Below are 55,988 nucleotides of genomic sequence, written 5' to 3'. Positions count from 1 at the left end.
TCGCCATCGCGGAGGCGTCGGATCTGGGCGTGCAGTTCTACGCCAAGGGCGGGGAGGGCAAGCCGCTCAAGCCGGAGATCGCGATCAACCTCGCCGCCGTGAACAAGCGCCTGATGGCGCTCGCCGGGCAGCAGTCCGAGGACATGCGCACCACGCTGCTGGAAGCGGGCGTGACCATCCTCTCGGGGCACGGACGGCTGGACGGGCCGGACGCGATCGTGGTGTCCACCTCCCAGGACGGCACCGACTTCGACCGCATCGAGGCCGACACCCTCATCGTCGCCGTCGGCGCGTCGCCGCGCGAGCTCGACTCCGCGAAGCCGGACGGCGAGCGGATCCTCACCTGGACGCAGCTGTACGACATGAAGACCCTGCCCGAGCACCTCATCGTGGTCGGATCCGGCGTCACCGGCGCCGAGTTCGCTTCGGCCTACATGAACCTCGGCGCCAAGGTCACCCTCGTCTCCAGCCGCGACCAGGTGCTCCCCGGCGAGGACCAGGACGCGGCGAAGGTGCTCGAGCGCGTGTTCAAGCGCGGCGGCATGCAGGTGCTCTCCAAGTCCCGCGCCGACAAGGTCGAGCGCACCGAGACCGGGGTCACCGTCACCCTGTCCGACGGACGCACCATCGACGGCAGCCACTGCCTGATGGCGGTCGGATCCATCCCGAACACCGCGGGCATCGGGCTCGAGGACGTGGGCGTCGAACTCACCGGCTCCGGCCACATCCGCGTCAATCGCGTCGCGCGCACCTCGGTCTCGAACATCTACGCCGTCGGCGACTGCACGAACTTCTTCCCGCTCGCCTCCGTCGCGTCGATGCAGGGGCGCACGGCGGTGTTCCACGCGCTCGGCGACATCGTGATCCCGCTGGAGAAGCTCAAGATCACCGCCAACATCTTCACCGCCCCGGAGATCGCCACGATCGGGTTCTCCGAGAAGGACATCGAGGACGGGATCGCCGACGGCATCGCGTACAAGCTCCCGCTCGCCGCGAACCCGCGGGCGAAGATGCAGGGGATCCGTGACGGCTTCGTGAAGATCCTCGCCCGCAAGGGATCCGGGACCGTGATCGGCGCCGTGATCGTCGCCCCCCGCGCCTCCGAGCTGATCTACCCGCTCGCGATCGCCGTCGAGCGCCGGCTGAACGTGGACCAGGTCTCGCGCGTGTTCGCCGCCTACCCGTCGATCACCAGCAGCATCACCGACGCCACCCGGGCGATGCACCAGGTCTACATCGCCAAGTAGGTCCCGCACGTCGACGAAGCGGCGCTCCTCCTCGGGAGGGGCGCCGCTTCGTCGTTCAGATCCGCGTCAGCTGATCGTGAGGAGCTGGTGGCCGGCCGAGACCGTGGATCCGGCGGCGGCGTTGATGTTGCCGATCACGCCGTCCTTGTGGGCCTGCAGCGGCTGCTCCATCTTCATCGCCTCGAGCACGACGACCAGGTCGCCCTTGACGACCTGCTGCCCGTCCTCGACCGCGATCTTGACGATCGTGGCCTGCATCGGCGACTTCACCGCATCGCCGGACGCGCCGGAGTTCACGGTCTTGGCGTGACTGCGCCGCGACGGCGGCACCGCGGCGGGGCGGCCACCGGTGCCGACCACGGACGCCGCCACCCGGTCGGGCAGGCTGACCTCAAGGCGCTTGCCGGCGACCTCGACGACGACGGTGTGCCGGCCCTTCGGCTCGGGAGCCGCCTCCAGCTCGCCGTCCCAGGCGGGGATGTCGTTCACGAACTCGGTCTCGATCCAGCGCGTGTAGACGCCGAACACGCCGTCCTCCGCGGTGAAGGCCGGGTCGTTCACGACCTTGCGGTGGAAGGGCAGGACGGTCGGCAGGCCAGAGATCTCGAACTCTTCCAGGGCGCGGCGCGAGCGCTCCAGCGCCTGGGCGCGATCCTTGCCCGTCACGATGATCTTGGCGAGCAGCGAGTCGAACGCGCCGGAGACCTCGTCGCCCGCGGTGACCCCGGAGTCGAGGCGGATCCCCGGGCCGCCGAACGTCTTGAACACGTGCACCGGCCCGGGCTGCGGCAGGAAGCCCCGGCCGGGGTCCTCGCCGTTGATCCGGAACTCGATCGAGTGCCCCTGCGGGGTCGGATCGTCGTAGTCGATGGTTCCGCCCGCGGCGATGCGGAACTGCTCGCGGACCAGATCGATCCCGGTGACCTCCTCGGAGACCGGGTGCTCGACCTGCAGGCGGGTGTTCACCTCGAGGAAGGACACGGTGCCGTCGGCGCCGATCAGGAACTCGCAGGTGCCGGCGCCGACGTAGCCGACCTCTTTGAGGATGGCCTTGGACGCGGAGTACAGCAGCGCGTTCTGCTCGTCGGTGAGGAAGGGAGCCGGGGCCTCCTCGACGAGCTTCTGGTGGCGGCGCTGCAGCGAGCAGTCGCGCGTGGAGATCACCACGACGTTGCCCTCGGCATCGGCCAGGCACTGGGTCTCGACGTGACGCGGCTTGTCGAGGTACTTCTCCACGAAGCACTCGCCGCGGCCGAAGGCGGTGACCGCCTCGCGGGTCGCGGACTCGAACATCTCGGCGACCTCGCCCAGCTCGCGGGCGACCTTGAGGCCGCGTCCGCCGCCGCCGTACGCGGCCTTGATCGCGATGGGCAGGCCCACCTCCTCGGCGAAGGCGACGACCTCGGCGGCCGTCTCCACGGGGCCGGGGGTGCCGGGGGCGAGCGGCGCGCCCACCTTCTCGGCGACGTGGCGCGCGGTGACCTTGTCCCCCAGGGCCTCGATGGCCTCCGGGGACGGGCCGATCCACACCATTCCGGCGCCGATCACGGCGCGGGCGAATGCGGAGTTCTCGGCGAGGAACCCGTATCCCGGGTGCACCGCGTCGGCGCCGGCGCGGCGGGCCACGGACAGGATCTTATCGATCTGCAGGTAGGTCTCGGCGCTGGTCGCGCCGTCGAGGGCGTACGCCTCGTCGGCGAGGCGCGTGTGCATCGCGTCCCGGTCCTGGTCGGCGTAGACGGCGACGGAGGAGAGACCGGAGTCGCGCGCGGCGCGGATGATGCGGACGGCGATCTCGCCGCGGTTGGCGACGAGCACCTTGGCGATGGCAGGCATGAGTGTCAGCCTATCGACAGCGCCCCCGATATTTTTGACCACTCTCCACAAGAATCCACGCGAAGCACGTGCGGGATCCGACGAGAGATCGGTGATCAGGCCGAAGCGGGGAGCGCGTTCCAGAGGTCCGTCCAGCGGATCCCGAGCCGGCCGGCCAGATGCCGGAGCGTGGACAGCGACATCCCCACCACGGTGGACGGATCCCCGTCCACGCGCTCGATGAAGGCGCCGCCGAGGCTGTCCACGGTGAACGCTCCGGCGACCTGCAGCGGTTCTCCGCTGGCCACGTACGCGTCGATCTCGGCATCGTCGATGTCGGCGGCGAACGTCACCGACGCCTCCGCGACCGCGTGCTCCTCCCGATCCGGCGCCCCAGGGCTCACTCGGATCACGCTGTGCCCGGAGTGCAGCACGCCGGTGCGGCCGCGCATGTCGTGCCAGCGGGCGATCGCGCGCTCGGGCAGATGCGGCTTGCCGTGCACCGCGCCGTCGAGCTCGAACATCGAATCGCCGCCGATCACGATGCCGTCGAAATCGGGGTGATCCGCACGGATCCGTCCCACCACGTCGGCGGCCTTGGCGCGGCCGAGCAGCAGCACGACCTCCTGCGGGGTGAGCACCCGTCCGCGGCGCTCCGCCTCGGCGGCGGCGACCGCGTCCTCGTCCACGTCGGGCGAGACGCACAGCGGCTCGATGCCGCTCTGCCGGAGCAGGGCGAGGCGGGCGGGCGAGGTGGAGGCCAGGCAGACGCGCATCCCCTCACGCTAGCGGGCGCGGGCAGGCCTCCGCGCAGGTTGCGAGATGCCGGGTCTGGGATGATCAGGGGATGACCGACCCTTCGACAGGCCCAGGGACCGACGCGTCCGCCGGCCCGCTCCTCGATCTCGACGTGACCGCGATCGCGCACGGCGGCGTCTTCGTCGCCCGGCACGAGGGCAGGGTGGTGTTCGTCGCCGACGCGATCCCGGGGGAGCGGGTGCGGGCGCGGGTGACGGATCCGGTCCCTTCGACAGGCTCGGAGACGGGGAACGGCGCCGCCGACAAGAGGTCGTTCTGGCGGGCCGAGACGGTCGAGGTGCTCGACGCCTCCCCGCATCGCCGACCGCACGTGTGGGCCGAGGCCGACGTCTCCCGCCCACCTGAGCAGCGCCCGGGCGGCGCCGACCTCGGCCACATCGAGATCGGGCATCAGCGCGCGCTGAAGCGACAGGTGCTGCAGGAGGCGCTGGATCGCTTCGCCGGTGGCGGCATCGCCGCCCCCGAGGTCGAGGCCACCGGCACGGACGAGAACTGGCGCACCAGGGTCACGCTGCACGTCGACGCCGAGCACCGGATCGGGCCGTACGCGGCCCGCAGCCACCGGGTCGTTCCCGTCGCCGAGCACGTGCTGGCCCGCCCCGCGATCGACGCCGCCGCGCGCGCCCTGGGCGATCTCCCCGAGGGGCGCATCGAGCTGGTGGAACCGGCCGACGGACAGGTGCGTTTCCTGGTGCGGCCGGAATCCGAGCGGTTCTCCCGGAAGGATCGCCGGGGCCCGCGCCGTGGCAGGCCCACGCCGGAGACGGTCATCGAGCGCGTCGGCGGCCGTGAGTTCCAGCTCGACGTCGACGGCTTCTGGCAGATCCACCCGGACGCCGCGGCGCTGCTCGACGGCGCCGTCGCCGACCTGCTGCAGGGATCCGTCGCTCCTGAGGCCGAGCATCTGGACCTGTACGGCGGGGTCGGCCTCTTCGCGGCGACGCTCGCGCGCCTGGGTGCCCGCAAGATCACGACGGTCGAATCCTCACCGCGCGCGACCCGGCACGCGGTCGAGAACCTCCGCGACGTCGATGTGACGGCGGTCACGGCCCGCGTGGATCGGTACCTGCGGGCCGGCGACGCGGGCCCGCAGAACGTCGCCGGCGGCGCCGTGATCCTCGATCCGCCCCGCTCCGGGGCCGGACGGGCGGTCGTCGAGGACGTCGCGGCGCTGGATCCGGCGGCCATCGTCTACGTCGCCTGCGATCCGGTCGCCCTCGCCCGCGACCTCGCGACCTTCCGCGGGCTCGGCTACGAACCCCGTCGGATGCGCGCCCTCGACCTGTTCCCGCATTCGCACCACCTCGAGACGGTGGCGCTGCTGTCCCGGTGACGGCGGCTTCTCGGTGCGACCGTGCGGGATAGGGTGAGAGCGTGAGCAGCGTAGCCCTGATCGACGACCACGAGTCGGTCCGTCTCGGACTCGCGGCGGCGCTCGAGCGGGCATCCTTCGATGTCGTGTTCGCAGGGGCCGGCGTCGCCGAGTACCTCGACGCACGTCGACGTGTCACCGCCGTGCCCGCCGACGTCGTCCTGCTCGATCTCACGCTCGGCGACGGCACCACGGTCACGGAGAACGTCACCCGCCTCGTGGCGGACGGATCCAGCGTGGTCATCCACAGCGTCGCCGATCGCCCTGCCGCCGTGCGCGAGGCGCTGGCAGCCGGTGCCGCGGGCGTCATCAGCAAGTCCTCGCCGCTGGACGACGTGATCGCGGCCGTGCGCACGGTCGCGCGCGGTGAGGCGCTGAACAACGTGGAGTGGGCCAACGCGGTCGACGGCGACACCGCCTTCGCCGACGCGCAGCTGTCGACGCGGGAGCGCGAGGTGCTCCGGCTGTACGCGACGGGCCTGCCGCTCAAGGTCGTGGCGGAGCGGCTCGGCGTCGCCTACTCGACCGCCAAGGAGAACATCACCCGGATCAGGGTCAAGTACGTCGACGTCGGGCGCCCTGCGCCGACGAAGGTCGACCTGCTGCGGCGCGCGATGGAGGACGGCATCGTGAACACGTCGCAGGAGGATCCGCAGGGTGTCGGCTGAGCTGTCGCCGGCGGAACGGCATGTCGGCTGATCAGGGCCTCCGCGAGGCGTGGGAGAGGATCCCGACGCCCGGCGAGGTCGGGCAGGAACTGGAACGCTTCGCCGGACGGCGGATCGAGCGGATCATCGCCATCGTCGTGGGCGTCGGAGCGCTCGCGCTCGGCACGCAGGCGCTGATCAACGCGCTGGTCAAGATGACCGTGCCCGATCTGCCGCACCTGAGCATGACGGCGCTCGTGTTCGTCCCCTGGCTCGTGATGCTGGCCTGCTGCGCGATCGGGCGGGGCGTGCGCGTCGCGGCGGGGGTGTTCTTCGTCACCTACATCGTCGTGCTCGCGCTGTGGCCGTTCGTCGCGAGCCGGGGCCCGAGGGTGATCCCGGGCGATCAGCCGTGGATCTTCTTCCTGGTGAACGTCGCAGGAGTGGCCGCGGTGGTCGCCTTCCCGCTCGGCGTGCAGATCACCTGGGCGCTGATCGGACCGTTCCTGTACGGACTCGTCCGGCTGATCCAGGGAGGGTTCCGGCCGGAGTTCTGGATCGTCACCGCCTTCGACGTCTCGTTCACGCTGATCCTCGGCCTGGTGCTCGTCGCCCTCGGCTGGATGTTCCGGTCGGTCGCGAAGGGCGTCGACGAAGCCCGGGGGCGCGCTGTCACGCTGTACACCGAGGCGGCGTCGGCGGAGGCCGTGGAGCACGAGCGGGTCGCGGTCGCCGCGCTCATGCATGACAGCGTGCTCGCGGCGCTGATCGCCGCCGAGCGCGCCGACACCGATCGTGCGCGCATCCTCGCCGTCGAGATGGCGCGCGAGGCGCTGACCCGCCTGGCCAACGCCGAGGCGCCCGCGCAGGAGGGCAGCGACGAGCCGGTGCAGATCGAGCTGATCGCGGAGGATCTGCGTGTCACCGTGGCGCAGCTCGGCGTACCGGTCGACGTCGAGCGGTACGGCCACGGCGCCGTCCCCGACCGCGTGGCACGGGCGATGGCGCTCGCCGCGCGGCAGGCGATCGGCAACGCGGTCACGCACGCCGCGGGCCGGGGCCTCGCGATCGTGGTCGAGGGCCACGGCGACACGGGGCTCACGGTCAAAGTCAGCGACACCGGCGGCGGATTCGACCCGTCGTCGGTGGGCGCGGACCGTCTCGGGATCCGCGCGTCGATCCTCGCCCGGATGGCGGCCGTGGGGGGCGTCGCGACGATCGACTCCGACCGGCGCGGCACCGTGGTCACGCTGGGATGGTCGCAGTCATGAGGCTCACCGTCCGCATCGTCGCGACCGTGCTCGCGCTGATCTTCTCGCTGTATTTCGCGGCCAGGGCGCTGTGGTGGACCTCGCCGCCCGCGCGGCCGATCCTGATGCTGCTGGCGGTGCTGATCTTCCTGGCGACGATCACGGTGATCGCGGTGTCCGGATCCAGCCGGCGCACTCTCATGCCGCGCTGGGCTGCCGCGGCTGCCCTGGTCGCGGCGATCGCGATTCCGGAGCTCACCAATCTCGGGCTGGAACCGAGGTCACTGCGTGCCCCCTACGCGACCTGGTACATCGGATCGGTCGGCCTGATCGGGGTCGTCTGCATCGTGCGCCGCAGGCCCGTCGTCGGATGGGCGGTGCTCGGTGTGCTCACGGTCTCGTCGATGGCCTGGATCGGACTCCCCGACGCCCTCGGGCTCGGACTCGTCGGGTCGGCCGTGTGGATGGTCGTCGCCCAGCTGCTGGTCGCGTTCTGGGGTCGCGCCGTGCGCGACACGGATCGGCTGGCGCAGATCCAGCAGGCAGCCTCGGCCTGGCAGGCGACGCAGATCGTGCGCCAGCGCGAGCGCCGCGAGCGGGTGCAGTACGCACTGCACGTCGCGGGGCCGAGCCTCAGCAGGGTCATCGAGAAGCGCGGGAACCTCTCCGAGGGGGAGCGTCGCACCGCGCACCTGGCGGAGGGGCGGCTCCGCGACGAGATCCGCGGCGGCGAACTGCTCAACGAGCGTGCCCGGGAGGCGATCGAGAGGGCGCGCGCGCGGGGGGCCTCGGTCACCGTCTTCGACGACGGGGGGCTGAACGGGCTGGACGAGTCGGTCAAGGAGCGGATCCGTGCGGAGCTGGCAGACGTGCTGGCGGACTCCTCCTCGGCCCGGCTCATCATCCGCGCACCCAAGGACGAGCGCATCGCCGTGACGGTCGTGGGCCGCTCGGCCGCGGGGGAGTCCTCCGACGAGGACTCCGTCGAGCTGTGGCGCGAAATCCCGCGCGACGCCCCTCCCGGTCCCTGAGCCGGGCAAAAGGAAGGGCGAGGGGTGGCGAAGCCGCCTACCCCTCGCCATGTGCGGAACGGTTACCCGAAAACCGTCCGCGGAGACCGGAGATCGTCTGCCTACCCTGTGGCAGAGATCCGGCCGAACGCGAAGCGTTGCAAGTAAGAGTCTTCCGCTCCGCAAGACCGATGTCTGTAGGTATTTTGGGGGACAAATTCGGACTCGGGTGAAAATCCTGTCGCGGGCTCCCGTGGCCGGTGATCCTGCTCAGCCCGAGAAGCGTCCCCACGGGACATCGCGGCGCAGCGGAGTGCGCAGGCCGCGCTGGTTGCGCTGCCAGACCGACACCTGCTTGTGCACCGCGACCGCGTCGGCCTCCTCGGCGACATACGCTTCGGAGAGCACGGCGATGAGAGCGGCCAGCTCCTCCTCGGACGCGGAACCCCCCAGCACCTGGATCTCGACCGACGCGGCCGCCTGGTCCGCGCTCACAGCGGGATGTTCCCGTGCTTCTTCGGGGGCAGCTCCGCGCGCTTGCCGCGGAGGGCCCGCAGCGCCTTCGCGATCGAGACGCGGGTGTTCGCCGGCTCGATGATGCCGTCGATCTCGCCGCGCTCGGCGGCGAGGAAGGGCGAGGTCACGCTGTACGTGTACTCGTTGGCGAGCCGGGTGCGCACGGCGGCGACGTCCTCCCCGGCCTCCTCGGCGCGCTTGATCTCGCCGCGGTAGAGGATGTTGACGGCGCCCTGGCCGCCCATCACGGCGATCTCCGCCGTCGGCCAGGCGAGGTTCACATCGGCGCCCAGCTGCTTGGAGCCCATCACGATGTAGGCGCCGCCGTAGGCCTTGCGCAGGATCACGGTCACCAAAGGGACCGTGGCCTCCGCGTACGCGTAGATGAGCTTTGCGCCGCGGCGGATCACGCCGGTCCACTCCTGGTCGGTGCCCGGCAGGTACCCGGGGACATCCACGAGTGTGACGATCGGGATCGAGAACGCGTCGCAGAAGCGCACGAAGCGGCTGGCCTTCTCGCCGGCCTCGATGTTCAGCGTGCCCGCCATCTGCGAGGGCTGGTTCGCGATGATTCCGACGGAGCGGCCCTCGACACGGCCGAATCCGATCACGATGTTCGGTGCGAACAGCGGCTGCACCTCGAGGAACTCCGCGTCGTCGACGACGTGCTCGATGACCGTGTGGATGTCGTAGGGCTGGTTCGCGGAGTCGGGGATCAGCGTGTTGAGGGTGCGGTCCGCGTCCGTCGTCTCGAACTCGAAGCTGCTGGAGTAGGTCGGCAGCTCGGCCATGTTGTTGTCCGGCAGGAAGCCGAGCAGCGTGCGCGCGTAGTCGATCGCGTCGTCCTCGTCCTCGGCGAGGTAGTGCGCGACGCCGGAGCGGGTGTTGTGGGTGTAGGCGCCGCCGAGCTCCTCCATGCCGACGTCCTCGCCGGTCACGGTCTTGATCACGTCGGGGCCGGTGACGAACATCTGGCTGGTCTTGTCGACCATGATCACGAAGTCGGTGAGGGCCGGTCCGTACACGGCACCGCCCGCGGCCGGGCCCATGATGATCGAGATCTGCGGGATCACGCCGGACGAGCGCGTGTTCGCGCGGAAGATCTCGCCGTACTTGCTGAGCGCGAGCACGCCCTCCTGGATCCGCGCGCCGCCGGAGTCGAGGATGCCGATGATCGGCACCCCGCTGCGCAGCGCGAACTCCATGATCTTGATGATCTTGTCGCCGGAGACCTCGCCGAGCGATCCGCCGAACGTCGTGAAGTCCTGCGAGTAGACCGCGATCGTGCGGCCGTTGATCGTGCCGACGCCGGTGACGACGGAGTCGCCGTAGGGGCGGTTCTTGTCCATCCCGAACGCGGTGGTGCGGTGCCGCACGTACTCGTCGAACTCGACGAAGCTGCCCGGGTCGACGAGCAGCTCGATGCGCTCGCGGGCGGTCATCTTGCCCTTGGCGTGCTGCTTCTGCTGGGCGGCGGCCTCCGGCGCGACGACGGCCGCGTCGTAGCGGGCGCGGAGGTCGGCGATCTTGCCGGCGGTCGTGTAGAGGTCAGGCGTGTCCGTCACGGTTTCCACATTAGCGCCGGGGCCGCAGCGCCCGTTGGATGCCCGGCACAACGGGATCGGCGATCCTCTGTGCGGACCCTCTGTGCACCGCTCGCTCACGCGGCCCCGTGGGGTGGCACGGCTAGGGTGACCGGATGAGCTTCCCGCACAGCACCGCGGCCGCCGCCCGTCTCGGGATCCTCGCCTCCACGGGATCCACGAATGCCGATCTGCGCGCGCACGCGGATGACCCGGCGGGGTGGCCGCACCTGTCCGCGATCCTCACCGAGGACCAGGTCGCGGGCCGGGGCCGGCTGGATCGGGTCTGGACCGCGCCGGCCGGATCGGCTGTCGCTCTGTCCGTGCTGCTGCGTGTTCCCGGGATCCCCGTCGCGGAGCGGGGGTGGATCCCGCTCGCCGCCGGGCTCGCGATGTCCGAGGCGGTCGCCGCGCAGCTGCCCGAGCGGCAGGTCGGAGTGAAATGGCCCAACGACGTGCTCGTCGCCGGCCGCAAGATCAGCGGGATCCTCGCGGAGGCGACCGGATCCGACACCGTGATCGTCGGATCCGGGGTGAACACGGCGATGACCGCCGCGCAGCTCCCCGTGCCGACGGCGACGTCGTTCGCCGTCGAGGGCGTCGAGGTCGACATCGATCTGCTCGTCGCGGGCTACCTCGCCCGGCTGGACGCGTGGATCGCCCGCCTCGACGAGCACGGATCTGCGGTCGCGAGCGGCCTCCGCGACGCGGTCGCCGCGCGCTGTCTGACCCTCGGGCAGAGCGTGCGCGTCGTGCTGCCCGGCGGCGCGGAGCTGGTCGGTGAGGCGACAGGACTCGGCGAGGACGGCTGCCTGCTGGTCACGGCCGACGGCGCCGAGCATCGGATCGCCGCCGGAGACATCGTGCACCTGCGGCCCGCCTGACGTTCGCCCGTCTCTTCCGGCACTCGTCCGCCCAGCGTCCGGACGGCGGCGCCGACTACCCTGGGAGGGACATGGCGCATCTGCTCGGGGCCGAAGGCCTCCACCTCGAATTCCCCACCCGCATCGTCTTCGACTCGATCACCCTCGGGATCGAGGAGGGCGATCGGATCGGCATCGTCGGCCGCAACGGCGACGGCAAGTCCAGCCTGCTCGCGATGCTGGCCGGCCGGCTCGAACCCGACGCGGGACGCGTGACCCGGCGCGGCGGCACGACGATCGGCGTGCTCGATCAGGCCGACGTGCTGGATGACGCGCTCACCGTGGGCCAGGCCATCGTCGGCGGGGCCGCCGAGCACGAATGGGCGGGCGACGCGAAGGTGCGCGATGTCATCGACGGCCTCGTCCGCGACCTGGACTGGGATGCGTCGGTCGCGGATCTGTCCGGCGGGCAGCGCCGCCGTGTCGCGCTCGCGCAGCTGCTGGCGGGCGACTGGGACATCGTGGCGCTCGACGAGCCCACCAACCACCTCGACGTCGAGGCCATCACCTGGCTCGCAGCGCACCTGCGCAGGCGCTGGCCGGCGAACCAGGGCGCGCTCATGGTCGTCACGCACGACCGCTGGTTCCTCGACGAGGTGTGCACCGAGACCTGGGAGGTGCACGACCGGATCGTCGAGCCCTTCGAGGGCGGCTATGCGGCGTACATCCTGCAGCGCGTCGAACGCGACCGGATGGCGGCGGCGAGCGAGGCGAAGCGTCAGAACGTCGCCCGCAAGGAGCTGGCATGGCTGCGCCGAGGTGCGCCCGCGCGCACCTCGAAGCCGAAGTTCCGCATCGACGCCGCGAACGAGCTCATCGCCGACGTGCCCGAGATCCGCGACCGCATCGCCCTGCAGTCGCTCGCCGTGGCTCGCCTCGGCAAGGAGGTCGTCGACCTCATCGATGCCGGCGTGACCTTCCCCGCGACGGGATCCCGGCCGGACCGGGAGGTGCTGCGCGACGTCGAATGGCGAATCGCACCGGGCGAGCGCACCGGGATCCTCGGGGTCAACGGCGCAGGCAAGTCGACGCTGCTCGGCCTCGTCGCCGGGACCGTCGCGCCGACCGCGGGCCGGGTCAAGCACGGCAAGACCGTGCAGGTGCGCACGCTCACGCAGCGCCTCGACGAGCTGCAGGAGGTCTGGGACGAGCCGGTCCGGGTCGTGATCGGCCGGCTGCGCACGTCCTACACGCTGGGCACCGGATCCAAGGCGGCCGACCTCACTCCCGGACAGCTGCTGGAGCGCCTCGGCTTCTCCTCGGCCCAGCTGTCCACGCCGGTGAAGGACCTCTCCGGCGGGCAGCAGCGCCGGCTGCAGCTGCTGCTCGTGCTGCTCGATCAGCCGAACGTGCTGATCCTCGACGAGCCCACGAACGACATGGACACCGACATGCTCGCCGCGATCGAGGACCTCCTGGACTCCTGGCCGGGCACCCTCCTCGTGGTCAGCCACGACCGGTACTTCCTGGAGCGCGTCACGGACCAGCAGTTCGCGATCCTCGGCGGGCGGCTGCGGCACCTCCCGGGCGGCGTGGACGAGTACCTGCGGCTGCGCGAACGCGAGGACGCGACGGCGAAGGGGATCGCCGGATCCGGATCCGTCCTGCCCGCGGCGGCGGGATCGGGATCGGGGTCGGGATCCGGAGAGCCCGCGCTCGCGGGGGCGGAGCGGCGCACGGCCGAGAAGGAACTCGCAGCCCTCGAACGGCGCATGCAGAAGCTCGCCCAGCAGATCGACGCCGCGAAGCGCTCTCTGGCCGACCACGACCAGGCCGACTACGCCGGCCTGGGGGAGCGGATGAAGAAGATCGCCGCGCAGGAAACAGAGGTGGAGGAGCTCGAACTGCGCTGGTTCGAACTCACCGAGCAGCTGGGGTGATCGCGCGCCCGCCGGTCAGTGCGTGTGCTGCAACGGCGTTGCGCGTGTTGCGATGGCACGGAAGAATGCCTGCATGACTCCTCCGCACACCCCCGCGCTGATCGCGATCGGCGAGACCATGGCAGTGGTCGCCCCCCTCGACGCCGCACCGCTGCTCGATGCCCGCGTCGTGCGGCTCGGCGTCGGCGGCGCCGAGTCGAATGTGGCGGGGCACGTCGCCGCGCTCGGCGGATCCGCCGCCTGGGTGAGCGCTCTCGGCGACGACGTGCTCGGCCGACGGGTGCACCGCGAGGTCGCGGCGCTGGGCGTCGACACCCGCTGGGTGGCGGTCGACAGATCGGCTCCCACGGGCGTCTATTTCAAGGATCCGAGTCGCGGTGTCAGCTACTACCGGGCGGGTTCGGCGGCCTCGCGGATGACTCCGTCGACGCTCGCGCCCGTGCCGCTCGAGGACGCGCAGATCGTGCACATCTCCGGGATCACGCCCGCCCTCTCCGCGGCCTGCGCGGCGATGATCGAGTCGGTGATCGCCCGCGTCGCCGGCAGCGGGGCGCTGCTCAGCTTCGATGTGAACCACCGGCTGCCGCTGTGGTCGGTGGCCGAGGCGGCGCCGGTGCTGCGCGGCATCGCGAACCGCGCCGACGTCGTCTTCGTGGGGCGCGACGAGGCCGAGACGCTGTGGGGATGCCGCACACCCGACGACGTGCGCGAGATCCTTCCCGCTCCGTCGCGGCTGATCGTCAAAGACGGTGACGTCGGCGCGACCGAGTTCACCGCGCAGGGCACCGTCTTCGTCCCCGCGATCCCGACCGAGGTGGTGGAGGCGGTCGGCGCCGGCGATGCGTTCGCCGGCGGCTACCTGGCAGGGCTGCTGCGCGGGCGGAGCGCGCGCGAATGCCTTCAGGAGGGGCACGAGCGGGCTCACCTCGTGCTCCAGTCCACGAACGACGGCATCGCGGTCGCCGACATCGCTACGGTGGAGCGATGACATCGGGATCCGAGGCAGGTGCGACGCGGTCGAGACTGCTCGCGGCCGCCGCGGACGAGATCATCCAGCGCGGCTATTCCGGAGCTTCGCTGTCGCGGATCGGCGAGCGGATCGGCCTGACCAAGGGCGCGTTCAGCCGTCACTTCCCGACCAAGGACACGCTGGTCGACGCGATCGCGGAACGCTCCGCCGAAGCCTCCTCCGGTGTGCTGGCCGCGGCGGAGGCGGCATTCCCGTCCAGCCCGATCCGATCCTGCATCCTCGTCATCGGGGGGCTCGCGGCGTCCGCACGCACGGATCCCGTGCTCGCGGCCGCGGTCCTGCTCTTCCAGGATCCCTCCGTCGATACGGCGCGTATCGCGCCCTTCCGCGCGACGCTCGCGGAGATGCTGCTGACCTGCCTGCGCGGCGCGGTCGCGCGTGAGGGGTACACGCTGACGATGTCGCTCGACGACTCGGTCCAGTTCATCATCGTGGTGCTGACCGGGATCCTGTCCTCCCTCCGGTTCGCGGACACCTACGAGCCGCATCAGGAACCGCTCTTCGTGCAGGCGATGCTCATCGGCATCGGGATCCCGGACGCGGCGGAGGTCATCTCCGACGCGATGCGCCTGCTCGGCGGCTGAGCGTCCGGAAGACGGCTTTGCGCTGATCGCCGCGGTTCGGTACGCTCACAAGGGGGGGCGTAGACGATCGTCTATCGTTTCACTGGGGATCGCGGCCGTCGCCATCGAACAGGGGATTCGATGGCGACGGACGCTGTGGTCGGCGATCCGGCGCATACCGCGGCCGAGTTCTGGCCTGTCGCGGCGGCGCCTGCGGGAATACGGTGGAGGCACACGGTGCTGTGCACTCCACGGGTGCACGCCGCGTCCGAAGCCGAGGCGACAGGAGGACGCTCATGGAAGGTCTCGAGGTCACCGTCCTGCTCGGGCTCACGATCCTCGTCGGAGCTCTGCTGGCGCCCCGCGTGCGACTGGCGCTGCCTCTCGTGCTCGTGATCCTGGGCCTCGCGCTGGGCTTCGTCCCCGCGCTGCGCGACATCCAGCTGCCTCCGGAGACGGTCCTGCTGCTCTTCCTGCCGGTGATGCTGTTCTGGGAGAGCCTGACGACCTCGCTGCGCTCCATCCGGCGGGACTTCCGCTACATCCTGCCGATGAGCACCCTGCTCGTCGTGGCATCGGCGTTCGCGGTGGCAGGCATCGGACTGATGTTCGGGTTGCCATGGGAGACCGCGCTGATCCTCGGCGCCGCGGTCGCCCCGCCTGACGCGACCGCCGTCGCCGCGCTCGGCCGGATGCTGCCCCGGCGCATGTTCATGAAGCTGAAGGCGGAGAGCCTCACCAATGACGGCACCGCCCTCGTGCTGTACGCGATCGGCATCTCGCTCGCGGTCGGCGGCCACGTTACGCCGTTGAGCGTGACCGGGACGATCGTGGTCTCATACCTGGGCGGGATCGTCGCCGGGGTCGTTGTGGCCTACCTCGGATTCCTGCTGCTGCGCGCGATCAGCTCGACCATTGTGATCAACACCGCGCTGCTGCTGATCCCGTTCACGGCCTTCCTGCTCGCCGAGCTGATCGGCGCGTCCGGCGTGCTCGCCGTCGTCGTCGCGGGCGTGATCATCGCGTACGTCTCCCCGCGCGTGACCACGGCACCCTCCCGGAGGCAGGCTGAGGCGGCCTGGCCGTTCGGGGTGTTCCTGCTCAACGGCGCGTTGTTCGTGCTGATCGGACTCGAGGTGCAGTACGTGGTGCACCAGATCTCCGCGGGTTCGATCGGCCGCCTGGTGCTGATCACCCTCGCCGTGTGGGTCGCGCTGCTCGTGGTGCGCTACCTGTTCCAGCTGGTCGGTGCGCCCTTCTACGGGCGTACGGGGCCGCGCCCGCCGCGCGGGGTGCGCGCGCGTTCGCGCGTGCTCAACACGTTCGCCGGCATGCGCGGTGCGGTGTCTCTGGCGATCGCGCTCTCGGTGCCCGCCGGCGCCGTCGCCGGGGGAGCGGTGGACGGTCGGGATGAGGTCGTGTTCGTGACGGCCGGAGTCATCCTGCTCAGCCTGCTCGTGCAGGGCACGATGCTGCCGGCGATCGTGCGGTGGGCCAGGATCCCCGCCGACCAGGGCGAGATCGAGGAGTACGAGCTCGCTGAGCGCACCATCTCGGGCGCCGCGCTCGCCGCGCTGAACGATCTCGCCGCGGAGCACGGCGTGAGCGACGAGGTGCGCGACCGGGTCCGGTTCGAGGGCTACCAGATGCTCGAGTACACCAACGCGCGCACCCTGGCCCGCGAGCAGGCGCTCGTGGACGCCGAGGTCAAGGCGCTGGACGCGCTGCTCGACCAGCCCGATCCGCTGGCGGCCGGCACGGAGCCGGAGCCGTTCGAGGGATCCGGGGTGCTGGAGAACACCCGGGGCACCGAGGCGACCGGGTCGGGAGAGCCGGACGGAGCCTCCGGAGCCGCTGCGCGCCGCCCGCTCATCGAAGGAGCGACGCTGCAGATGATCGCGACCTCGGAGAACGTCGACCTGATGCAGCGCTCGCCGCTGATCCGGCACGAGGAGTTCAGCCGGCTGAAGCTGGCGCTGCTGGACCGCAAGCGCGAGGTGCTGCTGGGACTGCGCCGCTCCGGAACCGTGGATGACCTCGTGGTGCGGCGGATCTCGGCGCGCCTCGACCTCGAGCAGCTGCGGCTGCAGGGGCTGGAGGAGTTCGACTGATCCGACGGGTGCTCGGCCTCACAGCAGGCGCATAGCGCGCTATGCTGTCGCGGGCGCCTGACCCCGGCGCCGGAATCGGTTCGCGGCCTCCTGCAGCGCCGGCGAGGACGGACGACGACGATGACCAACGCACCCGCAGGCTGGTACGCCGACCCGGACGACGCGCGCATGCTGCGCTGGTGGGACGGCGCCGCATGGACGGATGTCCGGCAGGCGATGCCTGCCGAGGCCGCGCCCGTCCCGCGCGCAGCCGAGGTGACGTCCGAGTCGGCCCGCGCCGGATGGCGCCGCCTGCCTGTCTGGGCCTGGGCCCTGATCGGACTCCTGGCGCTCGGCATCGGGATCCTGCTCTCGCCTCTGTTCGCCGTCCTGGCGCTGGTGGTGCTGATCACGGGCATTGTGGCGCTCACGAAGAGAACGCGTACATGGCTGGGATTTCGCAGCCCGCGAGGCGCGGCGGTTGCGACGTCGATCGCTGCGGTGATCTTCCTGGTCACCGGCAGCATCAGCGCCGCAGCGTACGGACATCGGCCGGCCGCACCCGTCGCGTCACGCACGTCGCCCGCGCCGGTCGTGGCGTTGCCGACGGCGACACCGACCGCCACCAGCTCGCCGGAGGACGCTCTCGGCCCGATCGCGTTCCACGGCGTCTCCTCCGCGGCGCACGACACCTCGGCGACCGCCGGCCGTTCCGCGCAGGAGGTGCTGGCCACGCTCCAGGTCAAGGGGGTGGCAGCGAAGACGGGGTACAGCCGCGACCAGTTCGGACAGCGCTGGCTCGACGTCGACCGCAATGGCTGCGACACCCGCAACGACGTTCTCGGCGCACAGCTGAGCGGCGTTCTCCGTCGCGGAACGTGCACCGTGCTCTCCGGCACGCTCGCCGACCCGTACACGGGGAAGGTCATCGATTTCGTGCGAGGCCCGGGTACCTCCGACCTCGTCCAGATCGACCACGTGGTGGCACTCTCGAACGCCTGGCAGACCGGAGCGCAGAGCTTGACCGCCGACCAGCGCACGACACTCGCGAACGATCCGCTGAACCTTCAGGCGGTGACTGCGGAGGCGAACGTCCAGAAGGGGGACGGGGATGCAGCGACGTGGCTGCCGCGAAACAAGAGCTACCGATGCACGTACGTCGCCCGCCAGGTCGCGGTCAAAGCCGCATACGGCCTCTGGGTCACGCAGGCGGAGCACGATGCGATCGCACGGATCCTCGATGACTGCCCCGGGGAGTCGTCCGCGACGTCCGTCTTCGCGGTGCCTGCGCCGACGCCGACCGTCGCGCCGCCCGTGGTCGTTCCGGTGCCGGCAGCGCCCGCTCCGGTGCCGGCGGCGCCCGCTCCGCTTGTCCAGGCGCCGGAGCCCGCCCCCGCACCGGAGGCGCCTGTGCCTGCCGCGCCCCCGGCGAGTTCGTACTACGCGAACTGCAGCGAGGCGCGCGCGGCAGGGGCGGCGCCCATCTACGCGGGACAACCGGGATACAGCCGCAAGCTCGATCGTGACGGCGATGGTGTCGCGTGCGAATGAGGCGTTGACGACGTGAGACGGGCGCTTCCCCGGGAGCCGCGTCAGCGCGCGAGCGCGGCGCGGAGCGCGGGAATCAGCATCTCCGCGGTCGGGTGACCGGCAGGACCGGAAGGTGTGAGATACATCCGGCAGGCCAGATCCTGGATCGGCTCCGATCCCGGCACGGCGTCCGCACCATCCACCAGCACCGTCGGCGAGCCGGCGAACGGGACGTCGGCGGCCTCGTCGGAGGACGCGATCACGCGGAAGGTCGGTGCGATATCGAGATCCAGCGCGGCCAGCGCGCCGCGCACCTCCCGCTCAGCCGCGGGACCGTTCGGGCAGCCTTCGATCGTCAGTATCTCGATCCGCATGAGACGATCATCCACCGGCCGTCATACAAGTGCGGTCAGGGCTGCGGCGCCTGTTGCAGCATCCGCTTCGTCGCGAACTCACGGGGCGCGCCCGTGAGCGGATCCGTGAAGCGCAGCTCTCGCGCGAGCAGCTGCAGCGGGCGGGTGAAGTCGTCCGGCTGCTCGGGCAGCAGGTCGGGGTAGAACACGTCGTTCAGGATCCCGACACCCAGTTCGGCGAGGTGCACGCGCAACTGATGCATCCGGCCGGAGTGCGGGCGCAGCAGGGTGTGCAGCACGCGATCGTCGAATCCGATCAGCTCGACGAGCGTCTCCGCATTCGGCTGCCGCTCCGGATCGACCTGCACGCGCACGGTCCCGCGCAGCTTCTCGATGTGGTTGCGATGAACGAGCGGGAACGGGAGCCCGCTCAGCGCCGGCGATCCCGGATCCCAGCCCTGCGGCAGCGGAGACACCGCCTCGTAGACCTTCTCCACCTCGCGCCGTTCGAACAGCAGCTGGTAGGCGCCGCGCGTTTCGGGTCGCACGGAGAACATCAGCAGCCCGGCGGTGGCGCGATCGAGGCGATGAATCGGTGCGAGGTCGGGATTGTCGAGCAGGTTGCGCAGGCGGATCAGCGCCGAGTTCTGCAGGAACTTGCCGCCCGGGGTCGTGGGCAGGAAATGCGGCTTGTCGACAACCAGGAGATCGGCGTCCTGGTGCAGGATCTCGACCTCGAACGGGATGTGCATCTCCACCGCCGGTTCGCGGTAGTACCAGACGAAGTCGTGCACGCCGAGCGGCGTTCGGCGGGTGAGGGCCGCCCCGTCGATCGCCACGATCTCGCCCTGATCGAACCGGCTCAGCAGTCGCTCCGGATCGAGGTGGAAGAACCGCTCGGTCATGAACGCGCCCACCGTGGGCCACGGTCCCGTGGCCGGCACCCGCAGTCTGGTCGCGCCGACGCCGTTGCGCACGGGGAGGGGGGACGGCATTGCCATTCGAACCAGCCTAGACGGCTTGGGCGAACCGGGTGCGGTACTGCTGAGGAGCCAGCCCGATCCGGTCGCGGAAGTGCTTGCGCAGCGCCGCGGCCGTGGCGAAACCGGAACGGGCGGCGACCGTGTCGATGAGGATGTCGGTGGTCTCCAACAGCTCTCGCGCGCGATCGACCCTCGCGTCGGCGAACCAGTCGCCCACGGTGCGACCCGTCTCGGCGCGGAATCGCCGGGTCAGGGTGCGGACGCTCATGCCGAACCGCTCGGCCACCGCGGTCAGCGACAGCGGTTCGTCGACGCGTTCAGACAGCCACGCCTGGATCTCGCTCGCCGTGCCGCTGGTCGCGGCGGGGACCACCGGCCGAGCGATGAACTGCCGCTGTCCTCCTCCGCGATGCGGCGCAGCCAGGGTGCGCTGGGAGGTCGCCGCGGCCACCGCCGCGCCATGGTCGCTGCGGATCAGATGCAGGGTCGCATCGACGGCGGCCGAGGCGCCGGCCGCCGTCACGACGTCGCCGTTGTCGACGAAGAGCTCGTCGGGTCTCATCCGCACCTGGGGGAACCGTCTCATGAACTCCTTGGTCGCGCACCAGTGCGTGGTCGCGGCCCTGCCATCCAGCAGTCCGGACGCCGCGACCGTGAACGCCCCGGTGCAGTAGCTCACCACGCGGCGATCCGTGAACCGCGCCAGCCCGATCGGATCCCCGGAACTCTGGGCGCCGCTCCAGGGCGGGACGATGATCGTGTCTGCGGTCTCCAGAGCGGTCCGATCGGCCGTGGGCGTGATCGAGAAGTCGGCGTCCGTCCGCACGGGGAGGCCGTCGAGGGTGCACGTGGTCACCGAGTAGAGCATGGTCCCGTCCCGCTCCGCGGCGCCGAAGAAGCGGCTGGGGACACCCAGCTCATACGGGTAGACGCCCGGGAGTGCGACCACGACGACATTATGCATGGCCATATCGTGACACATATTGTCTATCCGGACACTGTTCGGTCTTCGGATCGAGGAGCAGGCTGGTGCTGTGCCCGGATGGGCAGCCGAACAGGAAGGTGCGCCACGTGCGTTCAGCGAAATATTCCGGTGCAGGGCCGGCCTCAGCAGTCGTCGCCGTCATCGATGTCCCGATCCCCGTCCCGGGTCCTGGTGAGGTCGTCGTGGCGGTGGCCGCCGCCGGACTCAACCCCGTGGACGTCAAGATCAGGGCCGCGGCCGTGGACTTCGGCCCGATCCGGTACACGGATCGCCCGGGCTGGGACGTCGCCGGCACCATCTCGGCGGTCGGGCCGGACGTCGCCGGGTGGTCGGTCGGGGACAGGGTGTTCGCGCTCGCCGGCTTCCCCGCCGCGGCGCACACTCTGGCCGATTACGCGGTCGTTCCCGTCACCGACCTCGCCCTCGCGCCGTCGGCATGGACCGCCGCGCAGGCCGGAGCAGCACCGCTCGCGGCGCTGACGGCGTGGAATGCGCTCGAGGTGGCCGGCGTCGTCGCCGGGCAGCGCGTGCTCATCCTGGGCGGCGCCGGAGGCGTCGGGTACCTGGCCGTGCAACTCGCGAAGGCACGGGGAGCGCAGGTGATCGCCACGGCGAGCACGGCCAAGCACGAGCTGGTGCGGAGCTGGGGTGCGGATCAGGTGATCGACTACCGCGATGAGGCGTCTCTTGCCGCCACCGCGGCCGTGGACGCCGTGATCGTCACGGTGAACGACACGATGCCGCCGCGGGGCGCCATCGCGGCGGGGACCGCCGTCGTCACGATCACCGGCTTCAGCGACGAGCAGACGGCATCGATCGCCCGCTGGGGCGCCTCGCCGATCCGTAAGATCCTGGTCGCAGCGAGCGGGCCGCAGCTGGCCGAGATCGCCGCCCTGGCGGACGCGGGAAAGCTGACGGTGCAGCTGGACTCGGAGTACGCGCTGGAGGATCTCGCGGCCGCGCAGGAGCGCGTGGAGACGGGCCGGGTGACCGGGAAGGTCGTCGTGGTCATCGACCCGCAGGCGTGAACGCGAGCACTTCGTTGAGCGCCTCGGTCGTGGACGGATGCGTCCAGATGCCGTCGCGCAGCGCGCTCGCGGTGGTGCCGGTGCGCATCGCGAGCGCGATCAGGTTGACCAGCTCCTGGGCGTCCACGGTGTGCAGCGCCGCCCCGAGCACCTGATCGGTGCCGCGATCGACGACGAGCTTGATGATCCCGTGCGTCTCGCCGAGGGTCTTCGGGCGCGGCATGGCGGCGATCTGGGCGACCGGCTTGGCATGCACGACGATGTCGGCTCCGGCCTCGCGCGCCTCGCGCTCGGACCAGCCGACCCGCGCGAACGGCGGCGTGGTGAACACGGTCGTCGGCACCGCCACGCGGTCGGCCCGCGAGCGCGGTGCGCCTCCGGTCAGCTGGGCGAGGACGATGCGGTGGTCGTCGTAAGAGACGTAGGTCTGCTGCGGCCCGCCGTTGACGTCGCCGACCGCGAACACGCCGGGGGCGCTCGTGCGCAGCAGATCGTCGACTTCGATCGCGCCGCGCGCGTCGACCGCGATGCCCGCGGCGTCCAGCCCCAGCCCCGCCGTTGCCGCCACCCGGCCGACCGCGCTGAGCACCGCATCGGCGGGCACGTCGCCCGACGTGGTGCGCACGGTGGCCTGCGTGCCGTCATCATCGATGCGCGTGGTAGTCGCGCCGTGCAGGATCGTCACGCCCTGATCGGTCAGCGCCTGCCGCACCGAGGCAGCGACGTCCTCGTCCTCCCCGCGCAGCAGGCGCTCGCCGCGGTCGATGAGGGTGACCGCGCTGCCGAACTGCGCGAACATGCTGGCGAACTCCAGGCCGATCGCGCCGGATCCGATGATCGCGAGCCGCGCAGGGAACGGCGACACGTGCTGGAGCGAGGTGGAATCGTGCACGCGCGGTCCGTCGGCGCCGGGGACCTCGAGCCGCCGCGGCACGGCGCCGGTGTTGACGATGACGGTGTCGGCGGAGATTTCGAGCTGCGCGCCACCGGCGGTGACCCGCACCCGGCGGTCGCCGACGAAAGCCGCCGTCGCGCCGACGACGAGCCGCACCTGATCGATCGGTTCGAGCATTGCGCGGTTGGCCGCGTTCAGGCGGTCGATCAGTGAATCGCGTCGCTCGACGGCCGCGTCGAACCAGGTGGCGGGGTCGTCGCCTGGCCGTCGCAGCTCCGCCTGGTGCACGAGCGCTTTCGTCGGCACGCACCCGATGTTGATGCATGTGCCGCCGATCATGCTCTCGGAACGCTCCACGAGCGTCACCCCGCGCCCGGCACGGCCCAGGGCGCCCGCGAGGGTCTTGCCCGCTTTGCCCCAGCCGACGATGAGGATATCGGTCGTGATGTGCTCGCTCATGGGGGCGACGATAGCCGACGACGCTCGGGGGCGGAACGCGCTGCGGGGAACTTCGGCCGGCCCTAGGACGGAGCCTGCCGCTCTGCGGCCCCGGGAGCACGCAGCGCGCGCTCGAGTGCGGTGCGCACGGGGTCCTCGACGGCGGGGGCGGTGACGAGGAAGATGCGCCGCTCGAAGACCGCGTCGTCCAGCGCCACCGTGCGCACGGCATCGAGATGGGCGGGCAGGGCGAGCTCTGGCACGAGCGCGACGCCGAAGCCCGCGGCGACGTAGGCGGCCACGACCGCATAGTCGTCACTGCGCATCGCGACGCGGGGCGTGAAGCCCGCGTTCTCGGCGGCCGTGCGCAGAGCCGCGTCGACCGGGTCCGCGACGGTTGCGCCGACGACCCAGGGCTCGTCGCTCAGATCGGGCAGCGACACGCCATCGCGCCCGGCCAGACGATGCTCGGCCGGGACGATCACCGAGAGCCGCTCGCGGCGCACCGGGATCATCCGGAATCCCGGTGGCAGCACGGTCGGTCGTCCTGGCGCGTCATAGACGATCGCGGCGTCGAGGCGAAGATCGGTGACGGCGGCCAGGAGCGGATCCAGCTCCGCTTCGGTGACGTCAGGATCGAAGCCCGCGGCGCGCAGCTCCCGCACCACTCGGGGGAGCAGGCGCGCGCCCGCCGAGGGGAACACGCCGATCGCGATCCGGCGCCGCGAGGAGGCGACGAGCGCATGGATCTCTTCGACGGCGCGATCGGCACGATCCAGAATCGCGCTCGCGTGCGGCAGCAGCGCGTGGCCGACCGCCGTCAGCCGAGTGCCGTCCGGCCCGCTCGTGACCGGATCCGCACCGAGCACCCGGGCGAGCCCTCGCAGATGGTGCGTCACGGTCGGCTGGCTCCACTGCAGTGCGTGTGCGGCGCGCAGCATCGATCCGTGCTGTGAGACGGCCCACAGAGCGCGGAGCTGACGCAGGTCGAGCACGAAGCCTCCATATGCAGTATGGAACATTCGAGAGATATCTCGCTTCCCTATGTTAGCGCGACCGGGAAGGATCGAAGTGTGATCCCGACCACGCCTTATGCCGATGCCCTCCGCCGATTCGCCGTACGCGATCTGCAGCGACTGAACGTCCCCGGCCACGCCGCCGATCCCGCCGCCGCGTCGCCGATGGCCGACTTCTTCGGAGCCGACGTGCTGAGCTACGACGTCGAGCCGCTGCTGGATGGCATCGACAAGGGCGCGGTGAACCCTCTCGAGCAGGCCCGCGAGGCGGCCGCGCGCGCCTGGGGCGCGCGCCGCACATGGTTCCTCACCAACGGCGCCTCCGAGGCGAATCGGATGGCGGCGCTCGCGCTCGCCGCGTTCCGGTCCCCGGACGAGATCGTCGTGGCTCAGCGCAGCGCGCATTCGAGCTTCTTCGACGGCATCATCCTGGGCGGCCTCGACCCGCGGTTCGTGCAGCCCTCGATCGACCCCGAACACGGGATCAACCACGGGCTCACGCCGGCGGCGATGCGCCAGGCGCTGCGGCACGGCGACGCCAAGGCCGCCTACGTGATCAGCCCGAGCTACTTCGGCGCCGTCGCCGACATCGCGGGGATCGCGGAGGTCTGCCACGAGGCGGGGATCCCGCTCGTCGTCGACGCGGCATGGGGGGCGCACTTCGGGTTCCATCCAGACCTGCCGGAGAACCCGATCACGCTCGGTGCCGACCTCGTCGTCTCGTCCACCCACAAGATGGGCGGCAGTCTCACCCAGTCCGCCATGCTGCACCTCGCGCACAGCGAGTTCGCCGACGCCCTCGAGCCGCTCATCGACCGAGCGTTCACCTTCACGCAGTCCACCAGCGCGAGTTCGCTTCTGCTCGCATCCCTCGACCTCGCGCGCGCGACGCTGGAGACCGGGAGGGAGCGGATCGGCGCCTCGATCGCTGCGGCGGCCGGGCTTCGCGACGCGGTCCGCGCGACGGGGCGGTTCCCGATCGTGAGCGACGGATTCGATGCGTTCGAGGACATCGTGGCGCACGACCCGCTCCGCATCTCGATCGATGTGGGCGCAGCCGGCCTGCACGGGCACACGGTGCGTGAGGAGCTGCTGCGCCGGTTCGGGATCCTGACCGAGATCTCGACCGGATCCTGCATCGTCGCGTTTGTCGGTCCAGGGACCAGACCGGACGCCGCGCGCTTCGTGTCCGCCCTCACGGCGCTGCGCCCGGTCGGTGACCTCGCCGCGCGCCCAGCGGCCGGCGCCGTCGCGCTGCCGTCGCCGGGCCCCGCAGTCATGCGTCCGCGGGACGCGGCGTTCGCGCACACCGAGGTGGTGGCCGCCCATGAGGCAGTCGGCCGGATCTCCGCGGACTCGCTCGCGGCCTACCCGCCTGGCATCCCCAACCTGCTGCCCGGCGAGGTGGTCACCGCACAGGCGATCGATTTCCTGCGTGCCGTCGCGGCGAGCCCGGGCGGTTATGTGCGCGGCGCCGTGGATCCGCTTGTGGACGGGGTCCGCGTGGTGCGCGTGGCAGACGAACGACCGGCACTCGCCGGCGACGCTCTGGCCGCCGCCGTCGCCGATCGCGTGCGCTGACGAGGAGGGTCGTTCTGGCGCAGCCGCGGGAACTGACGCCGTCCGCTCAGGGCCAGAGCGGCATTGGTCAGGGCAGCAGCTCGTCCTCGCGCATGCGCTCCCAGAGCGCGAGGCGGGTGTGCGCGGGCTCGCCGACGCGCTCCAGCACGAGGTTCAACAGCTGCTCGTTGAGCATGAACGCGGCGGAGTCGCTCTGGAAGGCGTGATCCGTCGAACTCGCGACGTCGAGCACGACGTCCGCGCGGGGGGCGATCGGGCAGTCCAGACTGTCGGTCACGAGCAGCACCGCGGCTCCACGCCGTTTCGCGGCGAGGGCGAGCTCGGTGGCGCTGCGCTGATAGCGGTGGAAGTCGAACAGCACGAGCACGTCGCGCGCCGCCATGTCGACGACGGCGCCGAGGTCGTGCCCGGCGGGATCATTGAACATCCGCACCCCGGCGCGCAGTTCCTGAAGGTGTGTGCCGAGGTGGTACGCAGCGAGGTAGGTGAATCGTCCTCCGGTGAGCAGGATGCGCCTTCCCGGATCGGCGAGCAGCGCGACCGCGGCGGCGTAGGAGGCATCGGGGATCCGCGCGAACGACTCGATGGTCCGCTCGGCCTGCGTGGTCGCATCGCGCACGACGACTTCGCGCGGGGTGCCTGCCTCGGCCGGCGTGCTCAGCCGCACCAGCGGACCTGAGGACTGCCGTGTCAGCTCGTCCCGGAGCGCACGCTGGAACTCGGTGAAGCCGCCGAAGCCGAGGCTCTGCGCGAAACGGAGCACCGTCGGCGGACTCACCCCCGCGCGCCCGGCGAGGTCTGCGAGGGTGGACAGGCCGGCGCTCGGGTAATCGGCCAGCAGCACGCGACCCACCTGGCGCCCCGCACGGCTGAGCGTGGGCAGGGACGCCGCGACCAGGTCGGAGAGTGCATCGTCGTCGGCCATATCGGTCAGTCTGTCACGGCGGCGCCTATGGGCCCGGTGCCGAGCGGCTCGGTCCGCATCGTGCCGTCGTCGAGCTGCACCGTCGTCACGGACTCGGGAGGCAACGTCTCCCAGCCGATGCCTGCCACGCCGGTGGAGCTGATGAGCACGGTGCCGTCGGGCGAGCGCTTCCAACGCAGCGCGAAGTAGTCCTCGTTGTGCTCATCGGGCAGCCCGCCGAGCTGGGCGATCTCCTCGAGGTCGTCCTCGGGCAGCACGCTGCGCGCGCTCGCGTGCACGACGACCAGCTGCGTACGGTCGAGCAGGATGGCGTTCAGGCTGGACAGCGGGAAGGCCTCGCGCAGGCGGCGGACCACCTGGGCGGTCGCCTCCGGCAGACGGGTTCCCTCGGCGAGCTTCTCCTGGATGAGGGCGAAGTACATTTCGCTATCGGTGTCGCCTGTCATCCGGGCCAGCGCCTCGGCGGAGAGCATGGCGCGAACCCGATCGATCGGCTTGAGGGATCCGTTGTGCTCGAAGGAGATGTCCCCCGAGCGGAACGGATGCGCGTTGCGGCGGTCGACGGGCAGGCCGAGCGTCGCCCAGCGCAGGTGCATCATCGCGGCGTGACCGGCGGTGCCGATCGCACGGAGGAAGTCCGGATCCTCGGCGGCGGAGAGCGGGGACTTGCGCACCTCCGGCACATCGCCGAGGTGCGCGACCCCCGCCCAGCCCCAACCGTCTCCGTGCAGGCGGGCGAGGGAGAGGAAGCTCTCGATTCCGTCCGCCCCGAGTTCTCGGTCGGCCGTCGAGGTATCAGGGGAGACGTAGGCGAACAGACGGCACATGGGGATCTCCGCTCCCGGGTGGCCCGACCATCGTCGGCGAAGCCACCGCGTTCAGTAGTGTTCTTGACTCAAATGTAACAGATTCGCGAATCTGTGTAAGACTGTAACAAACATGTCGTATCCACTGCGGGACGACCATGCTCCACGACGACGTGACCCGACGAAGGGACGGCACTGTGACCACTGGCCCCGTGCACACCGGCGAACCGAACGACCGCGACCTGGACGACTTCGTGCGCTCTCTCCGCGAGAGCGGGGTCGACCTGCTTGTCGGCACGGCGCTCGACTTCGCGGGCGTGACGCGCTCGAAGGGGGTGCCCGTACGCCGGCTGCCGAGTTTTGCGAGTTCCGGCATGGGCGCATCGCCGTCCTGGGTCGTCTTCTGCGCCGACAACGGCATCGCCTTCACACCAGGGATCGGCGTCTCCGGTGATCTGCGGCTGCGCCTGGATCCTGCGATGGTCCGGCCGATCGGAGACGGCATGGCCTGGGGCCCGACGAGTTACCACGAGCAGAGCGGGGAGCGCTCGTCGCTGTGCGCACGGGGGCGGCTCTTCGATCTCGAGGGCCGGCTGGACACGCTCGGGCTGACGGCGCAGATGGGCGCCGAGCTCGAATTCACTCTCATCGCCCCGGACGGATCGCGCCTCGGGCGATCCCCCTGGGCCGCCTATGGCATGCACTCGGTGGTCGCGCAACGCGCGTTCCTCACCGACCTGACCCGGACGCTCGAAGAGGCGCAGGTCGGCGCGGAGCAGATCCATGCGGAGTACGGCACAGATCAGTTCGAAGTATCGCTCGCGCCGCTGCCGCCGGTGGAGATGGCCGACACGGCGGTGCTCACGCGCATCCTCATCGGCCTCGTGGCCGCGCGGCACGACCTCGCTCCGTCGTTCTCACCGCTGACATTCGTGGGCGGATCCGGAAACGGCATGCACCTGCATCTGTCGCTCGCGCGAGACGGTCGAAACGTGTTCGGTACCGGCGACGGCCCGCACGGCATCACCTCTGAGGGCGGGAGCGCGATCGGCGGGGTGCTCGCCGGACTGCCCGATCTGCTCGCTGTGTACGCCGGATCCGTCGTCTCTTCCCTGCGGCTCACTCCCGGTTCGTGGTCCGGTGCTGCAGCGTGCTGGGGACTGGAGAACCGTGAGGCCGCTCTGCGCTTCCTCGCCGGAACGCCGGGCAACCCGCACGGGGCCAACATCGAGCTGAAGATCGTGGATCCCAGCGCCAATCTGTATCTCGCCACCGCGGGCCTGCTCGGCTCCGCGCTGGACGGGATCGCTCGAGCGCTGCCGCTGCCCGCCGAAGTCGCGGGCAACCCCGCCGACGCTGAGGATGCGGCTCTGATCCGCCTGGACGCCGAACCCTCCGCCGCGCTGGACCGGCTCGCGTCTTCGGCACTCGCCGAGCAGCTGTTCGGCGCCGACATCGTCGAGGGGGCGGTCGCTGTGCGGCGTCATGAGCTCGACGTCTTCGCGGGCAGCACGCCCGAGGAGATCACCGCGGCGCTCCGCCTGGCCTGGAGCTGACCCCGACACCCTCGCCCTCATCGCCCACCAGGACGTCACCTCGACCCCTACCGCCCTACCCCTGAACCCGTTCCGTCCCCAATGGAGGAGACCCGAATGTCCGCCGCCACCTCGCCGCACCTCACCCCGCCGACCGGCTCCGAACCGCCTCGGTCCGCGCCGCGTCGCTCCCTGCCGCTCTGGGCCGCCCTCGCGCTGTCCCTGGCCACGGTCGGCCCCACCCTCGCCATGTCCGGCAACGGGCAGGGCCTCGTCGCCATCGTCGGCAAATCCGTGCCCCTGGTCTTCGTGATCGGCGCGATCGGCGTCGCCCTCGTCGGCTACGGCTTCATGCGCCTGACCCGGCACCTCAACCACGCCGGATCCGCCTACGGGCTCATCGGCGGCACCATCGGCCCGCGCACCGGCTTCTTCTCGGGCTGCGCGATGCTCGGCGCATATGTCGGATTCTCGATCGGCACGCTCGCCCTGACCGCGGCGTTCGCGAACGCGCTGATCGCGGGCTTCCAGCCAGGGGTGGCGCATCCCTTCCAGCTGCCGTGGCCGCTGATCATGCTCGTCGGAGCCGTCATCTCCTTCTTCCTCGCCGGACGCGACGTCGCGCTGATCGCGAAGGTCCTGCTCGTGATCGAAGGCGTCGGCATCATCGCGATGATCATCCTGGTGATCGCGATCTTCGGTCACGGGGGCGCTCCGCACACCGGTGTCGACTTCTCCACGTTCAGCTTCAGCGGGATCGACGTGGGCCAGGTGCTCTCCGGTGTCGTCGCAGCGTTCCTGTCGTGGGCTGGTTTCGAGGCATGCGCATCACTGGGTGAGGAGACGAGCAACCCCAAGCGCAACATTCCGCGTGCCCTGTTCGGCACGCTTCTCATCACCGGCGTGCTCTTCGTCGTGGTGATGTTCGCGCAGACCATCGGGTTCGGCACCGACGCCGCGGGGCTGAAGTCGTTCGGCACCTCCGGAAACACGCTGGGAGACCTCGGCACCCGCTACGTCGGCCCATGGTTCGGCGTGATCGCGGTCTTCACTGCCACCTGCGCGGCATTCGGTTCGCACATGGCCACCGTCGCCACCGCGAGCCGGATGCTGTTCGCGTTCTCCCGCGACGGGTTCGGGCCCCGCTCGCTCGGCGTACTGCACCCGAAGGGCGGCCCGCGCCGCGCTGCCTGGCTGGTGCTCGCGATCGTGGTAGTGGTCCTGCTGGTCTGTGCCGCGACGGGCTGGCCGGTCATGGGCACGGGCAACTCGGCGATCGACGCCTACTTCTACTTCGCCGTCGCGGGAACGGTGTGCCTCATGGTCGCCTACCTGATGGTCGAGGTCGCCGCGGTGTACTTCGTGAACCACGGCCGCTTCCAGGGCGTGCACGGAGGACGCGGCCGCGTGCTCGGGACGGTGCTGCCGTCCCTGGGCGCTGTGGTGATCGTGATCGTGATCTGGTTCAACGTGAAGGATTCCGCCGACGCCGCCGCGTCGGGCCTGGTCGGACTGTACTGGTGCGCGCTGGGGCTGGTGCTCGCGATCGCGGCATCCAAGATCGCCAAGCGCGTCGGGGAATCCCTTGCCAAGGAGCTGGAGCTTCCCGGACTGGGCAAGGAACTGGATCCGATCCACCACGCGGGGGCGCCGGAGAGCAGACGATGACGGCGTCGCTGCTCGAGCGTGACGCGCGGACGATCGCAGGGGTGGAGAAGCTGCGCTTCTTCCCGCTCGAAGTTGTCAGCGGCCACGGCGCGATCCTGGTCGATCCGGCAGGGCGCGAGCTCGTCGACCTCTCGGCGACGTGGACCGCGGCCGGCCTCGGACACGGTCACCCTGCCGTCGTGGAGGCCGTCACCCAGGCGGCGCGTACGGCGGCGGGCGCCGGCGGGCTCTCCGCGATCCATCCCGACTCGGTGGGTCTGGCCGAAGATCTGCTCGCGCGGGTGCCCGCACCAGACAGCAGGGAGCGCCGTGTCTATCTGGGCCATGCGGGCACCGATGCGAACGACGTCGTGCTGCGCTCCTGCCGCCACGCCTCTGGCCGGCGTACCGTCATCGCGTTCGAGCATGGCTACCACGGTGGCCTCGGTCTTGCCATGGGCGTGTCCGGCGAGCAGATCGACGCCGGCCACGCGGCGGATCCAGACGTCGTGCTGGTGCCGTACCCGAATCCGTTCCGTCCCGGGCCTGACGGGATCGAGTCCGACGTGGCCGGCTCTCTCTCGGCGATCCGGGAGGCGCTCGGCACGGGGCGCGTCGCCTGTCTGATCGTCGAGCCGATCCTCTCCGACGGTGGCCTCGTCGTGCCGCCGGAGGGCTTCTTGCGGGCGGTGCAGGACGTCTGCCGCACGGCCCGCGTTCCCCTGGTGTGCGACGAGGTCAAGGTCGGTCTCGGCCGCACCGGCCTCCTGCACGCGTTTCAGCACGACGGGGTGGTGCCGGACATCGTGACGTTCGGCAAGGCGCTCGGCGCCGGGCTCCCGATCTCAGCCGCGGTCGGCCCGGCGGAGATACTGGACCACCCGGCCGGGTCGGCGCTGCTGACCACGGCCGGCAACCCCATCTGCACCGCCGTCGCGCGCACCGTGCTGCACACGCTCGATGCGGAGGACCTCGTGGCGCGTGCCGACCAGGCCGGGCAGCGGTTCCGAGCCGGGTTGCGCGGCCTCGCCGCGGGGGGAGGAGGCGACCAGGGGCGCAGTGCGGAGCGCATCGGCGACGTGCGAGGCCGGGGCCTCACGATCGGTCTGGAGCTCGTGCAGGATCGCGTCGGCGTCGCGCCGGACGGCGATCTCGCGCGGCGGGCCGTCTACCGAGCCTGGCAGCTCGGCGCGGTCGTTTACTACGTGGGCGGCAACGTCCTCGAGATCACGCCCCCGCTGGTCATCTCGGACGATGAGATCGACCGCTCGGTGGAGATCCTGGATCAGGCGATCAGCGATGCGATCGCCGGTAAGGTCACGGACCAGGAGGTTCAGGCATATGCAGGCTGGTGAGTTCGACGTGCTCGAAGGGCTGGAGCGGGTCCCGCTCGCCCTCGCGGAGACCGCGAGGGCGCTTGAGCTGATCGATCATCACGTGCACGGCTGCTATGTCGACGAGATCGACCGGGCCGCCTTCGAGGAGTCGTTCAACGAGGCGTCGACGGATCCGATCCCGGCGTTCATGACCCAGTTCGACTCGCAGCCGGGCTTCGCATTCCGTCGCTGGTGCGCTCCCCTGCTGGGGATCGAGCGGCATGCACCCGCAGACGAGTACTGGGCGGCGCGCGCCGCGCTGGCTCCTGCTGATCTGGATCGCCGGCTGCTGCCGCACGCCGGTGTGGCGCACTGGGTGATGGACACCGGGTTCAGCTCCCGGCCGATCACGGATCCTGCCGCGATGGCCGCCGAATCCGGGGGCGCGACGAGCGAGATCGTGCGGCTCGAGCTCCTTGCCGAAGCGCTGCTGGCCGGAGGCATCGCGCCCGCCGACTTCGCGGAGGCGTTCCGCACCGAGATCGCGGAGGCCGCGGGGCACGCCGTCGGCTTCAAGACGATCGTCGCGTACCGCACCGGCTTCGACATCGACTGGACTCCGCCGATCGAAGCTGACGTGACGGCCGCGGTGACGCGCTGGGCGGCTCAGGGCACGACCGCCCCGCGCCTCGTGGATCCGGTGCTCGAGGCGTTCGTCGTGCATGCGGCGGTCGGCACAGGACTGCCGCTGCAGGTGCACGTGGGCTTCGGCGACCGGGACCTCGATCTGCACCGCGCCAACCCGATGCTGCTGCTCCCGCTGCTGCGGCGGACCGACGTGCAACGCACCCCCGTGCTGTTGCTGCACTGCTATCCCTATCATCGCGAGGCGGGTTACCTGGCGCAGGCCTTCGACAACGTCTACTTCGACATCGGGCTGGGCGTGAACTACCTCGGCGCTCAGAGCGGCCAGCTCATCGCGGAGTCGCTGGAGATCGCCCCGTTCGCCAAGCAGCTGTACTCCTCCGATGCCTTCGGGCTGCCTGAGCTGCATCTGGTCGGTTCGATCCTCTGGCGGCGCGGCATGGCCGCGGTGCTGGGTCGCTGGGTACGCGAAGGCGAGTGGAGCGAGGACGACGCGTGTCGCGTGCTGAGGATGATCGGCGCAGGGAACGCACAACGCGTGTACGGGCTCTGACAACGTCGCCTCGCGTCAGTCCTCGAATCCCAGGCTGAGCTTGCGCAGCAGCCCCGCCAGACGCTCGCGATCGCCGCGGGAGAGCGAGCTCAGCAGGGTCGCCTCCGCGTCGACGAGCCGGGTGATCGCGGCGTCCACCCGCACGCGCCCGTCGTCGGTGAGGATGACGAGGATGCTGCGTCCGTCGACCGGATCCGCCTCGCGCCGCACCAGACGGCGGCCGACCAGCCGGTCGATCCGGTTGGTCATGGTGCCGCTGGAGACCAGGGTCTGCTGCAGCAGCTGCTTCGGGCTGAGCTGGAACGGCAGGCCGGCCCGGCGCAGCGCCGACAGCACATCCCACTCCCACGGTTCCAGCTCGCTGCGACGGAACACGTCCCGGCGGGCCCGGTCGAGCAGGCGGGAGAGCCGGTCCACGCGGGAGAACACCTCGAGCGGCGAGAAGTCGAGGTCGGGGCGCTGCGTGTTCCACGCCGCGACGATCCGATCGACCTCGTCGCCGGTGTGCGCGTCGCCGTTGCTCATCGCTCCATTATCGCGGGAGGATCCGCGCCCGCCGCGCGGTCACACGTCGAGCGGGAGCGTCAGGAACAGGCTGTGCGGATCGTCCGTATACGTCCCGAAGGGTTCGCACTCGTCGAATCCGGCCTTTGCGTACAGGCGGTGTGCCGGCCAGAAGCGATCCGATGATCCGGTCTCCAGCGAGATCCGGCGGATCCCCCTGGCCCGCGCGTCACCCACCAGCGTGGCCAGGAGCGCGGAGGCGATGCCCCGGCCGCGCAGCGACGGGGCGGTGCGCATCGCCTTGAGCTCGTCATGCGCCGGCTCCAGCGCGGCCAGCGCGCCGGTGCCGATGATCGCTCCGTCCGCGGTGGCCGCGAACAGGCGGACGTCCGGATCCAGCAGGCGGGCGAGGCCCAGCGCATGCCGGCTCTCGGAGGGCGCGGTGGACTCCATGTCGCGCAGATGGGCGGCGAGGAAATCCGCCAGCTCGGGCGTCGACTCCCGCACGCGGTCGATGAGCATCGTCATGGCTCCACGATGCCCGAGCCGTGTTGCGCGGAGGTTGCCGGCCGGTTCCGGCCGGATCACCCGATCCGCGCATGGCAGAATTGAGGCGCGGACGCCCGGCGACCGCGGTCCGCCGTGGTGTAACGGCAGCACGACAGCCTTTGGAGCTGTTAGGCCCAGGTTCGAATCCTGGCGGCGGAGCATGACGGAGAACACCCTCGCGATCGTCGTCCTGGCCGCAGGCCAGGGCACGCGCATGAAGTCCCGCCTGCCCAAGGTGCTGCACCCGATCGCCGGACGGCCGCTGGTCGGGCACGTGCTCACCACGGCCGAGCGTCTGCACGCTGATCACATCGAGGTCGTCGTGCGGCATGAGCGCGACCAGGTCGTCGCCGCGCTCACCGGCGACCACCCCGGCGTGGTCTTCGTCGACCAGGATGACGTCCCCGGCACCGGTCGCGCCGTGCAGGTCGCGCTGGACGCCCTGCCCGCAGGCTTCGACGGCGACGTGCTCGTGCTCTCCGGCGACTGCCCGCTGGCGGACGCCGACACGCTGAGCGCGTTCGTCGCGGAGCACAGGGCCGCCGCGGTTCCCGCGACGCTGATGACCGCGGTGGTCGCCGATCCCACTGGCTACGGCCGGATCGTCCGCGATGCGCGCGGCGACGTCGACCGCATCGTGGAGCAGAAGGACGCGACCGCCGAGGAGGCGGCGATCCCGGAGATCAACGCGGGCATGTACGTGTTCCGCGCCGCGACCCTGCGCGAATACCTCCCCGCCGTCGGCGTCGACAACGCCCAGGGCGAGATGTACCTGACCGACGTGCCGGGCATGCTCCGCCGGGACGGCGCCCGCGTCGCGGCGTCGGTGGTCTCGGATGTCACCGTCACCTTCGGCGTCAACGACCGGGCGCAGCTGGCCGAGGTCGGGCGGCTGATGAACGAGCGGATCGTGCGCCGCTGGCAGCGCGACGGCGTCACGATCCAGGATCCGGCGACCACGTGGATCGACGACGACGTGACGCTCGCCCCCGATGTCACGATCCTGCCGAACACGCACCTCCTGCGCGCGAGCACCGTCGCGGGCGGTGCGACCATCGGCCCCGACACCACGCTCGTCAGCACCGAGGTGGGGGAGGACGCCGAGGTGCGTCGCTCCGAGGCGACCCTCGCCGTGATCGGCGCCCGCGCCACCGTCGGCCCGTTCTCGTACCTGCGTGCCGGCACGACCCTCGGCGCCGACGGCAAGATCGGCGCCTACGTCGAGACCAAGAACGCCCAGATCGGCGACGGGTCGAAGGTCCCGCACCTGTCCTACGTCGGCGACGCGACCGTGGGCCGCGGAGTGAACCTCGGCGCCTCGACCATCACGGCGAACTACGACGACGTGAACAAGCACCGCACCGAGATCGGGGACGAGGTGCACACCGGCTCGCACACGGTGCTGGTCGCGCCCGTTAGGCTGGGTGCCGGCGCGAAGACCGCCGCCGGAGCCGTCGTCCGCAAGGACGTCCCGGCCGGTGCGCTGGCGATGAGTGTGGCACCCCAGCGCAACGTTCCGGGGTGGGTCGAGCAGAACAGAGCAGGCACGGCCGCGGCGGATGCTGCGGCGCGGGCCGAATCGGCGGAATAGGCGGGTCCGATGGGGCGCAAGAAGAACACGACGGTCGAACTGGATCGCGACAACGACATCGCGCCCGGTCTGGTCGCGAAGACCAAGAAACGGCTCGTCGTCGCCGGAGGCCGGTCCCATCCGGAGCTGGTCGCTGCCGTCGCCGCGGCGCTCGGCACCGAGCTCGCACCGGTCGAGCACCGCACGTTCGCCTCGGGTGAGCTCTACGCCCGTTTCGAGGTGTCGATCCGCGGCTGCGACCTGTTCATCATCCAGTCCTTCGGCGATCCGATCAACGAGTGGCTCGTGGAGACGCTCATCATGCTCGACGCAGCCAAGCGCGCCTCCGCCAAGCGCATCACGGTCGTCGCGCCGTATTACCCGTATGCCCGGCAGGACAAGAAGGGCCGCGGCCGCGAGCCGATCTCGGCCCGCCTGGTCGCCGACATGCTCAAGGTCGCCGGCGCCGACCGCGTGATGAGCGTCGACCTGCACGCCGCGCAGATCCAGGGCTTCTTCGACGGTCCCGTCGATCACCTGTTCGCGAAGCCCGTGCTGCTGGCGCACTTCGAGGAGACGCTCACCGCCGAGGACCGCGAGACTCTCACCATCGTCTCCCCGGACATGGGCCGGGTGCGCGTCGCCGACACGTGGTCGGACAGCCTGGACGCCCCCCTCGCGATCATCCACAAGCGCCGCGACCCGATGGTCGCCAACCAGGTCTCGGTGCACGAGATCGTGGGCGCCGTGGACGGGCGCACCTGCCTGCTCGTCGACGACATGATCGACACCGGCGGCACGATCGTGAAGGCCGCGCAGGCGTTGAAGGCCAACGGCGCGCGCAAGGTCATCGTCGCCGCGACGCATGCGATCTTCTCGGATCCCGCGAGCGAGCGCCTGCAGGACTCCGCGATCGACGAGGTCGTCGTCACCGACACGATCCCGCTGTCGGAGTCCCGGCGGTTCCCCGGTCTGCGGATCCTCCCGATCGCCCCGTTGCTGGCGACGGCGATCAAGCAGGTCTTCGAGGATGGCTCCGTCACGAGCATGTTCGACGGCGCCGCCTGACCGCTCCCACCGGACCCTGAGCCTGCTGAAGGGCCTTGAGCCCGTCGAAGGGCGCCTCATAGGAGACGCACAGGCGTTTTCGCGAAGCTGGATCCATGAAGCTCCCCTCCCCGATTCGTCAAGGATCCGCTGTCGTCGGCATTGCGGGTGCGTTGTTGCTCGCAGGCTGCGCTGCGGAGTCATCCTCCGCCGACACGGCGACCGGTTCCGCACCGTCGCCCTCCACCGAAGCGACTGCATCGTCCGCGACCAGCTCGCCGTCCGCTGTCGCAGGCGAGTACAAGGACGGAACATTCACGGCGGACGGCTCTTACCAGACGCCAGAGACCGTCGAGAAGATCTCCGTCTCGATCACCCTGTCCGGTGGGACGGTCACGAAGGTGAGCGTGACCGGAGACCCGCAGGCGGCCGAGACGACGCACTACCAGACGCAGTTCATCGGCGGGATCTCCGCTCAGGTCGTCGGCAAGAAGCTCGACGAGATCTCGGTGGACAGGGTCGCCGGGTCCTCGCTCACCAGCAAGGGCTTCAACCAGGCGCTCGCCACCATCCGCACCGAAGCCGCCGGCTGAGTGGGCACCTGGCGGTTCGACGCGATCGGCACCGCGTGGCAGATCGACGTGGGCGACGAGGTTCTTGCGGACGGCGAGCGGAGCGCGGTGCTCGGCATGATCGACGACTTCGACCGCACCTGGTCCCGATTCCGTGCGGACTCGCTCGTGACCGCGCTGGCCGAGGAGCCGCAGGAGGTGCCGGTGCCGCCGGACGCCACGGCCATGCTCGAGCTGTACCGCGCGCTGTCCGCGGCGACGGACGGCGCCGTGCAGCCGCTCGTCGGCGACAGCCTGGCCGCACGCGGCTACGACGCCGACTACTCGTTCGCGGATCGCGGCGCCCTGCCCGCCGTGCCGGACTGGACCCAGCAGCTCACCTGGGACGGCGGGGCGCTGGCGCTGGGGAGCCCCGCCCTGATCGACGTGGGCGCCCTGGGCAAGGGCCGCATCGTCGACGTCGTGCACGACCTGCTCGGATCCTTCGGGCACGCCACGCGGATCGTGGACGCGGGCGGGGATCTGCGCGTGAGCGGCCCGCCGATCCGGGTCGCGCTGGAGCATCCGTTCGATGAGACCAGGGCGATCGGGGTCGCGACCATCGCCGACGAGGCGCTCTGCGCGTCCGCGGTGAACCGGCGCGCCTGGCCCGGCGCGCACGGCGGCCTGCATCATGTCCTCGACGCCCGCACCGGCGAACCGGTCCGCACGATCGTCGCGACCTGGGCGATCGCACCGGAGGCGATGCTCGCGGACGCGGCCGCCACGGCGCTGTTCTTCGACGGCGGTGCGGGCTTCTCGGACCGGCACGGTGTGGAATGGGTGCGGATGACCACGGACGGTCGTCTCGAGTGGTCGGCCGGGAGCCGGGTGGAGGTCTTCGCATGATCGCGACGCTGATCGGCGCACGGCAGCGCGTGCTCGCACAGCTCGGACGGCTGTCGATGTACCGGCTCACGCTGTACGCGCTGCTCCTTCTCGCCGTGATCGCCGTGGTGCTCTCCGCGGTCGGGGCGATCGCGCCCACTCCGCTCGAGCTCGTCGCCACGCTGGCCCTGCTGGCGCTCGCGACGTTCTGCACGGACGCCGTGGCACAGGCGCTGCTGCACATCCCGCGCCGGATCGAGTCGTCGCTGATCACCGCGCTGATCCTGCTGTTCGTGGTGCAGCCGGGCGCGAATCCCGACCAGGTGGGCGGCATCGCACTGGCCGGCGTGGTCGCCGCGCTCTCGAAGTACGTCCTGGTGTGGCGCGGCCGGCACCTGCTCAACCCGGCCGCGGTCGGGGCGACCGTGCTGACGCTGCTGGGGCTGGGCTTCTCGGCCTGGTGGGTGGGCACGCCCGTCCTCGCGATTCCGGTGGCCGTGCTCGGCCTGATCGTGCTGTGGCGCACCGAGCGGATCCGCGTCGCGCTGCTGTTCATGGTGGTGTACGTGCTCGTGTCGGGGATGCGGCTGGGGGTGCAGTCCGCGGCCGCGGGCCTCGCGGTCGATCCCGGCGGGATCCTGACGCTCGTGACCCTGCAGTCGCCGATGCTCTTCCTCGCGGCGTTCATGCTGAGCGAGCCGCTCACGCTGCCCTCGCGGAGGGGGCAGCAGCTGGTCGTCGCGGCGGTGGTCGGGGTGCTCGCCGGGTGGCCGATCAGCCTCGGCATCATCACGCTCGGCCAGGAGCGCGCGCTCCTGATCGGCAACCTGCTCGCCGCGATCCTGGTCGCCCGCTCCGGGATCGGCCTGTCGATCGTGCGCCGCCGCGCCGTGACGCCGACCGTTCAGGAGCTGACGTTCCGCGCCCGCCGTCCGTTCCGGTTCCGGCCGGGCCAGTACCTCGAACTGCAGGTGCCGCATCGCCGGCCGGACAGCCGCGGCACCCGGCGCGAGTTCAGTCTGGTGTCGACGCCCGCCGATCTCCCGTTCGTGCGGATCGCGTATCGCGAGACCGCGCAGGGGTCGACGTACAAGCGCGCACTCGCGGTGCTGCAGACCGACGATGTGCTCACGGCGACCGGGGTGTGGGGCGACTTCGTGCTGCCTGGCCGCGACACCCCGGTGCTGCTTGTGGCGGCGGGGATCGGGGTGACGCCCTTCGTCTCCCAGCTGGCCGGACGCTCACGCACGGGCGCGGTGCTGGTGCTCATCGCCTCCGCCGCCGAGGAATGCGCCTACCTGCCCGAACTCGCCGGATCGGGGGTCCGGGTCGTCGTGGTGACGCCGGATCGCCCCGCCGATCTGCCGGGGACGGCGGAGTGGGCCGGTGGAGCGCGCCTGGATGCGGCGCTGCTGCAGCACCTGGTTCCCGATCTGCACTCGCGGCATGCGTTCATCTCGGGCCCGCCGCGGCTGATCGCCGAGCTCGCGCCGGCCCTGCGGGGCGCGCGCGGTGTGACGACAGACGCGTTCGCCGGCTACTGACCCCGCGGCCTCTCAGCGCCCGCCGACGACGCGTTCGATCCGATGTCCGCCGGGCGGGGGCGCGTCCTCGGCTGCGTCCGCGGGCGCGGCCCGCTTCTGCACGGTCGGCGTGTGCGGCAGCCGCACGGTGAAGACGGTCGAGCCTGGCTCGCTGGTGACGCTGATCGAGCCGCCGTGCCCGTCGATGATCGCCTTCGTGATCGACAGGCCGAGCCCGGATCCGCCGGTCGCGCGGTTGCGGGAGCGGTCGCCGCGCGCGAACCGCGAGAACAGCTCGTCGCGCACGGCCGGATCGATGCCGGGCCCGTCGTCGCGCACCCGCAGCACGGCCTCGGATCCCTCCTCGGAGACGGCGATCGCGATGCGGGTCCCCGCGGGAGTGTGGGTGCGGGCGTTGGCGAGCAGGTTGGCGACCACCTGCTGCAGGCGGCCGGTGTCGCCGATGATCTCGACGGGCTCCTCCGGCACATCGATCGACCACTCGTGATCCATCGCCGTGGGCCGGGCGTCCTCGACGCCCTCGATCGCGAGCCGCGACAGATCGACAGTGGAGAGGGTCAGCTCCCTGCCCTCCTCCAGCCGCGCGAGCAGCAGCAGATCCTCGACCAGGCTGGTCATGCGTAGCGACTGCGCCTGGATGCGCTCCAGCGCCGTGTGCGCCGAGGCCGTCGCCGCGTCCTCCTCGGCGGTGGAGCGGTCCAGGGCGCGCAGCGAGAGCTCGGAGTATCCGCGGATCGACGACAGCGGGGTGCGCAGCTCGTGGCTGGCGTCCGCGACGAACTGGCGCATCCGCTCCTCGTTGCGCTGGCGGACGGCGAGTGAGGCGTCAACGTGGTCGAGCAGCGTGTTCAGGGCGGCGCCCACCAGCCCGGTCTCGGTGCGCGGATCCGCCTCGGCCGCGGGCACGCGTTCGGTGATCGACACGTCGCCGCGATCCAGAGGCTGGTTCGCGACCCGGTTGGCGGTCGCCGCCACCTCGCGGAGGGGCCGCAGGGCAAGGCGGATCGTGATCGCCGTCGACAGCGCGAGCAGGATGAGCCCGCCGATCGTGGTGAGGGCGATCACCGAGAACAGCGTGGTGATCTGCGCGTCGGTGGCCGCCCGCGGAAGGCCGGTGACCACCTGGAAGGAGTGCGCGTCCTGACCGGGCATGGAGACGGGCTGATGGGTGAACTGGTACGTGCCGAGCCCGCCGACCTCCTCCTCGTAGCGGCCCTCGCTGAGCGCGGTGACGACCTGCTGGATCTGCAGGCTGGAGAGGTGCTGTGCGACCCGATCGGTGCTCACGTAGGAGCCCGTGACGGCTCCGGAGTCGGAGAGCACGATGACGAGCGTGCCGCTCTGCACGCCGGTCTGGCTGGACCAGAGCTCCGACGCGTCCGGCACCGCGCGCGAGAGGAAGAGGTTCTCCGCCGCGGCGCGCACCAGGCCCTTGCTCGCCGTGCCGAGCTCGTCCTGCAGGCGCCCGTTGAGCACGTTGCCGAGCACGACGCTGGTCGCGATCGCGATCACGACCAGGATGAGCGAGACGAACCCGGTCACCGCCGCCATGAGACGGGTCTGCAGGGAGAGCGGACCTCTGGCTCGAGGGTGGAACAGGCTCATCGGCGGGCTCGGATCACTGCTGCGGGGTCTTGATCATGTAGCCCACACCGCGCACGGTGTGGATCAGCGGGACGTCGCGCCCGGCGTCGAGCTTCTTGCGCAGGTACGAGATGTACAGCTCGACGACGCTCGAGCGTCCGCCGAAGTCGTAGCTCCACACCCGATCCAGGATCTGCGCCTTGGACAGCACCCGGCGCTCGTTGCGCATCAGGAAGCGCAGCAGCTCGAACTCGGTCGCGGTCAGCTCGATCTCGTCTCCGTCGCGGACGACCTCGTGGCTGTCCTCGTTGAGCGTGAGGTCGCCGACCTGCAGGATCGAGTCGCTGGCGTCGGTCATGGCGCCGCCGGATCGGCGGATCACGGCCCGCAGCCGCGCCACCACCTCCTCGAGGCTGAACGGCTTGGTGACGTAATCGTCGCCGCCGGCGGTGAGTCCCGCGATCCGGTCGCCCACCGCGTCTTTCGCGGTGAGGAACAGCACGGGGACCATGTTCCCCTGCTCGCGCAGGCGCTTGAGGACCCCGAGCCCGTCCAGATCGGGCATCATCACATCGAGGACCAGCGCGTCGGGTCCGAAGTCGCGCGCCACCTGCAGCGCCTCGAGGCCGGATCCCGCCGTGCGGACCTCCCAGCCCTCCATGCGGAGGGCCATCGCGAGGAGGTCGGTGAGCATCGGCTCGTCGTCGACCGCGAGGATCCGCAGGGCAGAGCCATCGGGGCGACGCAACTCAGTGGCGTGATCGTTCATGATGACCATTCTCCTCAAATTCCTATGAGCCGACTATGAGAGTGCGAATGTCGGTGGTGCCGATTATCGTCCCCGTCATGAGTGACTCGAAGACCGCCGCACCCGCCATCACAGACAACCGCGCCGAGATCCTCCGCCCGCGTGACGCCGCCCAGGTCGCCTTCGCCGTGACCCGCGCCGCCCGGGAAGGGCGTTCGCTGACCGTCCGCAGCGGCGGGCACGGGTACTGGAAGCCCGAGCCCGGCGGTCTGACGATCGATCTGCGCGAACTCGACGGCATCGACGTGGGCGAGCCGAGCGCGCAGGGGCGGATCGTCCGGATCGGCGCCGGAGCGCTCTGGGGCGAGGTGGCCCGCGCGCTCGCTCCGCACGGGCTCGGCATCAGCTCCGGCGACACCGCCTCTGTGGGGGTCGCCGGGCTCGTGGTCGGCGGCGGGATCGGCGTGCTCGTGCGCGACCGCGGCCTGGCGATCGATCAGCTGCGGGCAGTGCAGCTCGTGACCGCCGACGGGCGGCTGCTCGAGGTGTCGGAGCACGAGCACGGCGACCTGTTCTGGGCGATCCGAGGAGGGGGCGGAAACTTCGGCGTCGTCACTCGGCTCGACTTCGAGGCGCGAGAGCTGGCAGGAGTCGTGGCGGGGGAGTTCAGCACGGACGGCGACCAGGGCGAGTTCCTGCGTGCCGTGAGGGAGACCCTGGCCGACGCGCCGCATGCGCTGACGGCGACCTACATGGATGTGCCGGCGATGGATCCGAGCGCTCCGGCCGGTGCACGGCTCGGGGTCGTCTGGGCGGGCACGGACCAGGCCGATGCCGCCGTGGCACTGGCGCCGCTGACCGCGCTCGACGGGGTGCGCGGATCCCTCGCCCCGCAGGCCTACGCTGACGTGCTGCTCGACATGCCGCACGATCCGGACGACCCCGGTGCGCCGGTGCTCTCGGTGACAGGCCTGTACGGCCAGCTCGACGACGCCCTCATCGACCGCCTCGTCGCCGTGCGGCGGGCCCACCCCGCCTCCGCGATCTTCCTGCGGTCGCTGGGCGGCGCGTTCGGCGAGGTGGCGGAGGAGGCGACGGCGTTCCCGGGGCGGAGCGCGACATGGTTCGCGATGGCGATCGTCTTCGATCTGCCGGGCATGCTCGACGACGACACCCGCACCCGGGTACGCACCGAGCTCGCGGAGATCGCGGAGGGCCGGCTCGCGGCCTACTCGAACTTCACGAACCCCGCCTCGATCACCAGCACCGCCGACTTCCACACCGCCCCGGCATGGGGACGGCTGCGCGAGCTGAAGGCGCAGTGGGATCCGCAGAACCTGTTCACCCGCAACCACAACATCGCACCGGGGTCCTGACGGCGTCCCGCCAGGACCGACGACAGTGCCTTAGCGCGCGCATAGATTCGTCATCATCCGCCCCAAGGCCGGGCTCCTAGCGTCACCTCTATCGCTGTGAACGATGAGGAGAACCATGTACGGGACCTACCTGCGCCGGGAATTGGCTGGGCGGAAGAAGCAGACGGTGATCGTCGCCGTCGGCCTGGCGGTCGCGATCGCGCTGGTGATCGTCGTGAACGCACTGTCCGCAGGCGTCCGTGACGCGCAGACGCAGGCTCTCGCGAGCGTGTACGGCGTCGGCACCGATCTGACGGTGACGGGCGCTCAGGCGGCCAGGGGCAGTGACACCGGCGGTCAGCGCTTCGACTTCGGTGCGGGTGGCGGGACCAGCAGCGCCGACGGCGGGAGCACCACGCTGAACCAGTCGGTCCTGCGCGCCTCGCCCGCTCGCGGGACGCTCGACACCACCGCGGTGAAGACCGTCACGACGACCTCGGGAGTGGCGGCCTCGACCGGCGCGCTCAGCCTGACCAACCTGAACTTCGACGGCCAGGTGCAGCAGGGCGCCACCTCCGGCGCGCAGCAGCCCTCGACCGGCGGTACCGCGGGCACGGGTGAGGGCGGCACCGGAAAGCGGGGCGGGTTCGGCGGCGGCCGATTCGGCATCAACTCGTTCACCGTGCTCGGCGTCGATCCGGCGGCGGGCTCGACCGTCGGTCCGCTCTCCTCGGTCAAGGTCTCGTCCGGCCGCACTCTGACCACCTCCGACAACGGCCAGCTCGTCGCACTCGTGGACAGCACCTACGCCACCTCGAAGAGCCTGTCGGTCGGCGGCACGATCAACGTCGGCGGATCCACGGTCTCGATCGTCGGCATCGTGGCGTCCTCCTCCGACTCGGCGGACACCGCCGCGAACGTCTACATCCCGCTCGACACGGCGCAGAAGCTCGCGAGCACCGGTGACGTGGTCTCCACGGTGTACGTGAAGGCGACGTCATCGTCGCAGATCGACACGCTGCAGACGGCTCTGACCAAGGCGCTGCCGACCGCGACCGTGAGCTCGCAGGCCGAGCTCGCGTCCACCGTCTCCGGATCTCTGTCCAGCGCGGCCGGCCTGATCTCCGGGCTGGGCACGTGGCTGTCGATCATCGTGCTCGTCGTGGCCGTGCTGCTCGCGGTGCTGTTCACGCTCTCCGGCGTCGCCCGCCGCACCCGCGAGTTCGGCACGCTCAAGGCGATCGGCTGGTCCAACGGCCGCATCGTGCGCCAGGTCGCCGGGGAGTCTCTCGTGCAGGGCCTGATCGGCGGCGTCGCGGGTCTCGCGGTCGGCGTGGCCGGGATCCTGATCGTGAACGTGATGCACCCGACGATCTCCGGCTCGACCGCCTCCGGATTCACCCGCCGAGGTGCGGGCGGAGCCGGAGCCGGCGGCACCGGAGCGGGCGGAGGCTTCCCCGGAGCCGCGGGCGGGGGAGGAGGCACGGGCGGACGAGGAATCGGCCAGTCCGTGCAGGACGTGGTGCTGCACGCGCCGCTCAGCGTCGAGATCCTCATCGCCGCCGTCGGCCTCGCGATCCTCGCCGGGCTCATCGCCGGCGCGATCGGCGGCTGGCGCGCGGCCCGGCTGAGCCCCGCGGAAGCCCTGCGGTCCGCCGCATGAGCGCCCAGGAGAATCAGACGACGGCACAGACGCAGACGACCGCACAGGAGGACACCATGAGCACCATCGAGAGCGTGCCGGCCGAGGCGCCGGCGCTGTACCGGCTGACCGGGGTGACCCGCACCTACAAGGGCAACGGGAAGTCGGTGACCCCGCTGATCGGGGTGACCGCCGAGATCGGCGCCGGCGAGTTCGTCACGATCCAGGGGCCGACCGGCGGGGGCAAGTCGACGCTGCTGCAGCTCCTCGGCGCCCTGGACCGGCCCTCCGGGGGGTCGCTGATCCTGGGCGACACCGAGCTGTCCTCGGCGTCGAACAAGGAGCTCGGACGGATCCGCGCCGAGGAGATCGGCTTCGTCTTCCAGGGGTTCAACCTGATCCCGACCCTCACGGCTCGCGAGAACGTCGCGATGGCGCTCGTGCCGCTGCGGATCCCGGCGGATGAGCGGCGCACCAGAGTGGAGGAGGCGCTCGCGCACGTCGGACTCGCCGATCGCGACGATCACCTGCCGGGCGAGCTCTCCGGCGGCCAGCAGCAGCGCGTCGCGATCGCGCGGGCCATCGTGAAGAGCCCGCGCGTGCTGCTCGCCGACGAGCCCACGGGCAACCTCGACGAGGAGATGCGCGACGAGATCCTCGACCTGCTCGAGTCGCTCTGCGCCGGCGGCCTGACGCTCATCGTCGTCACGCACGACTCCGCCGTGGCCACGCGGGCGCACCGACGTCTGCGCCTGAAGAACGGCCACCTGAAGCAGGAGTGACCCCCACCCGCCCCCCATTGACGGCGAGACTGCAACGGCGCGGCGAGACAGCAGCTAGTTGCTGCAGTCTCGCCGCCCAGATGCAGTCTCGCGGGTTGGTGGCGGGTCGAAGGGGGCCGGGGTCAGTGGGTGTCTTCGGCTTCGATCTCGGTGCGGTCGCCCGACCACTGGGTGTGGAAGGTGCCGGGCTTGTCGATGCGCTTGTAGGTGTGCGCGCCGAAGAAGTCGCGCTGGCCCTGCACGAGTGCGGCGGGCAGGCGGTCGGCGCGGATCCCGTCGTAGTACGACAGCGAGGACGAGAACGCGGGAGCGGGGATCCCGGCCTGCGCCGCGGCCACGACCACGCGGCGCCACGCGGACTGCGCGCGGCCGATCGCCTCGGCGAAGTACGGCGCGGTCATCAGCACGGGCAGATCAGGCGTCTCGGCGTAGGCGTCGGCGATGCGGTTCAGGAACTGCGCGCGGATGATGCAGCCGCCGCGCCAGATCTTGCTGATCGCGCCGAGGTCGATGTTCCACCCGTACTCGGCGGCGCCGGTGCGGATCTCGTCGAAGCCCTGCGAGTACGCGACGATCTTCGACGCGTACAACGCCAACCGCACGTCTTCGATGAAGGCGGCTTCGTCGCTGACGGTGAACTCCTCGTCGGGGCCGGGGAGGATCGCGGCGACCGCGCGCTGCTCGGGGTGCGAGCTCAGCGAGCGGGCGAAGGTCGCCTCGGCGATGCCGGAGACCGGCACGCCCAGCGCGAGCGCGGTCTGCACCGTCCACGCGCCGGTGCCCTTGGCGCCCGCCTGATCGAGGATGACATCCACGAGCGGCGCGCCGGTGGCCGCATCGACCTGGCGCAGCACCTCGGCGGTGATCTCGATCAGATACGACTCGAGCTCCCCGCGGTTCCACTCGGCGAAGATCTCCGCGATCTCGGCGGGCGTCTTGCCGGTGCCGCGGCGGATGAGGTCGTACGCCTCAGCGATGAGCTGCATGTCGGCGTATTCGATGCCGTTGTGCACCATCTTCACGAAGTGCCCGGCGCCGTCGTGACCGACGTGCGTGACGCAGGGCTCGCCCTCGGCGATCGCGGCGATGGAGCGCAGGATCGGGCCGAGCGTGACCCAGGACTCGTCGGATCCGCCGGGCATGATCGAGGGGCCGGTCAGCGCGCCTTCCTCGCCGCCGGAGATCCCGGCGCCGACGAAGTTGATCCCGGTGGCGCGGACCGTCTTCTCCCGGCGGATCGTGTCGGGGAAGTACGCGTTGCCGCCGTCGACGATGATGTCGCCCGGCTCGAAGACCTTCACGAGCTCGTCGATCACGGCGTCGGTGCCCGCGCCGGCTTTGACCATGATGATCGCGGTGCGCGGCTTCTGCAGGCTGTCGGCGAACTCCTGGTAGGAGAAGGTCGGGAGGAACCCGGCTTCGGGGTGCGCGGTGACCAGCTCGTCGGTCTTCGCGCGGCTGCGGTTGAAGATCGCCACGGTGTTGCCCTCGCGACTGGCGAGGTTGCGGGCGAGATTCGAGCCCATGACGGCGAGTCCGACGACTCCGATGTTGGCTGCGGCAGGGGGCACGGGGGTCTCCTCAGGATGGCCGGTGGGGGATGGGACTCAGCGTATCGCGGTTGCCCGGTTCGCTCGATGCGTGCGTCGAGCCGGGTGCACGAGCTGAACGGCATGTAACGATCCGAACAATCGTGGTGCGTTACCGGGCGAAAACTGGACGCCGTCGGACTAATGTCGTGCGCGGGGCGCGTGAGCCGAGGTACGCTCACCACACCTCGAAGATGTCGGCGATCGAAGCAGATCGCGGGCGACCCGAATCGGAAGGCAATCACAATGATGCGAAAGAAAGCCATCGCGGGTGTCGCAGCAGCAGCGGCGCTGTTCCTGCTGGCCGGCTGTGCGAACCAGGCCGGCGGCACACCGACGTCCACCAGCGGAGGCGGCGGGCTCAACGTCCCGACCGTGACCTCGGTGGACACGCCGAAGGACGCGGTCCTGCCCGCGGGCGACGGCAAGGCCACCTGCTCCAACCTCACCATCGGCTACATCGGCGCCGAGACCGGTCCGAACGCGCAGCTCGGCATCAACATCTTCAACGGTGTGCAGCTCGCGATCGACCAGCACAACAAGGCGAACCCGGGCTGCCAGGTCGCGTTCAAGAAGTTCGACACCGAGGGCGACCCGAACAAGGCGACCGGCCCGGTCACCCAGGCTGTCAGCGAGGCGGATATCGTCGGCGTCGTCGGCCTGCCGTTCTCCGGCGAGTCGAAGGCGACCGGAAACATCTTCGAGCAGCAGGGGCTGGTGCACATCACCCCGTCCGCCACGAACCCGGACCTGACCAAGAACGGCTGGTCGACCTTCTTCCGCGGCCTCGGCAACGACTCCCAGCAGGGTCCCGCCGCCGCGAAGTTCGTCACCGACACGCTGAAGGCCAAGAAGGTCTACCTCGTGCAGGACGACTCCGACTACGGCATCGGCCTGGCCAACGCGACCAGCACGGCGCTCGGCTCGGCGAAGGTCGGCGGCGACAAGGTCACCACCGGTCAGAAGGACTTCTCGGCCGTGATCTCCAAGATCATGAACGCGAAGCCCGACGCGGTCTACTACGCCGGCTACTACGCGGAGGCTGCGCCGTTCGACCAGCAGCTCGTCGCGAAGGGCTACACCGGCTCGTTCGTCGGCCCCGACGGCGTGAAGGACGACCAGTTCATCAAGCTGGCCGGCGACGCGTCGAAGAACGCGTACTTCACCTGCCCCTGCATCCCGGGCGAGCTGTTGACGACGTTCGAGGGTCAGTACAAGGCGGCCTGGAACGCCGAGCCCGGCACCTACTCGATCGAGGGCTACGACGCGGCGACCGTGCTGCTGAGCGGCATCGACGCGGGCAAGACCAGCCGCGCCGACCTCAAGGGCTGGGTGAAGAACTACGACAAGGACGGTCTGAGCAAGCACTACAAGTGGGACTCCACGGGCGAGCTGCAGGCGCCCGCGGTCTACGGCTACAAGGTCGACAGCGGCAAGATCGCCTACATCGGCCCGATCGGTCAGTGATCGCGATCCCGCGGCGCGATGCGTGCATCGCGCCGCGGGATCCTCTTTCCCCCTGCTCTTTCCCGGCGCAACGAAGCGCCCCCTGTGGAAGCGAACCTGAATGCTGGAGCTCGTCGCCCTGTCCGTCGTGCATGCGGACTCGTCCTGGATCAACTTCGATGTCAACGCCCTGTTCCAGAACTTCTGGAGCGCCACCTTCGACGGACTGACCTTCGGTGCCGTCTACGGCCTCATCGCGGTCGGCTATACGCTCGTCTACGGCGTGCTGACCCTCATCAACTTCGCGCACTCCGAGGTCTTCATCGTTGGTGCGTACGGCGTGGTCATCACGCTGACCTCGCTCGGCTTCGGCCCGAGCGCGCCGACGATCGGTCCGGCCGCGATCATCATGGATCTCCTGCTGGCACTCGTGGTCGGCATGCTCGCCTCCGCGGCGACGGCGTTCATCGTCGAGCGGGTGGCCTACAGACCGCTGCGCAGACGCAACGCGCCGAGGCTCGCGTTCCTGATCACCGCGATCGGCGTCTCGTTCGCGATCCAGTACCTGATCTTCCTGCCGTTCATCGGCGGCGCCAACGCGCAGCCGGCCGTGACGATGTTCATCCCGACGCCGATCTTCGACGTGTTCGGCACGATCATCAACAACCAGCAGATCATCATCGTGCTCGCGGCGATCATCCTCATGGTCGGCACCGACATGTTCATCCGCCGCAGCCGGACCGGCCGCGGCATCCGTGCCGTCGCGCAGGATCCGGACACCGCGACCCTGATGGGCGTCTCGAAAGAACGCACCATCATGATCACGTTCATCATCGGCGGCCTGCTCGCCGGTGCGGCAGCGCTGTTCTACGTGATGCTGGTTCCGTCCGGCGTGATCTACAACGGCGGGTTCATCCTCGGCGTCAAGGCGTTCGCCGCAGCCGTCCTCGGCGGCATCGGCAACGTGCGCGGAGCGCTGCTCGGCGGCATCCTGCTCGGCGTCGTCGGCAACTACGGGCAGATCCTGCTGGGGGACGCGCAGTGGGCCGACGTCGTCGCGTTCGTCATCCTGGTCCTCGTGCTGCTGGTGCGACCCACCGGAATCCTCGGCACCACCCTCGGAAGGAGCAAGGCATGAGCACCTCATCCGACGGCCCCCGTCCCCTCCCGACCGCGGAGTCGACGCGCGAGGCGATCGAGACCGAATCCGTCGTCACCGTGCGCCGCGGACCGTTCCGCGGCATCCGCGAGCGCTGGAACGAGCTGTCCCGGCCCGCGCAGTGGGCGTGGATGCTCATCCCGGTCGCGATCGCGTACGCGATGCCGTTCATCAACTTCTTCCCGCTGTCGACCTCGCCCGGCAACGACTGGCCGCTGACGCTGTTCGCGATGGCCGTGTACGCGCTCGTCGCGGTCGGACTGAACGTCGTGGTCGGCTACGCGGGACTCCTCGACCTCGGCTACGTCGCCTTCTTCGCGGTCGGCTCGTACACCGCGGCGATGTTCACCAGCCCTGACTCGCCGTACCTAAAGATCCCGTACCTGTGGACCCTCCCGCTGGCGATGGTGATCGCGATGATCTTCGGCGTGGTGCTGGGCGTGCCGACGCTGCGCCTCCGCGGTGACTATCTCGCAATCGTGACGCTCGGCTTCGGTGAGATCGTGCGGATCCTGGCGACCATCATCCCGGCGATGAAGGGCCAGGTCGGGTTCCAGAACGTCGGGCGCCCGCCGGGCGACGGCCCGAACGGCATCCCGATCTTCGCGAACTCGAACGGCACGCCCTGGTACTGGCTGACCGTGACGATCCTGATCATCATCCTGCTGCTCGTCGGCAACCTGGAGCGGTCGCGGGTCGGCCGTGCCTGGATCGCGATCCGCGAGGACGAGGATGCCGCAGAGACCATGGGCGTGCCCACCTTCAAGTACAAGGTCTGGGCGTTCGCGATCGGCGCCAGCGTCGGCGGCCTCTCCGGTGCGCTGTTCGCCGGCCAGGTCGGCTTCGTGAACAACCAGAAGTTCGACGTGCAGACCTCGATCCTGTTCCTCGCCGCAGTCGTGCTCGGCGGCACCGGCAACAAGGTCGGCGCGATCCTGGGTGGTGCGATCGTGGCGTACATCCCGCTGCGCTTCACCGCGATCGCCGACTACAAGTACCTGATCTTCGGCGTCGCGCTCGTGATCCTGATGATCTACCGTTCGCAAGGCCTGGTTCCGGCGAAGATGCGGCTGATGGCGTATTCCCGGAAGGCGGTCGAGTGGATAGCGCCACCGAAACCGCCGAAAGCCGATACGGCGGCACCGGAAGGGAGCGCGTCATGACAGACCAGAACGAGAACCTCGAGCCGGTCGTCGACGGCGCCGAGCCCGACATCGCGGCCGGGGAGGTGCCACCCCTCGTCGAGGGCGCGGAGTCGGAGCGCGAGATCGAAGTCGAGGTCGGTGAGAAGCTCGTCGAGGTGAAGGGCCTCACGATCCGCTTCGGCGGCCTGACCGCCCTCGACAACGTGACGTTCGACATCAAGCGCGGCGAGATCCTCGGGCTCATCGGCCCGAACGGCGCCGGAAAGACGACGTGCTTCAACGCGATGACCGGCGTCTACCGGCCCACGAGCGGCGACGTGCTCCTCGAGGGGCAGTCGGTCAAGGGCCGCAAGCAGCACCAGATCACGCGGATGGGGCTCGCCCGCACCTTCCAGAACATCCGCCTCTTCGGCGAGATGACGGCGCTGGAGAACGTCGTGGTGGGCCTGGACGCCCGGCACCGCACCTCGGTGCCCGGTGCGCTCGTGCGTTCGCCGCGGCACATCCGCGAGGAGAAGAGCTCGGTGGACCGCGCGATGTCGCTGCTCGAGTTCGTCGGCATCGCGCAGCATGCGCAGAAGCGTTCGCGGGATCTGTCCTACGGATCGCAGCGCCGTCTCGAGATCGCGCGGGCTCTCGCCACGGATCCCAAGCTGCTTTGCCTGGACGAGCCGGCCGCCGGCTTCAACCCGGCGGAGAAGGAGGAGCTGATGGCCCTCATCCGGGCCATCCGCGACGAGGGCTACACGGTGCTGCTCATCGAGCACGACATGAAGCTGGTGATGGGAGTCACCGACCGCATCGTGGTGCTGGAGTTCGGCCGCAAGCTCGCCGACGACGTGCCCACCGCCATCCGCAACGATCCGCGTGTGATCGCCGCCTACCTGGGGGAGCCCGAAGATGACGCTGCTTGAGCTGAAGGACGTCGCCGTCCACTACGGGCGGATCAAGGCGATCCACGACATCTCCTTCTCCGTGGAGGAGGGCGAGATCGTCTCGCTGATCGGCGCGAACGGCGCGGGCAAGACGACCACGATGCGCACGATCTCCGGATTGCTGAACCCGTCGAGCGGCTCCATCCTGTTCGAGGGTCAGGACATCACGAAGATGAAGGCGCACCTGCGCGTCATGCTGGGGATCTCCCAGGCGCCGGAAGGCCGCGGGATCTTCCCGGGAATGACGGTGCTGGAGAACCTCGACATGGGCACCTTCGGCCTGAAGAACAAGTCGGGGGTCGCTGAGTCGTATGAGCGGGTGTTCTCGCTCTTCCCGCGCCTGGACGAGCGCAAGAAGCAGCTCGGCGGCACGATGTCCGGTGGCGAGCAGCAGATGCTCGCGATCGGCCGTGCGCTCATGTCGCAGCCGCGCGTGCTGCTGCTGGACGAGCCTTCGATGGGGCTCGCGCCGCAGTTCATCCGGCAGATCTTCAAGATCATCACGGAGATCAACGCGCAGGGCACGACCGTGCTGCTCGTCGAGCAGAACGCGAACCAGGCGCTCGCCCGCGCCCACCGCGCGTTCGTGCTGGAGACCGGCGCGATCACCCGCACCGGGACGGGCCGGGAGCTGCTCGCGGATCCGGCCGTCAAGGAGGCCTACCTCGGCGTCGGCTGAAGGCCGCAGGGTCTCACCATCAGAACCGCGTCGTCCGAGAGGGCGACGCGGTTCTTCGTGTGGGTGTCAGTCCTTGCGGTAGCCGGAACGGCCCATGGAGAAGAGGGCGCCGAAGCAGAGCACGGTCGCGCCCACGGCCATCAGGCCGATCAGCCAGGCCAGCGCTTCGGAGAGGAATGCACCATCGGTCATGCCCTACAGCCTAGCGTCCGCGTGGCGCAGGGAAGTCGGGTAACATGGACAGGTCCTCGGCGAGGGATGGCGCGCGTGCGCGCACATCCGTGATCGACGCGGCGAGCTCCTGCTCTCCTTTCCGTCGTGCCGAGACGACGCACCCAGACCACCGCGCAGCCCGAGGCCGCGCGTGAACAAGGAGAACATCATGTCGGAAGACACCAAGGTCACCGCAGAGCTTCGCACGGGCTTCGGCAAGGGCTTCGCCCGCCGCCTGCGCGCGAACGGTCAGATCCCCGCGGTCATCTACGGCCACGGCACCGACCCGGTGCACGTCGCGCTGCCGGGCCACCAGGTCACGCTGATCATCCGCCGCGCCAACGCGCTGCTCGAGCTCGACATCGAGGGCCGCGCCGAGCTCGCCCTGGTCAAGGACGTGCAGAAGGACCCGGTGCACCAGATCATCGAGCACATCGACCTGCTGGTCGTGAAGAAGGGCGAGAAGGTCTCGATCGAGCTCCCCATCGTCGTCGTGGGTGAGGCGTTCGCGGGCACTATCGTGCAGCTGGAGAACACGCACCTCGCCGTCGAGGCCGAGGCCACCCACATCCCGGAGAACGTCGAGGTCTCGGTCGAGGGCCTCGAAGAGGGCGCGCACATCACCGCCGCCGACGTGAAGCTGCCCCAGGGTGTCACCCTGGCCGCCGACCCCGAGCTGCTCATCGTCGCCGTCTCCGCGCAGGCTGCTGCTGCGGAGTCCGAGGAGTCCGCAGAGGCTCCGGCCGCTGCGGAGTAATCCCGGCGGCACCCTCCCCGCACTGCATACGGCGAAGGGAGGCGCGATCCGTTCGCGCCTCCCTTCGCCGTTTCAGCGAGTGCCGTCGTCCTGCGGCGGCGCTCCATGAGAGCGGTCGTTTCGCGATCGCCGAGGATCCGGAAGGATGGTCGTCATGGCGCAGACGTGGCTGGTGGTCGGGCTCGGCAACCCCGGAGCGAAGTATGCGGCGACCCGGCACAACGTCGGGCAGCTGGTGGTCGACGAACTCGCCGCGCGGCGCGGTGAGACCTTCCGCGAGCACAAGGGCGGGGCACGGGTCGTGGAGACCTGGCTGCGCCCCGGCGGCGACAAGATCGTGCTCGCCAAGCCGAACACCTACATGAACGTCTCCGGCACCCCGGTCGCCGCTCTCGTGCGGTTCTACTCGGTCGATCCGGAGCGGGTGATCCTCGTGCACGACGAGCTCGACATCCCGTTCGACACGATCAAGCTCAAGGTCGGCGGCGGTCACGGCGGCCACAACGGCATCCGCGACGTCGCGCAGGCGCTCACGACGCCGGAGTTCCCGCGGGTGCGGGTCGGCATCGGACGTCCCCCGGGGCGTCAGGATCCGGCGGACTGGGTGCTGTCGCCGTTCGCGTCCGCGGAGCGGGCGAATCTGCCGATCTTGGTCTCGGATGCGGCGGACGCCGTGGAGCAGCTCATCGGCGAGGGCCTGGTCGCTGCGCAGCAGAAGCATCACGCGCCGCGCTGAGGATCGGATCCGGGCGCGCGGCGTTTGGATCGGCCCTCTCGGTCAGCGTGCGCCGAGTCCCACGACCGCGCCGAGGAGCACGGCCAGATAGGCCACGCCCACGAACACGACCGGGCCGATGCCGGCGATGATGACGGCGGCGATGCCCGCACCGCGCCCGCGTCGCTTGGCGATCGACACGATCCCCTGGACGAGGGCCCAGATCCCGATCGCGGTCGCCGTCCATCCGGTGATCTCGAACCACAGCACCAGGTCGCGCACGGGCGTCAGGAAGGCGAGGCTGCCGGACTCGAACGAGCTCACACTGACCGACGCCGAGGCACCCCGTGCGATCTGCCAGGCCAGCACGGCAGCAACGGCGGTGAGGGCGACGGTCGCGACGAGCGAGAGAATCAAAGCGATGCGTCCGAGCGCCGGCCCGTGCGGTGGCGTCGCGGCGGGGGCGTAGGGCGCTGCGTAGCCGGCTGCGGGGCCGGCGAAGGCGCCGGGCGGGGCCTGATAGACCGGAACAGGCGGCACGGGGCTCCCCGGCTGCTGAACGGGCGGTGCGTACGGAGCGGGAGCGGTGTACGGATTCATCGGCGGGGCCGGAGGCGCGGCGGGCGAGCCTGGTGTGGCGGGCGGCGGTACGGGCCAGGGCTGCTGCGGATCGGTCACGCCCTCATCCTAGGGCGGCGTCCGGGTCCCGCGTTTCGATAGTCCTGCCGGTTCTGAGCCTGTCGGAGGGACGTGTTGCAGCGGCCTGTTGGTCCTGCACAGGCAGCACTTTCGAGAAGTTCTGCACAGTTCGGTTATGTATCGGGATCTGGGGTTTGAATGTCGGTGGCCCCGGGTTAAATGGGGGTATGACCTCGACCACGGCAGACACCCTCGAGCAGTTGGAGCAGCTGCTTGCGGGGGTGTGCGGGTCGGTGCAGATGGGCCGACAGTTCGAGCACGCCACAGCCGCGGAACTGGTCGGCCTGCTGCAGATGCTGGGGCAGGTGCAGCGCCGGGTGGATGCGGTGCTCACCACCGTCACCGGGGAGGTGGCGGATCGGGATTGTCGGCTGTCCGTCGAACGGGTGTCGTCGGCGGCGGGGTGTCGGGATGTGACCGAACTGCTGCGACGCACCCTGCGGGTGGATGCGGGCACCGCCCGGAGGTATGTGACCGCCGGCGACGCTGTGTACCAGGGCACCCAGTTGTCCACGGGCGACTTGCTTCCCTCCCCGGTTCCCGGCGCTCGGTGCGGTGTTGCGGGACGGGGTGGTGTCGGTGACCGGGTTGCTGGCCGCGACCGGCCCAGTCGAGCGGGCCGGGAACCGGATCAGCACCACCCAACGCGACGCCGTGGACCGGCTCCTCGCGGACACCGCCCGCGGGTTGGACATGCGGGATGAGCACGGGCGCCCGGGCCCTGCCCCGACCACGGATGAGCTCGCCGACTATGCACGAGCGTTGATGCTCGCCCTGGACCCGGACGGGGCCGAACCCGAGGATGCCCGCGCGAACCGGAACCGGGGCATCACCCTGGGGCGTGCCCGGGACGGGTTGGTGCCGATCCGGGGCGGGCTGCTGCCGGAGGTGGCGGGACAGTTGCAG

51 protein-coding genes and 1 tRNA gene (1 of these 52 running past the window's edge) are annotated in these 55,988 nt (G+C 70.5%); 34 read left to right on the top strand and 18 right to left on the bottom strand.

Going from position 1 to position 55,988, the window contains the following annotated elements:
• Positions 1-1,247: the 3' portion of an NAD(P)H-quinone dehydrogenase gene (locus ABD882_RS00300; RefSeq protein WP_345183182.1), read on the top strand. Its footprint begins 193 nt before the window's first position; only the last 1,247 of its 1,440 coding nucleotides appear in the window; the start codon falls outside the window, past its left edge; its stop codon occupies positions 1,245-1,247.
• Between the two features lie 66 nt (positions 1,248-1,313).
• Here ABD882_RS00300 and ABD882_RS00295 read toward each other — a convergent pair whose 3' ends face one another.
• Together ABD882_RS00295 and ABD882_RS00290 are read right to left on the bottom strand one after the other, a co-directional pair.
• Entirely contained in the window at positions 1,314-3,083 is a 1,770-nt protein-coding gene (locus tag ABD882_RS00295) for an acetyl/propionyl/methylcrotonyl-CoA carboxylase subunit alpha (RefSeq protein ID WP_345183180.1), read from the bottom strand.
• Positions 3,084-3,178: 95 nt separating this feature from the next.
• Positions 3,179-3,838: a Maf family protein gene (locus tag ABD882_RS00290; protein WP_345183178.1), complete on the bottom strand. Its 660-nt coding sequence runs from the start codon at positions 3,836-3,838 to the stop codon at positions 3,179-3,181.
• Positions 3,839-3,909: 71 nt separating this feature from the next.
• On the opposite strand from ABD882_RS00290, the gene ABD882_RS00285 reads away from it, so the two are divergent.
• The 4 genes from ABD882_RS00285 to ABD882_RS00270 are packed head-to-tail and all read left to right on the top strand — an operon-like array spanning position 3,910 to position 8,181.
• Positions 3,910-5,214, top strand: coding sequence for a class I SAM-dependent RNA methyltransferase (locus ABD882_RS00285; protein ID WP_345183175.1), 1,305 nt, complete (start codon positions 3,910-3,912; stop codon positions 5,212-5,214).
• A 41-nt stretch (positions 5,215-5,255) separates the two neighbouring features.
• On the top strand, positions 5,256-5,921 hold the full coding sequence (locus tag ABD882_RS00280; RefSeq protein ID WP_345183173.1) for a response regulator: 666 nt from the start codon (positions 5,256-5,258) through the stop codon (positions 5,919-5,921).
• A gap of 20 nt (positions 5,922-5,941) precedes the next feature.
• Positions 5,942-7,171 (top strand): sensor histidine kinase, encoded by a 1,230-nt coding sequence (locus tag ABD882_RS00275; RefSeq protein WP_345183171.1) that lies wholly within the window; start codon positions 5,942-5,944, stop codon positions 7,169-7,171.
• Positions 7,168-8,181: a hypothetical protein gene (locus ABD882_RS00270; RefSeq protein WP_345183169.1), complete on the top strand. Its 1,014-nt coding sequence runs from the start codon at positions 7,168-7,170 to the stop codon at positions 8,179-8,181. Before ABD882_RS00275 ends, ABD882_RS00270 begins: the two co-directional genes overlap by 4 nt.
• A 249-nt stretch (positions 8,182-8,430) precedes the next feature.
• On the opposite strand, the gene ABD882_RS00265 is transcribed toward ABD882_RS00270, so the two are convergent.
• Positions 8,431-8,655: an acyl-CoA carboxylase subunit epsilon gene (locus tag ABD882_RS00265; protein WP_345183167.1), complete on the bottom strand. Its 225-nt coding sequence runs from the start codon at positions 8,653-8,655 to the stop codon at positions 8,431-8,433.
• Positions 8,652-10,241, bottom strand: a complete 1,590-nt coding sequence (locus ABD882_RS00260) for an acyl-CoA carboxylase subunit beta (protein WP_425563304.1) — start codon at positions 10,239-10,241, stop codon at positions 8,652-8,654. The genes ABD882_RS00265 and ABD882_RS00260 overlap by 4 nt, the downstream gene beginning before the upstream one ends.
• Positions 10,242-10,375: 134 nt before the next feature.
• Between ABD882_RS00260 and ABD882_RS00255 the strand changes: the two genes are divergently transcribed.
• The 6 genes from ABD882_RS00255 to ABD882_RS00230 all read left to right on the top strand — a co-directional run bounded on the left by ABD882_RS00255 (position 10,376) and on the right by ABD882_RS00230 (position 18,296).
• Positions 10,376-11,143: a biotin--[acetyl-CoA-carboxylase] ligase gene (locus tag ABD882_RS00255; RefSeq protein WP_345183163.1), complete on the top strand. Its 768-nt coding sequence runs from the start codon at positions 10,376-10,378 to the stop codon at positions 11,141-11,143.
• 71 nt (positions 11,144-11,214) lie between these two features.
• Positions 11,215-13,062 carry an ABC-F family ATP-binding cassette domain-containing protein gene (locus ABD882_RS00250; protein WP_345183160.1) on the top strand — a complete coding sequence of 616 codons (1,848 nt, stop codon included), beginning with the start codon at positions 11,215-11,217 and terminating at the stop codon, positions 13,060-13,062.
• Between the two features lie 73 nt (positions 13,063-13,135).
• Complete coding sequence (locus ABD882_RS00245; RefSeq protein WP_345183158.1) at positions 13,136-14,050, top strand: sugar kinase; 915 nt, start codon at positions 13,136-13,138, stop codon at positions 14,048-14,050.
• The gene (locus tag ABD882_RS00240; protein ID WP_345183156.1) at positions 14,047-14,676 is read left to right on the top strand and encodes a TetR family transcriptional regulator; all 630 of its coding nucleotides are present in this window, start codon (positions 14,047-14,049) and stop codon (positions 14,674-14,676) included. The genes ABD882_RS00245 and ABD882_RS00240 overlap by 4 nt, the downstream gene beginning before the upstream one ends.
• Before the next feature lie 275 nt (positions 14,677-14,951).
• Complete coding sequence (locus ABD882_RS00235; protein ID WP_345183154.1) at positions 14,952-16,766, top strand: Na+/H+ antiporter; 1,815 nt, start codon at positions 14,952-14,954, stop codon at positions 16,764-16,766.
• 120 nt (positions 16,767-16,886) lie between these two features.
• Positions 16,887-18,296, top strand: a complete 1,410-nt coding sequence (locus tag ABD882_RS00230) for a GmrSD restriction endonuclease domain-containing protein (protein WP_345183151.1) — start codon at positions 16,887-16,889, stop codon at positions 18,294-18,296.
• Positions 18,297-18,337: 41 nt separating this feature from the next.
• On the opposite strand, the gene ABD882_RS00225 is transcribed toward ABD882_RS00230, so the two are convergent.
• Genes ABD882_RS00225 through ABD882_RS00215 form a run of 3 tightly spaced genes read right to left on the bottom strand, consistent with a single transcriptional unit; the run spans position 18,338 to position 20,575 of the window.
• The gene (locus tag ABD882_RS00225; protein ID WP_345183149.1) at positions 18,338-18,649 is read right to left on the bottom strand and encodes a thioredoxin family protein; all 312 of its coding nucleotides are present in this window, start codon (positions 18,647-18,649) and stop codon (positions 18,338-18,340) included.
• Between the two features lie 35 nt (positions 18,650-18,684).
• Positions 18,685-19,629, bottom strand: a complete 945-nt coding sequence (locus tag ABD882_RS00220) for a pseudouridine synthase (RefSeq protein WP_345183147.1) — start codon at positions 19,627-19,629, stop codon at positions 18,685-18,687.
• A 10-nt stretch (positions 19,630-19,639) separates the two neighbouring features.
• Entirely contained in the window at positions 19,640-20,575 is a 936-nt protein-coding gene (locus ABD882_RS00215) for a GlxA family transcriptional regulator (RefSeq protein WP_345183145.1), read from the bottom strand.
• 107 nt (positions 20,576-20,682) lie between these two features.
• On the opposite strand from ABD882_RS00215, the gene ABD882_RS00210 reads away from it, so the two are divergent.
• On the top strand, positions 20,683-21,624 hold the full coding sequence (locus ABD882_RS00210) for an NADP-dependent oxidoreductase (protein WP_345183143.1): 942 nt from the start codon (positions 20,683-20,685) through the stop codon (positions 21,622-21,624).
• On the opposite strand, the gene ABD882_RS00205 is transcribed toward ABD882_RS00210, so the two are convergent.
• Positions 21,605-22,978, bottom strand: a complete 1,374-nt coding sequence (locus ABD882_RS00205; RefSeq protein WP_345183140.1) for an FAD-dependent oxidoreductase — start codon at positions 22,976-22,978, stop codon at positions 21,605-21,607. The genes ABD882_RS00210 and ABD882_RS00205 overlap by 20 nt on opposite strands.
• 62 nt (positions 22,979-23,040) lie before the next feature.
• Positions 23,041-23,952: a LysR substrate-binding domain-containing protein gene (locus tag ABD882_RS00200; protein ID WP_345183138.1), complete on the bottom strand. Its 912-nt coding sequence runs from the start codon at positions 23,950-23,952 to the stop codon at positions 23,041-23,043.
• Between the two features lie 78 nt (positions 23,953-24,030).
• Between ABD882_RS00200 and ABD882_RS00195 the strand changes: the two genes are divergently transcribed.
• Positions 24,031-25,554 (top strand): aminotransferase class I/II-fold pyridoxal phosphate-dependent enzyme, encoded by a 1,524-nt coding sequence (locus ABD882_RS00195; protein WP_345183136.1) that lies wholly within the window; start codon positions 24,031-24,033, stop codon positions 25,552-25,554.
• Positions 25,555-25,621: 67 nt separating this feature from the next.
• On the opposite strand, the gene ABD882_RS00190 is transcribed toward ABD882_RS00195, so the two are convergent.
• Positions 25,622-26,479: a MurR/RpiR family transcriptional regulator gene (locus ABD882_RS00190; protein WP_345183134.1), complete on the bottom strand. Its 858-nt coding sequence runs from the start codon at positions 26,477-26,479 to the stop codon at positions 25,622-25,624.
• A gap of 5 nt (positions 26,480-26,484) precedes the next feature.
• Positions 26,485-27,306 (bottom strand): class II glutamine amidotransferase, encoded by an 822-nt coding sequence (locus ABD882_RS00185; protein WP_345183132.1) that lies wholly within the window; start codon positions 27,304-27,306, stop codon positions 26,485-26,487.
• Positions 27,307-27,482: 176 nt separating this feature from the next.
• Here ABD882_RS00185 and ABD882_RS00180 point away from each other — a divergent pair, with 176 nt between their 5' ends.
• From ABD882_RS00180 to ABD882_RS00165, 4 genes are all read left to right on the top strand, one after another.
• A complete protein-coding gene (locus ABD882_RS00180; RefSeq protein ID WP_345183130.1) occupies positions 27,483-28,841 on the top strand; it encodes a type I glutamate--ammonia ligase in 1,359 nt (452 codons plus the stop codon).
• 96 nt (positions 28,842-28,937) lie between these two features.
• A complete protein-coding gene (locus tag ABD882_RS00175; protein ID WP_345183128.1) occupies positions 28,938-30,488 on the top strand; it encodes an APC family permease in 1,551 nt (516 codons plus the stop codon).
• Positions 30,485-31,822 carry an aspartate aminotransferase family protein gene (locus ABD882_RS00170; RefSeq protein ID WP_345183125.1) on the top strand — a complete coding sequence of 446 codons (1,338 nt, stop codon included), beginning with the start codon at positions 30,485-30,487 and terminating at the stop codon, positions 31,820-31,822. The genes ABD882_RS00175 and ABD882_RS00170 overlap by 4 nt, the downstream gene beginning before the upstream one ends.
• Positions 31,809-32,981 (top strand): amidohydrolase family protein, encoded by a 1,173-nt coding sequence (locus tag ABD882_RS00165; protein ID WP_345183123.1) that lies wholly within the window; start codon positions 31,809-31,811, stop codon positions 32,979-32,981. Before ABD882_RS00170 ends, ABD882_RS00165 begins: the two co-directional genes overlap by 14 nt.
• 15 nt (positions 32,982-32,996) lie before the next feature.
• Here the strand turns inward: ABD882_RS00165 and ABD882_RS00160 are convergent, their stop codons facing one another.
• Positions 32,997-33,506 (bottom strand): MarR family winged helix-turn-helix transcriptional regulator, encoded by a 510-nt coding sequence (locus ABD882_RS00160; protein ID WP_345183120.1) that lies wholly within the window; start codon positions 33,504-33,506, stop codon positions 32,997-32,999.
• Positions 33,507-33,545: 39 nt separating this feature from the next.
• Positions 33,546-34,013, bottom strand: coding sequence for a GNAT family N-acetyltransferase (locus ABD882_RS00155; RefSeq protein WP_345183118.1), 468 nt, complete (start codon positions 34,011-34,013; stop codon positions 33,546-33,548).
• Between the two features lie 108 nt (positions 34,014-34,121).
• Between ABD882_RS00155 and ABD882_RS00150 the strand changes: the two genes are divergently transcribed.
• From ABD882_RS00150 to ABD882_RS00125, 6 genes are all read left to right on the top strand, one after another.
• Positions 34,122-34,193: transfer RNA gene (locus tag ABD882_RS00150), tRNA-Gln, on the top strand.
• Between the two features lies 1 nt (position 34,194).
• Positions 34,195-35,625 (top strand): bifunctional UDP-N-acetylglucosamine diphosphorylase/glucosamine-1-phosphate N-acetyltransferase GlmU, encoded by a 1,431-nt coding sequence (gene glmU / locus ABD882_RS00145; RefSeq protein WP_345183116.1) that lies wholly within the window; start codon positions 34,195-34,197, stop codon positions 35,623-35,625.
• A 9-nt stretch (positions 35,626-35,634) separates the two neighbouring features.
• Positions 35,635-36,672: a ribose-phosphate diphosphokinase gene (locus ABD882_RS00140; protein ID WP_345183114.1), complete on the top strand. Its 1,038-nt coding sequence runs from the start codon at positions 35,635-35,637 to the stop codon at positions 36,670-36,672.
• A 95-nt stretch (positions 36,673-36,767) separates the two neighbouring features.
• Positions 36,768-37,244, top strand: coding sequence for an FMN-binding protein (locus tag ABD882_RS00135; protein WP_345183112.1), 477 nt, complete (start codon positions 36,768-36,770; stop codon positions 37,242-37,244).
• The gene (locus ABD882_RS00130) at positions 37,245-38,111 is read left to right on the top strand and encodes an FAD:protein FMN transferase (protein WP_345183110.1); all 867 of its coding nucleotides are present in this window, start codon (positions 37,245-37,247) and stop codon (positions 38,109-38,111) included.
• Entirely contained in the window at positions 38,108-39,634 is a 1,527-nt protein-coding gene (locus tag ABD882_RS00125; protein WP_345183108.1) for an FAD-dependent oxidoreductase, read from the top strand. The genes ABD882_RS00130 and ABD882_RS00125 overlap by 4 nt, the downstream gene beginning before the upstream one ends.
• A 12-nt stretch (positions 39,635-39,646) precedes the next feature.
• Here the strand turns inward: ABD882_RS00125 and ABD882_RS00120 are convergent, their stop codons facing one another.
• Both ABD882_RS00120 and ABD882_RS00115 read right to left on the bottom strand, forming a co-directional pair.
• Positions 39,647-41,239 (bottom strand): sensor histidine kinase, encoded by a 1,593-nt coding sequence (locus ABD882_RS00120; protein WP_345183106.1) that lies wholly within the window; start codon positions 41,237-41,239, stop codon positions 39,647-39,649.
• Positions 41,240-41,252: 13 nt separating this feature from the next.
• Positions 41,253-41,987: a response regulator transcription factor gene (locus ABD882_RS00115; RefSeq protein ID WP_345183104.1), complete on the bottom strand. Its 735-nt coding sequence runs from the start codon at positions 41,985-41,987 to the stop codon at positions 41,253-41,255.
• Between the two features lie 77 nt (positions 41,988-42,064).
• On the opposite strand from ABD882_RS00115, the gene ABD882_RS00110 reads away from it, so the two are divergent.
• From ABD882_RS00110 to ABD882_RS00100, 3 genes are all read left to right on the top strand, one after another.
• Complete coding sequence (locus tag ABD882_RS00110; RefSeq protein WP_345183102.1) at positions 42,065-43,342, top strand: FAD-binding oxidoreductase; 1,278 nt, start codon at positions 42,065-42,067, stop codon at positions 43,340-43,342.
• A gap of 115 nt (positions 43,343-43,457) precedes the next feature.
• The gene (locus tag ABD882_RS00105) at positions 43,458-44,984 is read left to right on the top strand and encodes an FtsX-like permease family protein (RefSeq protein ID WP_345183100.1); all 1,527 of its coding nucleotides are present in this window, start codon (positions 43,458-43,460) and stop codon (positions 44,982-44,984) included.
• A 56-nt stretch (positions 44,985-45,040) separates the two neighbouring features.
• On the top strand, positions 45,041-45,745 hold the full coding sequence (locus tag ABD882_RS00100; RefSeq protein ID WP_345183098.1) for an ABC transporter ATP-binding protein: 705 nt from the start codon (positions 45,041-45,043) through the stop codon (positions 45,743-45,745).
• Between the two features lie 122 nt (positions 45,746-45,867).
• On the opposite strand, the gene gndA is transcribed toward ABD882_RS00100, so the two are convergent.
• Positions 45,868-47,316 (bottom strand): NADP-dependent phosphogluconate dehydrogenase, encoded by a 1,449-nt coding sequence (gene gndA, locus ABD882_RS00095; RefSeq protein WP_345183096.1) that lies wholly within the window; start codon positions 47,314-47,316, stop codon positions 45,868-45,870.
• Positions 47,317-47,580: 264 nt separating this feature from the next.
• Here gndA and ABD882_RS00090 point away from each other — a divergent pair, with 264 nt between their 5' ends.
• The 5 genes from ABD882_RS00090 (at position 47,581) to ABD882_RS00070 (ending at position 52,698) form a co-directional block, all read left to right on the top strand.
• Positions 47,581-48,801 (top strand): branched-chain amino acid ABC transporter substrate-binding protein, encoded by a 1,221-nt coding sequence (locus ABD882_RS00090; protein ID WP_345183094.1) that lies wholly within the window; start codon positions 47,581-47,583, stop codon positions 48,799-48,801.
• A 100-nt stretch (positions 48,802-48,901) separates the two neighbouring features.
• Positions 48,902-49,918: a branched-chain amino acid ABC transporter permease gene (locus tag ABD882_RS00085; protein ID WP_345183091.1), complete on the top strand. Its 1,017-nt coding sequence runs from the start codon at positions 48,902-48,904 to the stop codon at positions 49,916-49,918.
• Positions 49,915-51,102 carry a branched-chain amino acid ABC transporter permease gene (locus ABD882_RS00080; RefSeq protein WP_345183089.1) on the top strand — a complete coding sequence of 396 codons (1,188 nt, stop codon included), beginning with the start codon at positions 49,915-49,917 and terminating at the stop codon, positions 51,100-51,102. Before ABD882_RS00085 ends, ABD882_RS00080 begins: the two co-directional genes overlap by 4 nt.
• Entirely contained in the window at positions 51,099-51,998 is a 900-nt protein-coding gene (locus ABD882_RS00075) for an ABC transporter ATP-binding protein (protein ID WP_345183087.1), read from the top strand. Before ABD882_RS00080 ends, ABD882_RS00075 begins: the two co-directional genes overlap by 4 nt.
• Positions 51,985-52,698: an ABC transporter ATP-binding protein gene (locus tag ABD882_RS00070; RefSeq protein WP_345183084.1), complete on the top strand. Its 714-nt coding sequence runs from the start codon at positions 51,985-51,987 to the stop codon at positions 52,696-52,698. The genes ABD882_RS00075 and ABD882_RS00070 overlap by 14 nt, the downstream gene beginning before the upstream one ends.
• A gap of 66 nt (positions 52,699-52,764) precedes the next feature.
• Here ABD882_RS00070 and ABD882_RS00065 read toward each other — a convergent pair whose 3' ends face one another.
• Positions 52,765-52,890, bottom strand: coding sequence for a hypothetical protein (locus tag ABD882_RS00065; protein WP_345183082.1), 126 nt, complete (start codon positions 52,888-52,890; stop codon positions 52,765-52,767).
• A gap of 190 nt (positions 52,891-53,080) precedes the next feature.
• Here ABD882_RS00065 and ABD882_RS00060 point away from each other — a divergent pair, with 190 nt between their 5' ends.
• Together ABD882_RS00060 and pth are read left to right on the top strand one after the other, a co-directional pair.
• Entirely contained in the window at positions 53,081-53,668 is a 588-nt protein-coding gene (locus ABD882_RS00060) for a 50S ribosomal protein L25/general stress protein Ctc (protein WP_345183080.1), read from the top strand.
• 154 nt (positions 53,669-53,822) lie between these two features.
• Complete coding sequence (gene pth / locus ABD882_RS00055; protein WP_345183078.1) at positions 53,823-54,404, top strand: aminoacyl-tRNA hydrolase; 582 nt, start codon at positions 53,823-53,825, stop codon at positions 54,402-54,404.
• A gap of 42 nt (positions 54,405-54,446) precedes the next feature.
• Here pth and ABD882_RS00050 read toward each other — a convergent pair whose 3' ends face one another.
• Positions 54,447-55,061 (bottom strand): hypothetical protein, encoded by a 615-nt coding sequence (locus tag ABD882_RS00050; protein ID WP_345183075.1) that lies wholly within the window; start codon positions 55,059-55,061, stop codon positions 54,447-54,449.
• A gap of 576 nt (positions 55,062-55,637) precedes the next feature.
• Between ABD882_RS00050 and ABD882_RS19065 the strand changes: the two genes are divergently transcribed.
• A partial coding sequence (locus tag ABD882_RS19065; RefSeq protein ID WP_425563310.1) for a DUF222 domain-containing protein occupies positions 55,638-55,988 on the top strand: 351 nt, incomplete at its 3' end.

The sequence above is a fragment of the Microbacterium panaciterrae genome, assembly GCF_039541635.1.
Lineage (GTDB): Bacteria > Actinomycetota > Actinomycetes > Actinomycetales > Microbacteriaceae > Microbacterium > Microbacterium panaciterrae.
The sequence above is the reverse complement of the archived record's forward strand: the minus strand, read 5'-3'. Positions and strand labels throughout refer to the sequence as shown.

What these genes read in the sequence shown, in the direction of transcription:
- ABD882_RS00295 (WP_345183180.1), bottom strand. Translation starts at nt 3,083, where the DNA reads ATGCCTGCCATCGCCAAGGTGCTCGTCGCCAACCGCGGCGAGATCGCC.
- ABD882_RS00290 (WP_345183178.1), bottom strand. Translation starts at nt 3,838, where the DNA reads ATGCGCGTCTGCCTGGCCTCCACCTCGCCCGCCCGCCTCGCCCTGCTC.
- ABD882_RS00285 (WP_345183175.1), top strand. Translation starts at nt 3,910, where the DNA reads ATGACCGACCCTTCGACAGGCCCAGGGACCGACGCGTCCGCCGGCCCG.
- ABD882_RS00275 (WP_345183171.1), top strand. Translation starts at nt 5,942, where the DNA reads ATGTCGGCTGATCAGGGCCTCCGCGAGGCGTGGGAGAGGATCCCGACG.
- ABD882_RS00270 (WP_345183169.1), top strand. Translation starts at nt 7,168, where the DNA reads ATGAGGCTCACCGTCCGCATCGTCGCGACCGTGCTCGCGCTGATCTTC.
- ABD882_RS00255 (WP_345183163.1), top strand. Translation starts at nt 10,376, where the DNA reads ATGAGCTTCCCGCACAGCACCGCGGCCGCCGCCCGTCTCGGGATCCTC.
- ABD882_RS00250 (WP_345183160.1), top strand. Translation starts at nt 11,215, where the DNA reads ATGGCGCATCTGCTCGGGGCCGAAGGCCTCCACCTCGAATTCCCCACC.
- ABD882_RS00245 (WP_345183158.1), top strand. Translation starts at nt 13,136, where the DNA reads ATGACTCCTCCGCACACCCCCGCGCTGATCGCGATCGGCGAGACCATG.
- ABD882_RS00240 (WP_345183156.1), top strand. Translation starts at nt 14,047, where the DNA reads ATGACATCGGGATCCGAGGCAGGTGCGACGCGGTCGAGACTGCTCGCG.
- ABD882_RS00235 (WP_345183154.1), top strand. Translation starts at nt 14,952, where the DNA reads ATGGAAGGTCTCGAGGTCACCGTCCTGCTCGGGCTCACGATCCTCGTC.
- ABD882_RS00230 (WP_345183151.1), top strand. Translation starts at nt 16,887, where the DNA reads ATGACCAACGCACCCGCAGGCTGGTACGCCGACCCGGACGACGCGCGC.
- ABD882_RS00225 (WP_345183149.1), bottom strand. Translation starts at nt 18,649, where the DNA reads ATGCGGATCGAGATACTGACGATCGAAGGCTGCCCGAACGGTCCCGCG.
- ABD882_RS00220 (WP_345183147.1), bottom strand. Translation starts at nt 19,629, where the DNA reads ATGGCAATGCCGTCCCCCCTCCCCGTGCGCAACGGCGTCGGCGCGACC.
- ABD882_RS00215 (WP_345183145.1), bottom strand. Translation starts at nt 20,575, where the DNA reads ATGCATAATGTCGTCGTGGTCGCACTCCCGGGCGTCTACCCGTATGAG.
- ABD882_RS00205 (WP_345183140.1), bottom strand. Translation starts at nt 22,978, where the DNA reads ATGAGCGAGCACATCACGACCGATATCCTCATCGTCGGCTGGGGCAAA.
- ABD882_RS00190 (WP_345183134.1), bottom strand. Translation starts at nt 26,479, where the DNA reads ATGGCCGACGACGATGCACTCTCCGACCTGGTCGCGGCGTCCCTGCCC.
- ABD882_RS00185 (WP_345183132.1), bottom strand. Translation starts at nt 27,306, where the DNA reads ATGTGCCGTCTGTTCGCCTACGTCTCCCCTGATACCTCGACGGCCGAC.
- ABD882_RS00175 (WP_345183128.1), top strand. Translation starts at nt 28,938, where the DNA reads ATGTCCGCCGCCACCTCGCCGCACCTCACCCCGCCGACCGGCTCCGAA.
- ABD882_RS00170 (WP_345183125.1), top strand. Translation starts at nt 30,485, where the DNA reads ATGACGGCGTCGCTGCTCGAGCGTGACGCGCGGACGATCGCAGGGGTG.
- ABD882_RS00165 (WP_345183123.1), top strand. Translation starts at nt 31,809, where the DNA reads ATGCAGGCTGGTGAGTTCGACGTGCTCGAAGGGCTGGAGCGGGTCCCG.
- ABD882_RS00160 (WP_345183120.1), bottom strand. Translation starts at nt 33,506, where the DNA reads ATGAGCAACGGCGACGCGCACACCGGCGACGAGGTCGATCGGATCGTC.
- ABD882_RS00155 (WP_345183118.1), bottom strand. Translation starts at nt 34,013, where the DNA reads ATGACGATGCTCATCGACCGCGTGCGGGAGTCGACGCCCGAGCTGGCG.
- glmU (WP_345183116.1), top strand. Translation starts at nt 34,195, where the DNA reads ATGACGGAGAACACCCTCGCGATCGTCGTCCTGGCCGCAGGCCAGGGC.
- ABD882_RS00140 (WP_345183114.1), top strand. Translation starts at nt 35,635, where the DNA reads ATGGGGCGCAAGAAGAACACGACGGTCGAACTGGATCGCGACAACGAC.
- ABD882_RS00135 (WP_345183112.1), top strand. Translation starts at nt 36,768, where the DNA reads ATGAAGCTCCCCTCCCCGATTCGTCAAGGATCCGCTGTCGTCGGCATT.
- ABD882_RS00125 (WP_345183108.1), top strand. Translation starts at nt 38,108, where the DNA reads ATGATCGCGACGCTGATCGGCGCACGGCAGCGCGTGCTCGCACAGCTC.
- ABD882_RS00120 (WP_345183106.1), bottom strand. Translation starts at nt 41,239, where the DNA reads ATGAGCCTGTTCCACCCTCGAGCCAGAGGTCCGCTCTCCCTGCAGACC.
- ABD882_RS00115 (WP_345183104.1), bottom strand. Translation starts at nt 41,987, where the DNA reads ATGAACGATCACGCCACTGAGTTGCGTCGCCCCGATGGCTCTGCCCTG.
- ABD882_RS00110 (WP_345183102.1), top strand. Translation starts at nt 42,065, where the DNA reads ATGAGTGACTCGAAGACCGCCGCACCCGCCATCACAGACAACCGCGCC.
- ABD882_RS00105 (WP_345183100.1), top strand. Translation starts at nt 43,458, where the DNA reads ATGTACGGGACCTACCTGCGCCGGGAATTGGCTGGGCGGAAGAAGCAG.
- ABD882_RS00100 (WP_345183098.1), top strand. Translation starts at nt 45,041, where the DNA reads ATGAGCACCATCGAGAGCGTGCCGGCCGAGGCGCCGGCGCTGTACCGG.
- ABD882_RS00090 (WP_345183094.1), top strand. Translation starts at nt 47,581, where the DNA reads ATGATGCGAAAGAAAGCCATCGCGGGTGTCGCAGCAGCAGCGGCGCTG.
- ABD882_RS00085 (WP_345183091.1), top strand. Translation starts at nt 48,902, where the DNA reads ATGCTGGAGCTCGTCGCCCTGTCCGTCGTGCATGCGGACTCGTCCTGG.
- ABD882_RS00080 (WP_345183089.1), top strand. Translation starts at nt 49,915, where the DNA reads ATGAGCACCTCATCCGACGGCCCCCGTCCCCTCCCGACCGCGGAGTCG.
- ABD882_RS00075 (WP_345183087.1), top strand. Translation starts at nt 51,099, where the DNA reads ATGACAGACCAGAACGAGAACCTCGAGCCGGTCGTCGACGGCGCCGAG.
- ABD882_RS00070 (WP_345183084.1), top strand. Translation starts at nt 51,985, where the DNA reads ATGACGCTGCTTGAGCTGAAGGACGTCGCCGTCCACTACGGGCGGATC.
- ABD882_RS00065 (WP_345183082.1), bottom strand. Translation starts at nt 52,890, where the DNA reads ATGACCGATGGTGCATTCCTCTCCGAAGCGCTGGCCTGGCTGATCGGC.
- ABD882_RS00060 (WP_345183080.1), top strand. Translation starts at nt 53,081, where the DNA reads ATGTCGGAAGACACCAAGGTCACCGCAGAGCTTCGCACGGGCTTCGGC.
- pth (WP_345183078.1), top strand. Translation starts at nt 53,823, where the DNA reads ATGGCGCAGACGTGGCTGGTGGTCGGGCTCGGCAACCCCGGAGCGAAG.